This is a genomic window from Stenotrophomonas sp. S39 (assembly GCF_016624665.1).
GTDB lineage: Bacteria > Pseudomonadota > Gammaproteobacteria > Xanthomonadales > Xanthomonadaceae > Stenotrophomonas.
This window is the reverse complement of record NZ_JACVTT010000009.1, coordinates 1-54,582: the sequence shown is the minus strand read 5'-3', so window position 1 is coordinate 54,582 and position 54,582 is coordinate 1. Positions and strand designations below refer to the sequence as shown.

Here is a 54,582-nt window from a genome sequence, read left to right as displayed (position 1 = left end):
GTTGGGGCCGTACCAGGTGCGGAACCAGGTCTTGACGTCATCCAGCGAGGCGGCGTTGAGGTCGTTCATCGAGCCGATGACGCTGTGGTGGTACGGGTGGCCAACCGGGTACAGCGAGCGGTTGATCTTTTCCCACACCTGGCCATAGGGCTGGTTCTCGCCCTGGCGCTTTTCGTTCTGCACCACGCCGCGCTGTTCGTCCAGCGCCGCCTGGTCGATGGCACCGACCAGGTGGCCCATGCGGTCCGATTCCATCCACAGCGCCATGTCCAGCGCGGTGGTGGGCACGTTCTCGAAGTAGTTGGTGCGGTCGGTGTTGGTGGTGCCGTTCTGGCCGGTGGCGCCGACCTGCTTGAAGGGCTCGAAGTACTCGCCGTCGTGGTTTTCGCTGCTCTGGAACATCAGGTGTTCGAACAGGTGGGCGAATCCGGTGCGGCCGGCCGGCTCGTCCTTGCTGCCCACGTGGTACCAGATGTTGACCGCGACGATCGGCGCCTTGCGGTCGGTATGCACGATCACGCGCAGGCCGTTGGGCAGGGTGAACTGCTCGAACGGGATATCGACCTTGGTGGCGGCGGCCGGCTTGGCCGCCAGTGCCGCGGTCGGCGCAAGCGTGCCGAGGGCGGTACTGAGGGCGACGGCCAGCAGCGCGGTGCGCGGGCGCAGGGCGAGAGACATTTCCGGGTCCTTGGTCACGTTGGTGAATCGCGATCCTAGCGCGCGGGCGCGGGGCCGGGTATCGGCCACCAGTCACTGGGGGTATCCGCCGCCCAGCACCGTCAGGCCTGCCTTCCACACGGTCACGTGCGGCCGGATTCATCGTCCGGACAGTGTCCACGGCGGATCGAACGGACAGGTGTCCGCCCCGCGGACACTCCAGGCCGCCTACAAAACCCTTTGAAATCAATGACGTGAAGTTGGCACGGGGATTGCTCTGTTGTTCCTGCGCCAAGAAGGGCTTCAGATCCAAAATGACTGGATGCTGAACAAAAGAAGGAAATTGAAAATTTTCCTTGCATGCCCCGGATTGGTGTTCTACCTTACTACCACACCACCGCTCACCAACACTAAACAGGCCCCGTCATGAACGCCAAGACCATTGCCATCGCCATCGCCCTGATTGCCGGCACCGCGGTTGTTTCGTCGGTGCAGGCCTCCGAATCCATCAAGACCCTGTCCACCGTGCAGGTCCGCCCGGCCGCCGACCAGCTGGCCCAGCAGGCCTGGGAACAGGCCAGCGGCATCGTCACCCTCGCCACCGTGGAAGTGCGCCCCAGCGCCGACCAGCTGGCCGAGCGCGGCGGCTTCATCGCCGCCCCGGTCGCCGCCGCCCTGCCGATCACCACCCTGGCGGCCGTCGAAGTGCGCCCGAGCCTGGAACAGCGCGTGGCCCTGGCCGCCGAGCTGGAAGCCGAGCGCTACGCCGCCACCCTGGCCGCCGCCGCCACCAGCGTCGCCAACCAGGTCATCACCAACCTGCCGGCCCTGCAGGTGCGCCCGAGTGCTGCCGACCTGCAGGCCCTGGCCACCGAAACCGCCCAGGTTCTGCTGCGCCCGTAAGCGGCGTCCGCCCTGCCCCGTGCAGGGCGTGCGCCGTAAAGGCGGCATCGGTCGCAGGTACACTGCAGCGATGAATGCCGCGCCCCTGTTCCACGTGATCCTGTTCCAACCGGAAATCCCGCCCAACACGGGCAATGTGATCCGGCTCTGCGCCAACACCGGCGCGCAGCTGCACCTGGTTGAACCGCTCGGGTTCGCACTGGAAGACAAGCAGCTCAAGCGCGCCGGGCTGGACTACCACGAGTATTCGCGCCTGCAGGTGCACCCCGACCTGGACACCGCGCTGGCGCGCATCGCGCCCAAGCGGCTGTTCGCCCTGAGTACCCGGGCCAGCGTGCGCTATGACAGCGTGGCGTTCGAAGAAGGCGATGCCTTCCTGTTCGGGCCGGAAAGCCGCGGCCTGCCGCAGGACCTGCTCGATGCCCTGCCCGAAGGCCGCCGCCTGCGCCTGCCGATGCGCCCGGACAACCGCAGCCTCAATCTGTCCAATACCGTGGCCGTGGTGATGTACGAAGCCTGGCGCCAGCACGGGTTTGCCGGCGGCGCGTGAAAGGAAGCAGCCGAGCATGGGCTCGGCTCTACACGTACGCTCCTGTAGAGCCGAGCCCGCGCTCGGCTCCCCGGTATCACGTCCGGAAACCGGATACCTTCAGAACGCGCTGATCCCGGTCAGCTCGCGGCCGATCACCAGCTGGTGCACGGTCTCGGTGCCTTCATAGGTGATCACCGATTCCAGGTTCAGCGCATGCCGTATCGCCACGTGTTCGGTGGTGATGCCGGCGCCGCCGAGCAGGTCACGGCATTCGCGGGCGATATCGATGGCCATGCGGCAGTTGTTCCACTTGGCCAGGCTGACCTGCTGCGGCTGCAGCTGCCCCGCTTCCTTCAACCGGCCCAGCTGCAGCGCCAGCAGCTGCGCGGTGGTGATCCGGCGGGCCATTTCGGCCAGCTTGATCTGCGCACTCTGGGTGGCGGCCAGCGGGCGGCCGAACAGCACGCGCTCCTTGGCATAGCCCAGCGCTTCATCCAGGCAGGCGATGGCCGAACCGATCGGGCCCCAGCTGATGCCGAAGCGGGCCTGGGTCAGGCAGCCCAGCGGGCCCTTCAGCCCCTTCACGTTCGGCAGGCGGTGGCTGTCGGGCACGCGTACGTCATCGAAGTACAACGCACCGGTCAGCGAGGCGCGCAGGCTCATCTTGTGCTTGATCTCCTGCGTGGTGAAACCGGCCATGCCCTTTTCCAGCACGAAGCCCTGGATGCCGTCCTCGGTCTGCGCCCAGACGATGGCCAGGTCGGCCACCGGGCCGCTGGTGATCCACATCTTGCTGCCGCTGATGCGCCAGTCGCTGCCATCACGCACCGCGCGGGTCTTCATGCTGGCCGGGTCCGAGCCACCGTGGGCCTCGGTCAGGCCGAAGCAGCCGATCAGTTCGCCGCGGGCCATCGCCGGCAGCCACTGCCGGCGCTGTTCCTCGCTGCCGTAGGCGTAGATGGGGTACATGCACAGCGAGCTCTGCACCGACACGAAGCTGCGCAGGCCGGAATCGCCGCGCTCAAGTTCCTGGCAGATCAGGCCGTAGCTGACCGCGCCCAGGTCGCCGCCGCCGTACTCGGCCGGCAGCGTCGCGCCGAGCAGGCCCAGCGCCGCCACTTCCGGCACCAGCTCCTCGGGGAAGCGGGCCTGGTCGAAGGCATCGCCGATGATGGGCAGCACGCGCTCGTTGGTGAAGCGGGCCACGCTGTCCTGCACCGCGCGCTCTTCCTCGCTGAGCAGGGAACGGACATCGAACAGATCGTACGGATGCAAAGCCATGGCACTCACGCGCAGTCAGGACCCGGCCATTGTCGGTCATCCGGGGCCGGGACATTACGCTGCGCTGCAGCAATCGTGCGGTGAACGGCGTCTATCTAGCTCGATCACGCGCGTCCCGGTACCCTGACACATTCAAACAACCGTTTCGCTCGTGGCCGCACGCGCGATTCCCAGGCACCGCCGGTGGCCCCGATGCCGGCCCTACCCACGAGTCATGCAATCGATGAGCGCTGAAGCCAACGCCCTGCCCCCGCGTGAAGTAATGGAATTCGACGTGGTGATCGTCGGTGCCGGCCCGGCCGGCCTGGCCACCGCGATCCGCCTGCGCCAGCGCGCGGTGGAAGCCGGCCGCGAGCTGTCGGTGTGCGTGCTGGAAAAGGGCTCCGAGCCGGGCGCGCACGTGCTGTCCGGTGCGGTGATGGACCCGCGCGCGCTGACCGAGCTGTTCCCGGACTGGGCCGAACGCGGCGCACCGCTGAAGCAGAAGGTCACCCGCGACGAATTCCTGTTCCTCAGCGAGACCGGCGCGCGCAGCACGCCGCATGCACTGCTGCCGGAGTGCTTCCACAACGACGGCAACTACATCATCAGCCTGGGTGAAGTGACCCGCTGGCTGGCGCAGCAGGCCGAGGCGCTGGAAGTGGCGATCTTCCCCGGCTTCGCCGCCGCCGAAGTGCTGTATGGCGACAACGGCGAAGTGATCGGCGTGGCCACCGGCGACATGGGCATCGAGAAGGACGGCACCATCGGTCCGGCCTTCGAACGCGGCATGGCCCTGCATGCGAAGTACACGATCTTCGGCGAAGGCGCGCGCGGCCACCTCGGCCGCCAGCTGATTGCCCGCTACAGGCTCGATGAAGGCAAGGACCCGCAGGCCTACGGCATCGGCATCAAGGAGCTGTGGCAGATCGACCCGGCCAAGCATCAGCCGGGCCTGGTAGTACACGCCGCCGGCTGGCCGCTGGACAACGACACCTATGGCGGCGCGTTCCTGTACCACGCCGACGGCGGCAAGGTCGCCATCGGCTACGTGGTCGGCCTGGACTACCGGAACCCGTGGCTGAGCCCGTTCGAGGAATTCCAGCGCTTCAAGACCCACCCGTCCATCCGCAAGCACCTGGAAGGCGGCACCCGCATCGGCTACGGCGCCCGCGCCATCACCGCCGGTGGCCTGATGTCGCTGCCGAAGACGGTGTTCCCCGGTGGCGCGCTGGTCGGCTGCGAGGCCGGCTACCTCAACGTCAGCCGCATCAAGGGCAGCCACGCCGCGATCAAGACCGGCATGCTGTGCGCCGATGCGGCCTTCGATGCCCTGGCCGCCGACCGCCAGCACGATGAACTGGATGCCTACCCGAAGGCCTTCGAAGCCAGCTGGCTGCACGCCGAGCTGCAGCAGGCCAAGAACTTCAAGCAGTGGTTCAAGAAGGGCCAGACCGTGGCCACGCTGATGACCGGCATCGAGCAGTGGCTGCTGCCCAAGCTGGGCGTGCGCAACCCGCCGTGGACCCTGCGCCACAGCACCCCGGACCACGCCTGCCTGGAACCGGCGGCCAAGCACGCGCGCATCGCCTACCCCAAGCCCGATGGCGTGTTGACCTTCGATCGCCTCAGCTCGGTGTTCCTGAGCAGCACCAACCACGATGAGAACCAGCCCAGCCACCTGACGCTGAAGGACGCCAGCATCCCGGTGCAGGTGAACCTGGCCGAGTACGCCGGCCCGGAAGCGCGCTACTGTCCGGCCGGTGTCTACGAGTTCGTCGGCGAAGGCGATGGCGCGCGGCTGCAGATCAACGCGCAGAACTGCGTGCACTGCAAGACCTGCGACATCAAGGACCCCACCCAGAACATCGTCTGGGTGACCCCGCAGGGCGGCGGCGGCCCGAACTACTCGGGCATGTGACGCTGCCGGGCTGCGACCGCATGTCGCAGCCCGCTGCTGCGGGCACACCGTTATCCTGCCCGCCCATGCGCGCCTGCCTGCCCCTGCTGCTGACCCTCGCCCTGGCCACCACGGCCTGCCAGCGCACGCCGTCGGCACCGCCGACGCCCGAACAGGTGCGCCTGCAGGCCCAGCAGCAGGCCTTCGAGATCTGTGCGGGCTGCCACACGGTCAACGCCGGTGGCATCCACCGCTTCGGCCCCAACCTGCACGGGGTCATCGGCCGCCGCGCCGGCAGCCTGCCCGATTACGCCTATTCCGATGGCATGCGCCGCGCCGGTTTCGTGTGGAGCGCGCAGACGCTGGATACCTTCCTGCAGTCGCCCACCCACGTGGTGCCGGGCACGCGCATGTACAACGCCTTCCCCAGCCCCGAACGCCGCGCGTTGGTGATTGCCTTCCTGCAGGAGCAGGCCGCGCAGCCACCGGCCCCGCGGTAACCGGCGGCTCAGGGGGCCAGGCGCTGCAGCTGCTGCTGCAGGTGCTGCACGAACGCGCCCACCTGCTGCAGCGCCGGAGCCGCGTCGGTATCGCTGGCCTGCTGCAGCTGCTGTTCCAGCGCCGCCGCGCGCTCGGCCAGGCCACGTGCGCCCACCGCACCCAGCGCGCCGGCCATGCGGTGCAGCTGCTGGATCGCACCGGCGCGGTCCGCTTCGCCCAGCGCGCGCTGCAGCTGCGCGATGTCCGCCGTACTGGCCTGCAGCAGGCTGTCGCGCAGCTGGGTGGCCACCTGCAGTGAGCCGAAGCGCTGCTGCAGGGCGGCCAGGTCAGGCAGTTCCGCTGTCTCCGGCACCTCTGCAGCGGGCGCCGGCGCGGCGTCCGCCACCTCCACCTGCAGTGCCGCCGCCTGTGGCAGCCAGCGCAGCAGTGCCTGCCGCAGCGTGGCCAGCGACAGCGGCTTGGCCAGCACGTCGTCCATGCCGGACTCGCGGCAACGCCGTGCATCATCGCTGACCACGCTGGCGGTCAATGCCAGGATCGGCAGGCGCGGCTGGCCGTTGCGGCTTTCGCGCTCGCGCAGCAGGCGGGCGAAGGCAAAGCCATCCAGCACCGGCATGCGGCAATCGGTGATGACCAGGTCGAAGGGCTCGGCCGACAGGCGGTCCAGCGCCTGCTGGCCGTCGTCCACCAGCGCATGCGGTACGCCCAGCTGCTGCAGGCGCCAGGCCATCATCGCCTGGTTGGTGGGGTGGTCCTCCACCACCAGCACGCGCGCCTCGCGCAGCGCCGGTGGCAGCAGCGCGGTCTGTTCCTGTTCGGACAGCAGCGCCTGCACGTCATCGGCGCGCGCCTCCACCAGCGACAGCAGCACGTCCACCCGCGTGCCCTGGCCCAGCACGCTCTGCAGGGAAATGTCACCGCCCATCTTCTGCACCAGCCGGTGGCAGATGCTCAGGCCCAGGCCGGTACCGCCGTGTTCGCGCTGGATGTGCGCGCCGGCCTGGGCAAACGGCGCGAACAGGTGCGGGATCTGCGCCTCGGCGATGCCGATGCCGGTGTCCGACACGCTCAGCCGCAGCGGCTGGCCACCCTCTGCGGTGGTGGCCCCGAGGACATCCACCTGCAGGCGCACGCTGCCCTGCGCGGTGAACTTGATGGCGTTGCTGAGCAGGTTGAAGATGATCTGCCGCAGGCGCACGCCATCGACCTCGTGCGCCGGTGCCAGCCGCGGGTCGATCTCCACCTGCAGGTCCAGGCCGCGCGCGGTGGCCTGCGCCGACAGCAGGCTGCACACGCTTTCCAGCAGCGGCCGCAGCGGCGTCGGTACCGGCGCCAGCGGCAGCGCATCGGCCTCCATGCGCGAGTAGTCGAGGATGTCATCGAGGATCTGCCGCAGCATCTGCGCCGAATCTTCGATCACCCCGATGATGCGCTTCTGTTCCTGGTCCAGCGGCGAGTGCGAGAGCACTTCCAGCATGCCCAGCACGCCGCTCATCGGCGTGCGGATCTCGTGGCTCATGGTGGCCAGGAAGCGCGACTTGGCTTCCACCGCCTGTTCCGCCTCGCGGGTGGCCGCGGCCAGCGCATCGGCCTGCGCGCGTGCCTCGCTCACATCCACCCAGTAGCCGCTCCAGGTCACCGCGCCTGCCTCGGCCGAATAGGGGTGGGCTTCGGTGCGCACCCAGCAGGGGGGCAGGCCCACGGGCTGCACGCGGAATTCCAGCGCGAGCGGGGCGAAGTTGCGCTTGGCGACCTCGATCGTGCGCATCAGGTGCTCGCGGTCCGCTTCATCGATGCAGGCCAGCAGCGCGCCGGCATCGGCCATCGCCGTGTCGCCGGTGATGCCGAACAGGGGCTGCATGTCGCCCGCGATGAACGGAAAACTGAGCCGGCCTCGGGCATCATGGCGGGCCTGGTAGACCACCGCCGGCAGGTTGTCACTCACCTCCGCCAGGCGCTGCTCGACGTCACGGCGGACGGCCACTTCGCGGCGCAGGCGCACGTAGCCGATCGCATGCACCAGTGCACCGGTCAGCAGCACCAGCAGGATGGGCAGGCTCCAGCCCATGCCACCATGCAGCGCGAACCCGTGCCGGGCATCGGTGGCGAGCAGCTGATCGCGCAGCGCCTGCTTCTCGTCCTCCCCCATCTGCAGCAGCAGGCGGTCGAAGACCGTGGCCAGGGCGGCATGGTCGCGATCCACCGCCAGCGCCATCTGGTCGTTGAAGCCGGCCGGCGCCGCAATCTGCAGGTGCCCGCTGAAGCGGCTGCGCAGCAGGTGATCGACCAGCGAAAGATTGCCGACATAGACGTCGGCATCGCCGGCCTCCAGGCGCTGCAGGGCCTGTTCGGCGCTGCGCGCAGCGATGATCCTGGCATCGGGGGCCTCCTGCAGCACCCGCGCCCGCAGCCTGTCCGGGTCGGACAACAGCACGCGCTTGCCGCGCAGATCCCCCAGGCCCAGCACCGGCGGCCCGTTGATGGCTGACACGATCACATTGGGAACCGTGAGATAGGGCTGGCTGAAGATCCAGTCCGGCCCCAGGTAATGCGAGTCGTTGGGAATGCCCATCACCGCATTGAGCTCGCCGCGACGGGCTTTCTCGCGGGCGTCGTACCAATCGTGGCTGTCTTCGATGTCCAGCGTGGCACCCGCCGCCTCCAGGCGCTGCAGGAACTGGCCTGCCAGCCCGCCCGGCTGCCGGTACCGGTCGGCGAACGACAGCGGCGGCGCATTGGGCGGGTAGGCGATCTTCACCCGCTGCTGGAGGACCTGCTTCTCGGCCTGGCTCAGGGCCAGCTGTGCCGACGCGGACCATTGCGGCGTGGGCAGCCAGTGCCGTGCAAAGGCATCGCGCTGTGCCTGGCTGGTACCGGCCAGGGCCACATCCAGTGCGTCGGCCAAGGGCTGCTTCACCGCGGGGACGGCGAAGTGCAGCCGCTCCGGCGGCAGATCGCTGGGGCGCAGCAGCACCACCCCGTGCAGCGACGAGCGCGCAATCAGCGCGGTCGCGACGTAGGCATTGCCGATGAAGACATCGGCCTTGTCGTCTTTGACCATCTGGAGGGCCGCAGATGTATCGTCCGCGACAATCTGGCGCGCCCGCGGGTACCGGGCCCGGATCTGCGGCCCGGTGAGGAAATCGCGCTCGATCACCACGCGCAGATCGTCCAGGTCGGGGTTGCTCGACGAACGCAGATCCCCCGCGCGGCCTACCAGCGCCAAGGGCGCTTCGGCGTAGGCGGCGGTCGAGACCAGGCAGTTCGCGCGGTCGGCGTTGAGGGCGACGTTCATCACCACGTCGATTTCGCCGCGGCACGCCGCATCCAGCACGGCACTCCAGTCCGGGTATTGGCGCGCTTCAACCTTCACACCCAGTTGACGTGCGAAAAGCGACAGATAATCTGGGCCCAGTCCTACCTGTTGACCGTCCTTGAGTGATTCGAACGGGGGCCAGCCACTGTCATACTGGCCGACGACGATGACCGGATGTGCGGCAAGGTAGGCGCGATCCTGCGGACTGAGCAGCAATGCCCCGGGTGCCGCCTGCGCCAGCGCGCACAGGCCCAGCAGCCCCAGCAGGAAGGCCCATCCACGTACTGCCCGGTTCCGCATCTGCGACGTTCTCCCAGAAACCCGCCGGGTACCGTGCAGCTCGCGGCCGGCACCGCCTGAAAGGCCATACTAGAGCATGACCTTGCGCATCATCATCGCAGACGACCACCCGGTAGTACGCATCGGCACCCGTGCCGTGATCGAATCCAGCGGCGTGGGCCGGGTCGTCGGCGAAGCGGAAAGCGTGCAGGCCCTGATGGCCGTGCTGGCCAGCCAGCCCTGCGACATGCTGGTGACCGACTACTCGATGCCCGGCAGCGCGCAGGCCGATGGCTTCGCGATGATCGGCATGATCCGCCGGCGCTACCCCGACCTGCCGGTGCTGATGCTGAGCGTGTCCAACAACCTGGCCATCCTGCGCATGGTGCTGGACAGCGGCGTGCTCGGCCTGGTCGACAAGGGCTCGTCGATGGACGAACTGCCGCAGGCCATCCAGACGGTGTATCGCGGCCAGCCCTACATCAGCCGCAGCCTGCGCGAGCGGGTGGAGGAAGCGGGCAGCTGGCGCATGCGCGAGGGCGATGGCAAGCCGCTGTCGCCACGCGAAGTGGAAGTGCTGCGCCTGCTGGGCACCGGAATGACGGTGAAGGAAATTTCCGTGCAGCTGCACAAGAGCGTCAGCACCATCAGCCGGCAGAAGGGCGATGCGATGCTCAAGCTGGGGCTGAAGGGCGACGCCGAGCTGTTCGACTACCTGCGTGACGGCAAAATCTGAATCCTTCCCCTCTGGCGATTGAACTTTCAGGCAGGCTTCATGCCGTTTGACGCTAGATGAATGCGCACGCCGCACGGTGTCCACGCGCAATGTTCCGACAATGTTGGAAGCCCAGCGTGGACATCACGGCAGCCGGGGCGCCCCCGCCCTCCCTGCCCACCGTGGCATGCCCAGACAGGAGAACCGAACATGATCAGTACGTCCGCAATCAGCTTCCGTGGCCTGGCGATGGCGCTTGCCCTGCTGGCCGGCGTGGCCGTGGTCAGCGATGCCAGCGCGATGTCGAGGAAGGACAAGCGCACCGTGGTCGGTGCGGTGGTGGGCGGCGTGGCCGGCCATCTGATCTCCAACGGTGACCCGACCGCGACCGTCGGCGGCGCCGTGGCCGGTGGTGCGATCGGCAACCTGACCACCAAGGACCACCACGACCGCCGCTACGACCGTCGCTATGACAACCGTCGTTACGACCGCGGCTACAACCGTGGTTACAGCCGCGGCTACCACGACCGTGGCCATGACCGCCGCCATTACCACGACCGTGGCCGTCATCGCGGCTGGTAAGCGCAGCATTCCCTGGTGATCCAGGCAACGGGCAGGTCGCTGACCTGCCCGTTTTCGTTCGCCGCCCGCCGGTTGCGTCCGCCGCGCCCATGGCGTTGAATGCGCAGCCTTGGTGATTCCTTTCCGGGCAGCGGCTGCGGCATGACTTCTTCCCCCCATCGCGTGCAGGGCCTCAACAACGACGAGGTCGCTGCCGACTGGCCGGCGATCAGCGCCGACGAAGTCGCGTGGCTGCGCACCCGGTACCCGGCGCTGGCCGCGGACAGCACGCTGCACTGGCACAGCCCGCGCCCGCTGTCGGCAGCGGCGATCATCGAAGGCGCGATGGGCCGGGTGTTCATCAAGCGCCACCACCACAGCGTGCGCAGCGCCGCCTGCCTGCAGGAAGAACACCACTTCATCGCCCACCTGGCCGCACACGGCGTGCCGGTGGTGCAGGTCCTGGCCGCCGCTGACGGTGCTACGGCGGTCGAACACGGGCCGTGGACCTATGAACTGCATGCGGCCGGTGCCGGCGCGGACCTGTACCGCGACGCGGTGTCGTGGTCGCTGCTGACCGACAGCGCGCAGGCGCGGCAGGCCGGGCGCATGCTGGCGCGCCTGCACCAGGCGTCGGCCAGCTACGCGGCGCCCCAGCGCAGCACCCACATCCTGGTGGCGCGCGATGACCTGATCCGCGCCGATGACCCCATTGCCGCGCTGCAGGCCGACCTGCCAAACCGGCCTGGGCTGGCCCGCTACCTGGCGCGCATTCCCTGGCAGGCGCAGCTGCGCGCCGACGTGCTGCCCTGGCATGCGGGCCTGGCGGCGCGCCTGCGTGATGAGCCACGGCTGTGGGCCCACAACGACTGGCACGTCTCCAACCTGCTGTGGGATGCCGACGGCGCGGTGGCCACCGTGCTGGATTTCGGCCTGGCCTCGCCCACCAGCGCGCTGTTCGACCTGGCTACGGCCATTGAGCGCAATGCGGTGGCCTGGCTGGAACTGGAGCGTGGTGCCGACGCCGTGCGCATCGACATCGCCCTGGCCCTGCTGCAGGGCTACCGCGAGGTGCTGCCACTGTCGGCCGCGCGCGTGCAGCTGCTGGCCGACCTGCTGCCGATGGTCCACTTCGACTTCGCACTGTCCGAAGTGGAGTATTTCGAAGGCATCACCGGCTCCACCGCCAATGCCGACGTGGCGTGGCAGCCGTTCATGCTGGGGCATCCGGCATGGTTCCACTCGAAGGCCGGCCAGGCCTTGCTGCAGGCGCTGCGCGCGGCCGCGTGAGGTCAGGTGCTGGGGTCGGATCCCTTCCCAACGGGAAGGGCTGTGACCCCATTCCCGGCGGGCACGGCGTCGGGGGGGGGGGGGGGGGGGGGGGGGGGGGGGGGGGGGGCCCCCCCCCCGCCCGCCCCCCCCCCCCCCCCCCCCTGGCTCGCAAATCGCCGGCATTTGTAGTGAAATGGTCACCTGAAGCGGGGGTGCCTGGATTGCCAGGCTGAGAGAGTCCCTTGGAACCTGATCCGGTTTGCACCGGCGTAGGGAGCTTTGAGCAGCAGTCGCACCCCCGGTCCGGGCAGGTGCGTCCGTGCGCCGTCGCTTCGTCTCCCTTGCTGTCAGAAGACGAACCGAATGAACCGCTGCCTGCGCCCCACCCTGCTCGCCCTTGCCCTCTGCGCCGCCCTGCCGCTGCACGCCAGCGCAGCCGAGGCGTCGCCCGACGCGGCCGCCCCCGGCGCCGAACGCACGCCGACCGAACTGGCCGCCGTGCGCGTGCAGGCCGGCAAACCCGCCGGCGATACCTCGCGCGCCAATGCCTTCGGTGGCGGCAGCTGGCAGGACACGCCGGCCTCGGTGAACGTGCTGGACCGCGACTACCTCGACCGCCGCCAGGTGCGTTCGCTGTCCGAGCTGGCCAGCAACGATGCGTCGCTGGGCGATGCCTACGCGCCGGTCGGCTACTACCAGAACATCGCCATCCGCGGCTTTGCCCTGGATGCCGCGACCGGCTACCGCTTCAACGGCCTGGCCATCGCCGGCGAACAGCGCCTGGCGCTGGAGAACGTGCAGGAAGTGCAGATCCTCAAGGGTGAAGCGGGCCTGGCCGCCGGCGTGATGGCTCCGGGCGGCATCATCAACTACGTGGGCAAGCGCCCGGCCGAAGTGCGTACCGTCACCCTGGGCACCGATTCGGAAGGCTCGCGCTATGTCGCCGCCGATATCGGCCACTGGATCACGCCGCGGTTTGGCGTGCGCCTCAATGCCGCCTGGGATGCCAGCAATTCCTACGTCGAGCATGCCGATGGCAACCGCAATTTCTACTCGCTGGCGGCGGACTGGCTGATCGGCGAACGCGGCAAGCTGGAAGTGGATGCCAACTACCAGACCAGCACGCAGCGCTCGGTGTCCGGCTACCAGCTGCTGGGCGCCAGCGAGCTGCCGCGCGGCGTCGACCGCAAGCACCTGCTGGGCTACCAGCCGTGGCAGCGGCCGGTGGATATCGCCAGCACCAACATCACCGCGCTGCACACCTACGATTTCAACGAGCGTTGGCAGTCGCGGGTGTCGGTGGGCTACAGCCGCTCGGTCATCGATGACAACGTGGCCTTCGCCTATGGCTGCTACTACACCGCGCAGTGCGCCGATGGCAGCACGCCGGGCAACTACTTCGCGCCCAATGGCGACTACGACATCTACGACTACCGCAGCCTGGACGACACCCGCCGCAACCAGCAGGCGCGCGCCGAACTGCGCGGCCGCTTCGATACCGGCAGCATCAGCCACGAACTGACCATCGGCGCCGACCATTTCCGCCGCACCGTCGACCGCCGCCCCAGCGTCAACGAGTACGTGGGCAGCGCCAACATCCACGACGCACAGGTGCCGGTGTACGCGCCCTCGCCGCTGCAGCCCGGCCCCTCCGCACGCCGCCTCGACAGCCGCCAGACGTCCGTGTTCGCGCTGGACCGCATCAGCCTCGGCGATGACTGGCAGTGGCTGGCCGGTGGCCGCTTCGTGCGCCTGGACGAGCGTGCCTATGACAAGCGCGGCACCCCGCAGCGGCAGAGCCGCCTGTCGCGCTTCCTGCCGCAGACCGCGCTGGTGTGGAAGGCCAATGACCAGCTCAACGTCTACGGCAGCTACGTGCGCGGCATCTCGCTGGGCCAGGAGGCCCCGTTCTGGACCTCCAATGCCGATGAATTCCTGCCGTCGGTGCAGTCGCGGCAGCTGGAGGTGGGCGTGAAGTACGTGCCGGCCGACACACTGACCGTGGGCGCGGCACTGTTCCGCATCGCCCAGCCGTATCAGTTCGCCCAGCCGGACGACAGCGAGGCCGGCTACACCTTCGTGCAGCAGGGCACGCAGACCCACACCGGCCTGGAGCTGACCGCCAACGGCCAGCTGACCGATGCCCTGCAGATCGTGGCCAGTGCCAGCGTGCTGCAGGCGCGTGCGCGCGATGCCGGCACGCCGGCCTATGAAGGCCACCAGCTGGTGAACGTGCCCAAGGTGCGCGCCAGCGTGCACCTGGCCTATGCGCTGCCCTTCGTGCAGGGCCTGGACGTGACCGGCGGCTGGCGCTATGCCTCCTCCAACGTCGCCCGCGCCGATGGTGCCGTGCGCGCGCCGGACTACTCGGTGTTCGACGCCGGCCTGCGCTTCCAGCATCGTCTGCATGAGCGTGCCGTGACCTGGAACCTGTCGGTGGACAACGTGTTCAACCGCTTCTACTGGCGCGATACCGGCAGCAGCGGTGGTGATTACTACCTGTTCCCCGGCGCACCGCGGCAGGCCCGCCTGTCGGTGACGTTCGCGCTGTGAGCGGCGTCCTGCTCGAGTGGACCGCCGCGCTGTGCAGCGTGCTCGGCGTCTGGCTGATGGCCCGGCGGCGGCTGGTGGCGTGGCCGGTGGGCCTGCTGTCGGTGGCGCTGTACGGCCTGGTGTTCGCCGAGGCCAAGCTGTACTCGGACACGCTGCTGCAGGTCGCCTTCGGCGGCTTCCTGGTCTATGGCTGGATCAACTGGCGCCAGCATGCTGCCGACGAGGGCAGCATCCGCATCGTGCCGCTGGCGCGCGGCAAGGCGTTGCGCGACCTGGCCATCGGCCTGTGCGGTGGCATCGCCCTGGGCACCGCCATGCACACCTTCACCGATGCGGCGCTGCCGTGGCTGGATGCGATGTTGACCGCGCTCAGCCTGGTCGGCCAGTGGTGGCAGGCGCGCCGCCATGTGGCGTGCTGGTGGGTGTGGATCGCGGTGGACGTGGTCTATGTGGGCGCGTACCTGTTCAAGTCGCTGCACGTGACCGCGGCGCTGTACGTGTTCTTCCTGGGCCTGGCCGCATTCGGCCTGCGCGCGTGGAGCGCTGCGGCGCGCGAGCAGGAGCTTCGGTAGTCGCCAACCTTGGTTGGCGTGCTTCTGCCAACCAAGGTTGGCATCTACCGGACGCTCATCCACGCATGGCGTGGCTCTACTGGACATGGCCTTCACGCGTGGCGTGAGGGTCAGTCGCCCAGGTCGGCCAGCACCTTGCGCGAGGGCGCGAAGAAGGTGACGCCGGTGGTGGCGGTGGAGAAATCCAGGATGCGGTCGTGCAGCGGCGCGGGGTTGCCGATGAACATGCGCTCGAGCATCTGCTCGATCACCCACAGGCGGCGCGTGTAACCGATGAAGTAGGTGCCGTACTCGCCGCGGCCCGGGTTGGCGAAGGGCATGTTGTCGCGCAGGATCTCGTGCTCGCCATCGGCATCCTCGATGGTGCAGAGCGTCTTGTGCGATTTCTGCGCGTCGGCCGGGGCATCGTCAAGTTCGATGTTGTCGTGCTTGGTACGGCCGATGATGGCCTCCTGCGCCTCGGTCTTCTGGGCGCGCCAGGCATCGAGGTTGTGCAGGTACTTCTGCACCACCACGTAACTGCCGCCGGCATGCTCGGGGTCTTCGTCGCCGACGATGGTGGCTTCGGGCAGCGACAGCCCTTCCGGGTTGGCCGTGCCATCGACGAAGTCCAGCAGGTCACGGCCATCGAAGTAGCGGAAGCCGGCCACGTCATCGACCGTTTCCACGGCATCGCCGAAGGCCATCAGCAGGTTGCGCTCGAAGGCCACGATCAGGTCCATCGTGCGCGCACGCACGTGGTACAGCAGGTCACCCGGGGTGGACACGGCGGTATGCGTGGCGCCCTTGATCTCGCGGAACGGCTTCAGCTCGCGCGGCGGCGCGGTGCCCACCAACGGCTCCCACACGCGGTGGCCGATGGCCACGTTGCAGGTGAAGGTGCGCTCGATATCGCGGATGGCGGTGTTCTTGATCAGGTCATCGCTGCTGCCCAGCACCTCGCGCACCCTGGCGATGGAACCGGCATCGTCCTTCACCTTCAGCACCAGGAACGCGGCCGAGTGGGTCAACGGCGCGGTGATCTGCTGCGGCTCGTTGTCGAGGGTGTGGTTGAGGGCGGTGATCGGTGCGGGCTGGGAATTCACGGTACATCCTGCTGGCGTGGGGCGGGCGCGTCGCGCGGGGCGAAGTGCGGGCGATTCTAGCGGAACCACCCCTGCAGATGGTGGAGCTGCAGTAGAGCCACGCCATGCGTGGCTGGGGAGAGCATCCACGCATGGCATGGCTCTACTGGAGCGTGGGAGCGGTGCAGATCGATGTCAGGTTTTTTCCGCCGGCGGCGTCTTCAATCATCACTACACGCCGCTTGGAGCCCGCATGCACGCCCCGGACATCGCCGCCAGTACCGTTCTACCAGGCCGCCGCTGGCCCACCGGTCGCCTCCTGCACTGGCTTGCGCGCAGCGCGGGCATGCTGCGGCGCGCACCGCTGCGGCTGTTCCTGCTGGCGCTGCTGCCGATGCTGGTGGAACTCGTGCTGCAGCTGGGCGTGCCGGTCGCCGGCGTCGTGGTGTCCAAGCTGGTGGTGCCAGTGGTATCGATGTGGGCCCTGCTGATGCTGGATCAGTTCGTCCGCGGTGGGCGCTTCGCGCCGCTGCAGGCTGGCCGCCGGCTGCGTGCACGTCCCGCGACGGTCGCGGTACTGGCGCTGCTCTCGGCAGTGGTCTTCGCCGGCCAGGTGGCGATGGCCGGCGTGCTGGCCGGGCCTGCGGCCGCGGGTGCCTTCGCTCTGGGTGACAGCGCGGTGCTGGCCACCACGGTCACTCGCCTGCAGATCGCCCTGGTGCTGGCCAGCGGCCTGCCGCTGGGCATGCTGCTGCTGACCACACTGCCGCGTGCGCTGCTGGATGGCATCCCTGCACGGGCTGCCCTGCGCGACAACCTGCGGCTGCTGCGCGAAGGCTGGCGTCCGCTCGGTGCCTACCTGCTGCTCAATGCGGTGCTGCTGCTGGCGCTGCCGTACCAGCCGTGGCTGCTGCTGCCCCTGCTGCTTCTCGGCTACGTATCCTATTGGATCTACCGCGACGCCTTCGCGGACGGCATCGGCTGAGGAGCGCGGGTGGGCAGGACGCAGTCCATCGACATCGCAGAGGTGCTGCAGGCGCATTGGCCCCTGCTCGCACGCATGGCCGGCGGCTACGCGCGCGAGCCGGCGCGTCGCGACGATCTGCTGCAGGAGATCAGCATCGCCTTGTGGCAGGCGCTGCCACGCTGGCGTGGCGAGGAAGGCACGCTGCGCGCCTTCATCGCGCGGGTGGCGCACAACCGTGCGATGGATGCACTGGCCAGTGAGCAGCGCCATCGCGGCAGCGCGCTGGACGACCACCTTCCCGATCCCGATGCAGACCCTCAGCAGCAGGCCGCGCGCGCCCAGCAGCAGGACACCCTGCTGCGGGCGGTACAGCAGCTGCCATTGGGCCTGCGCCAGGTAGTGCTTCTTGCCCTGGAGGGCTTTTCGCAGCGCGAGATCGGCCAGGCACTGGCCCTTGAAGAGAACACCGTTGCCCAGCGCCTGAGCCGCGCACGCCGGCAACTACGTGAGCGGATGGGAGGCACCCGATGAAACCGGCAACCGACAACCCGGAGTGGAGCGACCTGCAGGCCCTGTGGCAGCAGCAGCCCGCCCCACCCGCGGTGGATGTGGCCGCACTGCAGCGCGAGGCGGAGCGTCGCAGCCGCTGGATCCGCCTGCGATCGGCCATTGAACTGCTGATCACCGTGGTGGCCGTGGCCAACTGCGTCCGCGCCCTGCTCGATCCGCGCAAGCTGATCGCGCATGGTCTGCTGTGGGGCCTGATCGCGTTCGTGCTGGCCGTGGCTGGCTGGATCTTCGTGCAGCGGCGGCGACAGTGGCGCAGCCGCGGCCTGGCTCCGGCCGCACTGCTGGCGTTCGAGCGCCAGCGCGCGCGCATCTCGATGCAGATCTGGCGGGTCAACATCTGGCTTTCCCTGGCAGTCTGGGCGGGGTTGGTGTGGATGGCGCTCACCGCGATGCAGGCGGGACCCGACACCCCCGGTGCACTGCCGCCTCAGACCTGGGCGCTGAACCTGTGGTTGAACGGCGCGGTCGTCGTGGTGGCAGCACTGGCCGGCGCCTGGGCTGGCCGCCGCCGGCAGCGGCGGCTGGACCGTCTGGCCGAGCTGGAAGCACAACTGTAGTAGATCCACGCCATGCGTGGATGGGGAAGCAGCCCCGCGCGGCGTGGCGCTACTGCACGCTTCAGTCCATGTCGCTCCAGACTGCCAGCTCGTAGCCATCCAGATCGCGGAAGTGGAATCTGCGGCCACCGGGGAAAGCGAACACCGGCTGTACCACGTCACCTCCGGCTGCCAGAACGCGCTGTTCGGCCGCGGCCAGATCGGCGCAGTAGAGGATGACCAGCGCTCCGCCCTGCGCACGCACCGGCGCGTCGGCCACGAAGCCGCCCTTCAGGCGACCATCGTCGAACTCGGTGTAGGCCGGGCCGTAATCGGTGTAGCGCCAACCGAACACCTGCGCGTAGAAGTGTTTGCTGCGCGCGATGTCGGCGACGTTGAACTCGATGTTGTCGATGCGGCGCTCGGCGTCGCGGTCAGGGGTGTGGCTCATGGTGGCGCTCCTGCTGGGAGCGCGCAGCATCGACCAGCAGCGGCGCAGGGTCTTGAACGAAACGGACAGTCAGCGTGTCCACTGCAGCCACAGGGCAGTGGCCGTCATCCCGGCCAGTTCACGCGCGTCCCGCGAGAGGTGGGCCTGGTCGGCATAGCCGGCATCTGCAGCACGCGCGGCCATGGCCAACGTCGCATCGCTGCGGCAGCCGCGCAGGAAGCGTTGCAGGCGCAGGATGCGCTGCAGGGTCTTCGCCCCGTAGCCGAACTGCTGCTGGCTGAGGCGGCGCAGCGATCGCGGGTGCAGGTCCAGGTGCTCGGCGAGAGCGTCGATGCTGCTGCCCTCGGCCAGACCACGGAACAGGGCCTTCGCCCGTCGTGCCGCGAGGTCATCGGTCGGCTGCCCCATGTGGGGGTGCAGCAGGGTCGCCAACCGCTGCATGCGCCGGTGTGGCGGTGCATCGCCCACTGCATCGGCCACATCCTTGGCCCAACGGCCCTTCAGCTCGGCCAACGGAATCGCCTGGCCCAGCATGTCTGCCAACGAAATACCGAGCGCGGCCTGGGCCTGCCCCGGCTGGAAGCGCGCGCCCAGTACCTGTGCCCCCGGCGCCAGCTGCGGGTGCGCGGCAACGCGGTCGGGACCGACAGCGAACAGCACGCCGTTCCGCCACAGGATGTCCACGCAGCCATCGGGCAGCACGGTGATGCTGCCGCTGGCATCGGCATCCAACTGGCTCTGCCACAGTTGGCCGAAGGCGCCGCGCAGCGCGGCCGGCGCAGGGTGCTCCTGGTAAGCCGCACCAGTGCCGGCAAGGGAGGTTGCGCTGGGATCGAAGGCCATGGCGCATTGTGGCGCAGGCAGGCGCGTAGCGGCCAACGCTGGCACACTGCGCTTACCTGGCCGGATGCCTGTGCTGACAGGGTCTGCGCCCCTTCATGGAGGAAGACACGATGGCATCGATCCGCATGACCCGCCTGGCGCCGGCACTGCTTGCGCTGCTGCTGGGCACGGCCAACGGCGCCTGCGCCGCCGACACCGGCAGCTTTTTCGACGCAGTGCAGCGCTACGGCAACGACGACTTCAAGGGCTGCGCCGATACCCTCGGCGCGATGTATCGCAACGGGGCAAGCTTTCCCGATGGCGGCGAGTTGTTGCTGGTCGAATGCACCGCCGCCGCCGGCGACCACGCCGCAGCGATGGCCTACGTCGTCGCGCTGCTGGGCCAGGACCGCCTGCCCCTCGACGACCTGCTGCACAAGGATCGCCCCGGCCTGAATGCCCTGCGTGCCGAACCGGCGTGGCCACAGATGCTGGCGCGTGCCGAAGCGATGCAGAAGCAGCGTGCCGCACAGATGGACGAACCGTTGCGCAAGGAACTGCTCGACCGTGAAGCGCGTGACCAGGCCGCGCAGCATGCAGCGATCGCGGCTGGCGGCGGCGAGGCCTTCAAGAGCACCCTGCCCGTGGCCAAGGCCAATGCGGAGTGGCTGAAGACCGTGATCGCCGAGAAGGGCTGGCCAACCCGTTCAAAGGTCGGCCGCGATGGCGCCAAGGCAGCCTGGCTGCTGGTGCAGCACGCCGACCAGGATCCTGGATTCCAGGCCCAGGTGCTGCCATTGATCGAACACGCCGCCAAGGCAGATGAGGCCGACCGTGCCGACGTGGCCCTGCTCACCGACCGCGTGCTGGTGGCGCAGGGCAAGCCGCAGCGCTACGGCAGCCAGTTCGTGCAGGGCGACGACGGCGCGATGCAGTTGCGCCCTACCGAGGACATGCCCGGCCTGGACGCGCGGCGCAGCGCCATGGGCCTGCCGTCACTGGCCGAGTACAAGGCCATCCTCGCCGAAAGTTACGGCAAGCCGGTGAACTGATCCTACGGCCCGGATGCGGGCCGCTGGATCAGGCGCTCGAACACCGTGCCCAGCAGCTCGGCCAGCTCATCCTCGTCGGCATGGGCGAGGGCCGGCAACGCGATCATCTGCCGCATCACCTGGAAGCCGGAAATCATCGCCAGGATGAGCGCGGCGCGCTCGGCCCGCTGCGTGCCCTGCAGCGAGGCGGCTACCGTTTTCAGGTGGTGCGCGGCGATCTTGTCGCGGCCGATCTCCGCTGCCAGCGGGCTGGATGCGGAATGGAAAGTGATCAGGAAGCCATCCATGGGCGTGGCGTCGGCGCGGGTCATCTTCACCAGCGCGCGCGCCAGCGCTTTGCCCGGTTCCGGCTGGTCCATGATGCCGCCGGCAATCAGGCTGCCCTGGGTCATGGTGTCCTCCACCACCTCCGCGAACAGCTGCTCCTTCGAACCGAAGTAGCGGTTGACCATCATCGCCGTCACCCCGGCCCCGGCCGCGATTTCACGCACGCCGGCGCCGTCATAGCCGGACTGGGCGAAGGCCCGGCGGGCAGAGACCAGGATCGCCTCGCGGGTGGCTTCAGCATCACGTTGGCGGGGCTTGCTGGCAGACGGTGCGGCGGGCGTGTTCATGCGTTAAGTATACAACTGTAGACAATGGCGGGCAACGCATGTATACAGCTGTAGACATAGCCACCTGCACCGCCGGATCCCCGTCGGGGTGGCTTGCCCATCCCCCACGTATCTGGAGAGTTCCCATGAAAACGACCGTCCTGGTGACCGGTGGTACCGGCTTCATCGCCCAGCACTGCATCCTGGCCCTGCTCGCGGCCGGCTACGACGTCCGCACCACGGTGCGCTCACTGTCGCGCGAGGCGGAGGTGCGCCAGCAGCTGAAGGTCGGCGGCGCCGAACCGGGCGATCGCCTCAGCTTCGTGGTGGCCGACCTCGGCCGCGACGAGGGCTGGGCCGAAGCCGTTGCGGGTTGCAGCCATGTGATGCATGGCGCCTCGCCCACGCCCACCGGCGAACAGACCCGCGAGGAGCAATGGGTGCGCCCGGCCGTGGACGGCAACCTGCGCGTGCTGCGTGCCGCGCGCGATGCCGGCGTGCAGCGGGTGGTGCTGACCTCCGCCTTCGGTGCCATCTGCGCCGGCCACGGCGACATCGGCCGGCCCTTCAATGAAACCGACTGGAGCGATCTGTCCGGCGATGTCTGGCTGTACCAGAAGTCCAAGACCCTGTCCGAGCGCGCTGCGTGGGACTTCATTGCGCGCGAGGGCAACGGCCTGCAGCTGTCGGTGGTCAATCCCACCGCCGTGCTCGGCCCGGTGCTGGGCGGCGACTACTCACATTCCATCCGCCTGGTGCGCAACCTGCTGCAGGGGCAGAAGGGGTCGCCGAAGATCAACTGCGGCTTCGTCGATGTCCGCGACGTGGCCGACCTGCACCTGCGCGCGATGACCCATCCTGCGGCCAATGGCGAGCGCTTCATCGCCATTGCCGGCGACAGCCTGTGGCTGGGTGAAGTCGCGCAGGTCCTGAAACAGCGCCTGGGCGCGGCCGCCGACAAGGTCAGCACGCGGGTCATCCCCAACTGGGTGGTACGCCTGGGTGCGCTGAAGGACCCAGCGCTGCGCGGTTCGGTGCCGCTGCTGGGCCGCACGATGAACGCCACCAGCGAAAAGGCGCAGCGCCTGCTGGGCTGGGCACCGCGTTCGCGCGAGGACGCCATCGTGGCCACCGCCGAGAGCCTGCTGCGGCTGGGCCTGGTGGAAGCGCAACCGTAATCCACAAAAAAGAAGCCCGGCGCAAGGCCGGGCTTCGGTGGCGTGTGGGAGAGAGAGAGCACACGCCGGTAACACGCTTTTACTGCACTGCTGTTCTTACCAGGTGAAGCGCGGGCCCACGAACCACTCGCGGTCGCCGGCCTTGGCCAGCTTCACTTCGCCGCTCAGGCCCCAGTTCGGGGTGAACTTGGCGGTGGCGCCGACGCGGCCGTAGAACTCGCCTTCCGGGTTGATGCCGTGCTTCTTGCTGTAATCCTCGTAGCCGGCCAGCGCGTAGCCTTCCAGGTTCGGGGTAAAGGCAGTGCGCAGGCCCACTTCGGTGGAGTAGCCGTTGAAGTCCAGGCCGTGCTTCATGTCGAACTTCTGGTACGCAACACGAGCCACCAGGTCGGTGTTCGGTGCGATGCCGTAGTTGTAGCCGGCGCCGATGCGCCACTGGTCAACGTCGTTCTTGAAGGTGTCGGTTTCCTGCTTGCTGTAGTCAGCGAAGACCGAGAAGTTCGGGTGCACGGCAACCGAGCCCTTGACGCCCCAGCCATCGGCGTCGCCGCCCTTGGCATCGGTGTTCACGTAACCGCCTTCAACGTAGTTGTACGACAGGCCATCGGCAGCCGATGCAGCGAACGGCAGGGCAGCCAGCAGACCCAGGGCAAGCAGCGAATTCTTGTTCATCGGGACACACCTTTAATTATTTTTGGTTTCGCCGGCCGCCTCCCCGGGAGAGGGAGAGAGAAGAGGCGGTCGACAGGTGTGAATTATCCGTTTGCTGATGAAATCGACCCTGAATATTGAACTGACCAGTACATGAATGAAGTTGTTGTTCAGGGAACTCTGTCGAGGCCGTGTAGACGCGCAACCATAGGTTTTCACTCTTGCTGCGCCTATGGTTGCGCGACGGCAGAGAACCTTTGGTTGCAGTGGTCGAGGGGTAGGACTGGCGTCCGGGGAGATCTCGCACACGGTTCCCTTCACGCTTGTGCAGCTGCGAAGGGTCTTTCGTCAAGAGTCTGCTATCGACCAGAAGCGGACGTCGTCCAGTCACCTCATCGCCTACAGGAGCATTCCCCCCGATGCCTCAATGCGCTGGCCGGTGATCCAACGGCTACTTCCCGCCAGCAGCATTGCTACGGCCTTGCCGATGTCGTCGGGGCGACCCGTGCGCCCCATTGCCGTGTGCTGTGCCACGTACTGGTTCACAGCGGCATCGTCGCGCACAGCACCGCCGAAGAAGTCGGTCTCGGTGGCGCCAGGGGCTACGGAGTTCACAGCGATTCCCCTCGGTCCCAGCTCCACCGCGAGATAGCGGGTCGCCGTTTCCAGCGCGCTCTTCATTGCCGCGTACGCCAGGCTGCCCGCAGCCACATGCCGGGTCAGACTGGTGGAGATGTTGATGATGGCGCCGCCATCGACCAGCTGCAGCGCCAACAACTGGGTCAGCAGCAACGGCGCCTTGAAGTGCACGCGGTACAGCAGATCAATGTCATCGCCCCGGATCTCACCAAACGCTGAGGGTGCGTGCAGCCCTGCATTGTTTACCAGCTGATGGAAGTGGGAGACATCCCAGCGCTGCAATTGCGCCCGCACAGCCGCCGCGAAGGTTTCCAGCGATCCGATGGCATCCAGATCCAGCCGCAACATCGCGGCGCGCACGCCACAGGCTTCAATCTGGCGCAGGGTCTCGGCGGCCTGCACCTGCTGATGCTGGTAGGTGATCAACACATCGCTGCCCTGCCTGGCCAGGTGGAGGGCAATGCTGCGGCCAATGCCACGGCTGCCGCCGGTAACCAGGGCGATCGTGCGGGGTGTGTGTACATTGTCCATCGTGGCTTTGTCTCGTAAACCGGGGCATGACATGCTGCGCCCACGGTTCCGCCTGCACTTGCCCAATCGCGTACGATCCTTGCCCGATTCCCCTGCTACCGAAGATCACCAGGCCACGCTGCGTGCACTGGCACTGCAGGCACAGGCGGTGCTGCGCGCACGCAGTGCAGATGCATCGCCGCTGCTGGAGCTTCTGCCGGGCGCCTGGCTGGCGCGTACAGGGTCGACACGCGTGCCGGCCCCGGCCCTGTACCGCCCCGCGGTGGGAGCGGTGTTGCAGGGGGCCAAGCAGGTATGGGTGGACGATGCGGTACTGGAGTACCGCGCCGGCAATGCACTGCTTACCCGCCAGCCGGTTCCCGCGCGCGGGATGGTGTCGCGTGGCGACCACCACACGCCGTTCCTGGGGCTGGTGGTCGAGCTGGATACGGGCGTCCTGCGGCAGTTGCTTGGCCAGTTGGGCAGCCCACCTGCAGGCGAGGCACCCCATCCTGCGCCGTTCAGTGTGGTTGCACTGGATAGGCCGGTACTGAACTGTCTGCAGCGTCTACTGTCGCTGGCCCTGGATACGCCCGACGCCCAGCGGCTGCTGTGGCCCGGCCTGCAGCACGAACTGCTGTTCCGCCTGTTGCAGGGTGAAGCAGGGCCGGCGCTGCTGGCGATGGTCCGGCCCTCCCCCCTGGCACGCCGCATGGCGAGCGCGATTGGCCACCTGCAACGCGGCTTCAGGCAGCCACTCGATGCGGCGGCGCTGGCCAGCCGTGCAGGCATGGGCAGCGCACTGTTCTATAAGCATTTCCGTGCGGCAACGGGTCTGTCACCGCTGCAGTACCAGAAGCAGCTGCGCCTGATCGAGGCACGCCGCCTGCTGCAGCGGGGCGGCACCAGCGTCTCCGCCACCGCATTCGCCGTGGGCTACGAGAGCCCTTCCCAGTTCAGCCGTGAGTTCAGTCGGCTGTTCGGCCACGCACCGCGCGAGGCTCTGCCGCCTACCGCTCGGTGAGCTTCAGCCTTGGTCGGCCACTTGGCGCTTGAGCATCGCGATCCCGGCGTCCAGCGTGACCACCGGCCGAAAGCCCAGTTCGCTGCGGGCACGGCTGTCGTCCAGTGTCACTTCCACGGCAGAGGACGCAAATTCCTGGCGGGTCATGGGTGCTCGCAGAGGCAATCGCAGCCTGCGGAACAGGTCGTCCACTCCGATGAACACGCGCAGCAGTGCGCGGGGTACCTGCTTGTCTGGCGGCTGTACGCCATGGGCCTGCAGCTGGGCACCGATCAGGCGACGGAATGGCACCGGCGCACCGTCGCAGACGTGGTAGATGCGCGCCCCAGCGCCACGGGTCAGCGCGCAGCTGACCGCTTCGGCCAGGTTGTCCACGTGCGTGGCGGAGGTGAGGTAGTGCCCGCCATCAATCCACGCAAAGCGCCCACTGCGTACGGCCTGCAGCAGGTACGGCATCGCGGTGGTGTTGTCGCGGCCCCAGACGAAGCGCGGTCGCAGCACCTTCACCGCGAACTGTGGCGTGGACAGCGCCAGTGCTACCCGTTCGGCTTCAGCCTTGCTGGCGCCATAGACGCCTGCTGCGCGCGACGGGTACGGATGATCTTCGCGCGCCTGATGCAGGGGCGCACCGCTGGTCAGCGCCGATTCGCTGCTCAGCACGACCGCCACCGGAACACCCGCAGCGCGGGCAGCAGTGAGTACGTTGCGGGTGCCCTCCACATTGGTCTGCCACTGGCTGGGCGAGGCATTGCGGTGGTCGGTGTCGGCAGCCGCATGGATCAGCGCAGTACAGCCTTGCATCGCCTCAGTGATACCCGGGTCGAGCAGATCACCCTGTACAGGTTGGGCGCCCAGCGCCTCTACAACTGCCGCGGCTTGGGGGCTGCGCACCAGCGCACGTACGTGGTGGCCGTCTGCACACAGGCGGCGAATCAGATTGCGGCCCACGTAGCCGCTTCCTCCGGTCAGGAAGAGGGTGGAAGAACTCATCAGGGTTACCTCGGGGGAGAGAACGGGTTCAGCGCGGTGGCGTGTCGATCAACGCGCCAATGTCCTGCAGCAGCTGCTGCCGCTGCGCGGACGGCCACTGCACATAGTCCAGAGACTCCAGCAGCTTCATGCCTTCGAGCGCGAGGTATGCCAGCAACGCGCTGCGTGGGTGCGTGGCCTGCTGCTGGATCTCGGCCAGGATCTGCGCCTGGTTCTGCTGGATGGGCGCGCGCAACTGCGGGTCCTGCGCCATGGCTGCGCACAGCGCCAGGGCCACCGGCTGGAATGCTTCGGGAAAGGGTTGCTCGGCCGCAGCAAGTCGCCCACGCAGCACCGCATCCTCGTCGAAGCCCTTGGCCGCCTCACGGTTGAAGGCGTTGTCGCGGGCGACCGCACGTTCAACCACGGCCTGGATGAGTCCGGCCTTGGACTGGAAGTCATAGACCACCGAGGCCTTGCTGACCCCGGCTTCGGCGGCCACCGCGTCCAAGGTCAGCCGCGCCGCCCCCACCTGGGCGACAACGCGCTCCGCGGCATCAAGGACGTGCTGCGGATCAATGCTTTTGCGGCGACCCATCGACGGGCTCCATATTTAACCATCCGGTCGATTATAAATATGGGCGCGATGTTGTAAAGCCCGGCGGGCGGCCTAGAGCACGTCGTAGAGCGCGCCCAGCTGGCCCAGGATCTGCGTGGCCGCCGACAGATCGGCGTCGGAGTACTGCGCCAGCGCCTGCTGCATCCATTGCTGGATGTTCGCTTCACGCTGCCGGTGGCGCGCTCGACCGGCGGGCGTCAGCTTCACCCTCACCTTGCGGCGGTCGTCCGCCGCCTCCTGCTTGTCCACGTACCCGGCCGCCACCAGCCCCTTCAGCAGCTGGGTCACGGCGGCGGTGGAGGTTTCAGTGCCCTCCGCCAACGCCGTCACCGACAGGGGCCCGCGCTCGTCCAGCAGCTTCAGAACCCGGGCGTGCGTCATCGACAGCGCACCGGCCTCTCGCGTAGCACGGCCGCGCAGGCGCGCGTCGGCCGCGCTGAGCTGATAGGCCGCACGGGCCAGGGCGGCGAACGCCGGGCGTTCGGCAGGCGGGACAGCATGAACCATGACAGACCAGTAGCTGGGCAGGGTTTGACAGGATAGCGCACGGAATTTAGTTTAGTACTTAGCGAATGGCCATCGCGCTTCCATCCTTTCCTGGAGACACCGCAATGAGTTCACGTTCCGAAGCACAAAGCTGGGTGTTGGATATCGCCCTGGCCCAAGGCGGGTTCGACGCCCTGCATCCCGAAGCGAAGGCAACCCTGGTCCAGCTGGGCCACGACCCTGCCGATTTCGACCGGGTGTTTTCCCTGGTGAAGAGCGGCGCCATGCTGCCCAAGGCCTGGGCCACGGTGGCCGGCGAGATCGAGCGCAAGGCAGCGCACTACGACCGTGATGGCCACGCACAGACGGCGGCGGACCTGTACGTGCGTGCAGCGGTCATGTGGGGCCGCGCGCAGTACTCCATCTTCGATGCCGCAGATCCGCGCAAGCACGCCTTCCGTGAGCACGCCAACCATGCCGTCGCCCGCATCGGCGCACTGCGCCAGGGCCGCGTGCGCCGCGTCGAGATTCCGTTCGAGGGCAAGACGCTGTACGCCCTGCTGCACCTGCCCGTTGGCCCGGTCCAAGGCGCGTCTGCGGTCATCCTCGGCCCGGGGATGGACATGATCAAGGAGGACTACATCTACGCCGCCGATCGCTACTACGCCTCCCGTGGCGTGGTCGCGCTGTCCATCGAAGGACCGGGCCAGGGTGAGACCCGCGCCAATGGCCTGGTGGTGACGCTGGACAACTATGAGCGCGCCATCAGCGCCTACATCGACTACCTGTCCTCGCTGCCGGAAGTGGACGCAGACCGCATCGCGATGTTTGGCATCAGCATGAGCGGCTACTGGGGCCATCGCGCCGCCACCTGCGAGCCTCGCCTGAAGGCATTGGCCAGCTTCGAGGGTGTTACCGGCGACTTCGCCACGATCTTCGAGCGGGCGCAGCCCACCTTCAAGACCAACTACATGTACATGTCCGGCCATACCGACGCGGCCACGTTCGACCGCGAACTGGCCGAGCGCATGCCGCTGGCCAACCAGGTCTCCGGGATCCACTGCCCGGTGCTGGTGGGCATCGGCGAGTTCGACGAACTGACCCCGCTGGCCGACGCGATCGCCAACTTCGAACGCATCCGCGCACCGAAGGAGCTTCGCGTGTACGAAAACGAGTTCCATCCGCTGGGTGGCGTCGCCGCTGAGATCTTCCGCTATGGCGCGGAGTGGCTTGAGCGCGTGCTGGCAGGTGAGCTCAGCGAAGCCGGTCGCGATGTACGTCACTACGTGCAGCGTGACGGCACCATCAGCGATGGAAGCGCCGACCCACGCTGGTGGCTGGGGCAGGTTCCTCCGGCCATTGCTGAGCTTCGCAAGTCCGAAGTCTGAGCGGCATTGGAAGGCCCGGCCGCCACTGAGTGGCCGGGCTTGGCTACGTTTGGTCTGAACATGGATACCGGCTGCGGCTTCGATGTCGAGAACATGGTGGGCGCCGGTGCCGGGCAGACCATCGAGTACCTGCGACAGCAAGGCGCCGACGAAGCCGCTGACTACATCGAAGAGTGCCTGCCCGAGGATTCACAGGCGGAGATCGAGCAGTGGTCGCGTGATCGCCGCCGTTACTTCTACGAAGGCTGAGCGGCTGCGCCTAACCCCAGGGATAGGCCCGCTCGCGAGGCAGCGCAGACTGCGCTTCCTCCATCCTTCCCGCCTCCACCAGCGCATGGATGGCGTGTGCCTGCGCCGTCACATCGGTGATGCCTTGAATCCATTCATCGACATAGGCACGCACCGCCTCCCTGCCGAGACCCATCTGGATCGCGCGGTGGGGCAACGGCCGCAGCAGCAGATCGCGTTCGGGATCCCATTGGATGCGCACCGGGGAGCGAGCCTTGAGCTGCTCCCACGCCACCGCATCCATCCCGGGCTCGGCACGGCTGTCGCAGCAATGGCTCAGCGCCCACTCGAAGCCGTCGCGACGGATGTCGATTGCCAGGATCCGCTTCTGGCCTTCCTCTTTCTCGCCCCATCCGGCGCGATACATCATCCAGAGGAAGGACGGCTTGATCCACGTCATCCGTTCCATCTTGAACGGTGGCGAGACAAAGGTCTGCCGCTCCAGCGCACTGTCGGCGATGGCATCGGAGTAGGCCTGGTATACGCGGATCACGCGGTCATCGTAGTGCGCGCGGATCTGCCGCGCCGGCATCCCATCCATTGATTCACCTTCCCTGGCAGCGGGTGGCCAGACGCCACGCCGCTGCATCATGCACGATCAGCGCGCGTCAAAGCGCTCCGCGCTGGCCGGCGTTGCCCGTGCCGCCAGCACCAGCGCCGCGGCCGTCACGCAGGCCATCGCCACCCACGCCACGCTGAGGTCGCCCACGGTGTCGCGGATCGAACCGGCCACGAAGGGCAGCACGCCGCCCACCAGATAGCCCACGCCCTGCACGAACGACACCAAGATGCCCGCCTTGGCCGGCTGGCTGCAGTGGTCCATCACCAGGATCAGGGTCATCGGGAACAGGCCGCCGATCGACAGGCCGAGCAGGCACATCATCAGCCACGGGGCATACATCGGCGCCACGCCGATCAGCACATAGGTCAGTGCGGTGGCGGCCAGGAACAGCGCCAGCAGCACGCGGCGGTCGCGGAAGCGCGGCGCCAGCCAGGAGACGAGGAAGCCACCGGCCACCTCGGACAGGCTCAACGCCGCCAGCATGAAACCGGCCTCGTTCGCGCGCACGCCCGCTTCCATCATGTACGGCGCGATCCACGCCAGGCACAGCGTGTAGCAGCTGCTGGACACGCAGAACAGGACGACCAGCAACCAGGTGCGTCCATGCTGCCAGGGCCGGAAGGCGGCGGGCTTGCCGGCGGTGGCGGACACACTGGCGGCCGGTGCGTCGGCACGCCCGCTATTGGGCAGCCACAGCGCGATGCCGGCGATGGCCAGCACCGCCCAGAACGCCATCGTGCCCTGCCAGTCCAGCCACTGCAGCAGCGCCGATGCGCTGGCCGCGGCCAGTGCCGCGCCGCCCATGATCATGCTTACGTACAGGCCCATCAGCAGATCGACGCGGTGCGGGAAGCGGGTCTTGATATAGCCGGGAATGAGCGACTGCACGATGCCGATGCCCAGGCCTGCGGCCACGCTGGAGCCCATCAGCCACAGCGGTTCATGCGAGGCCAGCTTGGCCAGTGCCGAAGCCGCCGTGAGCGCCAGGCCGATGGCCACGCCGCGCCGATAACCCAGGCGATAGACCAGGCCACCGGCCATGGCGATCAGGCCCATGGCCATCATCGGCAGGCTGGTGAGCCAGCCGATCTGTTCGAAACTCATGCCGTTGCTGGCACGGATGGAATCGGTGAGCAGGCTGACCACGGCCAGCACCGGGCGCAGGTTGAGGCCGACCAGCAGAAGGGCCAGCACCGGGATCAACCCGGGACGCGAAGTTGCAGGTGATTTCATGTATTACGACCGCAGGCATGCGGCCGGCCTTCCTTATTCGATCAGTACGGGGGCCCGGGTGGCAGGCGGCGCCTGGCCGGGCAAGGTTTCGCTGCGAATGGCCGCAGAGGCGTCCCCTTTCGAGGAAGGAGGATGCGCAGGCGCACGATCAGCATCGGGCGGGCGGCCATTGGCGCGCATGATAGCAAACGTGGGCCGTGGCCCTGGAACGCCCGCGTGCCAAGGGCGCAGGCAGCAATGCCCAGACGGCGATGCCTAGGATTGGCCCGCCAGCCGCTGCGCAAGCCGGTCCCACGCCTCGATCACCGGATCTTCCGCTGCCGGTGGCGTCTCCACGCTTACCTGCTGGCCAGTGTCATCCTCGAAGCGGATGCCCCCGTTCTCGTAGCAGGCGGCCAGCTGCTCCTCGCTGGGCCGGCACCCGACGAACACCGCCTTGTGCAGGTCGCAGCCCTTGAAGCTGGCGCCATCGAAGATGCAGCGCACGAAGCGCGCTCGCGAGAAATCCGTGCCTGACAGGTTGGCATCGCGGAAATCGCAATCAGTGAAGGTGGCCGTTGACCCACACTTGCGCAGCTTTGCCTGCACGAAGCTGCACCCATCGAACGTGCCGCCGAGTGTGACATGGATGAACTCGGACCGATTGAAGCAGCAACGGATGAGCGTTTCCGAAACGTTCCCCAGCGCTGCACCGGTGAAATCGCAGTCCTGCATGACGGCGTAGGTCAGGAAGGTCGCCCCGCCGCTCTCCTGGGCATGGGAAAGATCCACGGACTGCAGGTTCTGGTAATGCGGAACCGGATAAGGAAACCCGCGATAGTCGAGCCGGCCATCGGCCGTTGTGCCGAACGGCGACGGTTCCCAGTGGCGGTTGCTGATGGTCTTGTCGCGCCAGTCATGCTTGCGCCGTGGATGGGACAGGTTCGGCACGAGGTCCGGGGTCCAGCGCGCACGCAACGCTGCAATGTCCTTCTTTGGCAGGGGCTTGAGGCGCTGGACAGCCATGCATCCATCCATGAGGCAGGGGGCGGACAGTCTAGCAGGCGAGTGGAAACGGGCCGGCTGCTGTACCGCCGCCACCGGCCACGCTACGCTGCGCCTCGTGCAGGTTCATCAAGGATGAGAGGCAACGTGGCGTTCCCATCAGCAAGGCTGGCACTCCTGTTGTCGCTGGCTACCGCCCCCATGGCGGCGCTGGCCTGTCCGCCGCCGGACGCGCCCACTTTCATGGACAACCTGCGCGGCGCCAGCAACGTTTACGTGTTCCGGCTCATGTCGCTCGAGGTTACCGACGGGCGACCGTGGTACAGCACTTTGAATGGGCGCATCAACGTGGTCAGCACCCTCAAGGGCAGCACGCCGAAGGCATCCCGCCTGGCCTACTCCGTCGACTGCTGCGCTCCGAAACTGATCGTAGGACGGTACTACCTGGCCGCCGTGCCGAACGACGCGGCAACGCTGCAACTGGTCCGCGGTGACCAGTCGATCATCGACGTGACCGATGACTTCACCGACAAGGGTGGCGCGGGTAAAACAGGCGCCATCACGCCTGTCCAAGGCTATCTGTCGGGACGGCCGCTGCCTGCGGATTTCCCCGGCGATTACCGGCTTGAAGCCACTGTCGCCTGCCCCGTCGCACCGCCACCCCGCTGATCGGTCACACCACCTGGGAGCAGGCATGCCGCACATCCTCGCCTTTGCCGGTGTGCTGCTGCTCTGGGCAGCACTCGCTTCACCGTTTGCGCTTGCGCTCCATATCGCGCTTCGCGCCCTGCGTCGCAGGGGCATCCGCTCGGCCGCTGTCGTCGTGCTGCTGGCCTTCGTGTTCGCCCTGCTGGCAGCGCCGGTGCCTACGCCGATCATCACCGTGTTCCTGCCGCATGGGTTCGTGCTGCTCGACGCCTCGTACTACGATCGCATCCTGCACGGACCGGCACTGTTCCGGCAGCTGTCAACCTGGATTGCGTGGTCGCTGCCGATGACATTCCTGATCGCACTGGCAGTGTGCTGGCGATACGTTCGACGCGTTGATTGATGCAGCAACAGGATGTGCAGTTGATCAGGCTATCAGCGGCCTCTGCTCGCCACAAATGCACAACGGCTGCGCAGCACGCACGTGGCGATGCATCTGCGCCATGCGATGGCATCGCGCAGCGAACACTCCACTCATTCAGGCGTCATCGGCGTTAGCACATGTGCATCGCAGACAGCTGAATTCGCGGCAAATCGAACATGACTGCGCGCTCTTCACAGTGTCTGCACGTCCGCAAACTGCAGCTGAAAAGGCATTCATGGAACTAACAAAAAGCCCGCTATATTCCAGACTCCCCAGACGAAGGAGGGAATGCAATGACCCTTTCCACGCAGCACCTGAAGATCGCTCGTCCCCTCGGCGTGGCAATCCTTGCCCTCAGCCTCGGCGCGTGCGCCAGCTACAAAGAAGACTTCGCGAAGGTCAACACGCGCCTCGACGCGCTTGACGTGAAGGTCCAGGGCGCGGCGCAGAGCGCCGAGTCCGCCAACCAGTCCGCCCAGCAGGCCAACCAGCGCCTGGACCAGATCGAAGGTCGCGTGCAGCAGCTCGAATCCGCTCCCCGCCGCACCCCGCGCGGCTAAGCTGAACCGGGAACCAGTGGTCTCCCCCGGCCACTGGTTCCCTTGAGTCACCGTATTCATTCGAGGAATCGCGCCATCCGTACGTACACATCCCCCGCAATCCGCACCGCCTGCGTCGCGCTGACCCTTGCGCTGGCTCTGGCCGGTACCGGCGTGGCCAGCGCCAAGGGCGCCAAGGATGCCGCTACGCAACCCACGGCTGCCGTCGATGAGCTGCCGGAAGGACAGGAGGTGTCCGAGACGGTGATCGAACTCGCCGGCTGGGTGGTCGCCAGCAAGGACAGCCAGGGCTATCCGTTCGCGATCATGGACAAGGCCGCCGCACAGGTGCTGGTCTTCGGCAGCGACGGCAAACTGCGCGGCGCTGCGCCCGCACTGTTTGGTTCGGCCAAGGGCGATCACTCCGCCCCGAACGTGGCCAAGGTCGCGCTGAGCGCGATTCCCGGCCACGACCGCACGACCCCTGCAGGCCGCTTCATTGGTGGTTACGGCCCGTCCGACGACGCCGGCCGCGTGCTGTGGGTGGACTACGATTCCGCCGTCTCGATGCACCCGCTGCCGCCGGGTACCCCGAAGGAAAAGCGTGCCGAGCGGCTGGCAACGCCGACGCCGGACGACAATCGCGTGACCCATGGCTGCATCAATGTCAGCCCCGGTTTCTATGAGCAGGTCGTGCAGTCGACGTTCGAGAAGGGCGGCGTGTTCTACGTGCTGCCGGACAAGGATTCGATCGAGAAGACCTTCCCCGATTTCGCGCAGAGCCGCGGTGCGGAAAAGGGCGTTGAAATGACCCAAGCCCAGCACGCAGGCAAGTAGGTTCGCGGACGGGGCAAGCGATGAAACGCTTGCTCTTGATGTATCGGTGGTCGATCTAGCGGGAAGCGGCTCAAGCAGCCATTGTTGGATTTCCCGGTGTGGGTTTCGTGTTGCTCGTTTATCACCGTGCAGCCGCCAAGCGTCCAGCTTAGGCAGGCACGGTGAGCGTTGGCACATCATGGGTCAACGTCTTCAACGAGAAATCGGCATGACCTTCCTCCAAGCCTTGACGTGGAGACCCGCAGATAAGCCTGAGAACAGGGTTTTCGCCGCGGGGATGGCGACCCTTGCAGTGGGCCTGGGCCATTTCGTCCTCGAGGCGCTCGACGTATTCGGCTCAAAAGCACTGACGGAATTGGCTGCTTTTCTCGTGTGCTTATGGATGTTCCCGAACGAGCCAAGGGCACGCTGGACCGCAAGGACGTCAGTACTTGTCGTGCTGCTTGGCATGCTCGGTGGCGCGCTGTGGATTGCTTTTATCGGGTACCCCAGCCGCAATACTTCGCAGTTCCTGACCTGGGATCAGATTCCACTCGCTTACTACCTGCTGGGCGTGTTTACGAGCTGTGTTGCGGCTCCGCTGTTCGAAGAGAAAGTGGTACGACACCTCCTTCTCACCGGCGCTGCGCACTACCTTGGCAGGATCGTTGCGTCGGTTGCTGTCAGCCTTCTCTTCGCATGGGTCCACCCCGATGCGAGGATTCTGGCCTTCCTGTTCTCAATCATCATCTGCGCGTGCATCTACACATTTTCGCTGGACACGTGGCAACGGGCGGTTGTGCACGGTCTGATCAACCTGAGCATCATCCAGTGGACAGTGATCTATCCCAACCTGTAGCTGATGAGCGAGGCGGTCCAAAGGTCAACGCCGCCCAGCACCCACGCGCACGCGGTACTGCGCCACCCAGTCCAGCGACGGCGCGATGCCACCAAACGGGAACAGATGCGGGCTGACCTGCCCATGCGCTTCGGTCAGGCCTCCCACCAGGCGATCCACGAACACATCCGGACCGGCGGTACCCAGCAGCCGGCCGATCGAGATGCCATACCGCGCCAGCATCGATGCGCTGGCACCCACGCCGCACATCGCCGCATAGCGCAGCAAGCGGCTGACGCTGGCCGGCCCGGGCACACCCACCAGCACCGGGTGGCCGATGCCACGCGCGCGCAGCGCATCCAGCCAGGCCAGCACGATGTCGGCATCGAAGGCGAACTGGGTGATGATCTTCGGCGCCATGCCACGTGCTGCGATGGCCTGGCACTTGCGCTCCAGCACCTGCCAGCGCTCGTCATCGCCCATCACCGGATGGCCTTCCGGGTGCCCGCCGACGGCAACCACCTTGATGCCTGCGCGTTCCAGCAGGTCGGTGTCGATGAGGGACGCACTGTCGGCAAACGGGCCGGCGGGCGTGGCCAGATCACCGGCAACCAGCAGGCACTGTTCGACACCGGCCTCGCCCACCGCACGCGCGATGAACCGCTCGAGCAGCGCCAGCGACCCGATGCGGCGTGCCGACAGGTGCGGCATCGGCTGCAGCCCCAGCTCGCGCACGCGGCGCGCGGCAGCAATCCGCGCGTCGTCGTCCTCGCTGGCCAGGTAAGGAATGGAAATGGTCGTGCCGGGTGCGATGCGGGCTGCTTCGGCGTGCAACGCGGGCATGGCCTTCGCACTCACCTCCAGCGAACAGGCATCGATGAAGGCGCGTGCAGCCTGCGTGGTGGCTGCAGGCATCACTTGGCCCCGCGCAGCGGGCCGGCGATCGAGCTGCCCCGTGCCAGTTCAACGAAGGCCTGCAGGTAGTCGATGCCGGTGTCCGCCTCGCGCGCGCCCAGGTAGATCTGCTTGGGGATGCCCTTGGCACCCAGGCGCACCGGCACCACGTCCATGCGCGCCGCGTACTCCTCCACCAGCCAGCGCGGCATGGCGGCCACGCCGCGGCCGCTGGCCACCATCTGCATCATGATGTCGGTGGTTTCGATGGCCTTGTGGCGGCGCGGGGTGACCCCGGCCGGCAGCAGGAACTGGTTGTAGATGTCCAGGCGCTCGAACGGCACCGGGTAGCTGATCAGCACTTCCTGGGTCAGTTGCCGCGGCTTCACGTACTCCACCTTGGCCAGCGCATGGTCCTTGGCCACCACCAGCACCTGTTCGTAGTCGAACACGGGCACGAACGTCAGGCCCGGCTTCAACAGCGGGTCGGGGGTCACCAGCAGGTCGATCTCGTAGCCGAACAGGGCACCGATGCCACCGAACTGGAACTTCTGCTTCACGTCCACATCCACGTCCGGCCACGATGCCAGGTACGGCGAGACGATCTTCAGCAGCCACTGGTAGCAGGGGTGGCATTCCATGCCGATGCGCAGCGAACCGCGCTCGCCCTGGGCGAACTGGCCCAGCCGTTCCTCGGCCAGGTCCAGCTGCGGCAGCACCCGGTTGGCCACCGCCAGCAGGTACTGGCCGGCCTGGGTCAGGCGCAGGCTGCGGCCCTCGCGCAGCCAGACATCGGTGCCCAGCTGCTGCTCCAGCTTCTTCATGCTGTGGCTCAGCGCCGACTGGGTCAGGTTCAGCACGCCGGCGGCGGCGGTCAGCGAGCCCTGCAGTTCGACCTGCTGGACGATGCTCAGGTGGATTCGTTCCAGCATTTCGATGAGCCCCGCTCATGGATGTGTGAAGTAAAACCATTTTACGTCATGGAAAGGGCTGACTAGCATCGGGTCATGCTTTCTCCCCACCGCCCCCTCCGTATCGTCGCCGTCTCCGGTGGCCTGCAGCGCCCCTCGCGCGCCGCCACCCTGTGCGAACACCTGCTGGACCTGATCGGCGGGCACGTGCCCAGCGAACCGCACCTGGTCGAACTGGGTGACCTGGCCCCGCAGCTGGCCGGTGCCCTGTGGCGCTCGCAGCTTCCCGCCGCCGCCGAGCAGGCCCTGGCCACGGTCGAGCAGGCCGACGTGCTGGTGGTCGCCACGCCGGTCTACCGCGGTTCGTACACCGGCCTGTTCAAGCACTTCTTCGATTTCATCCACCAGGACGCGCTGGTCGACACCCCCACCCTGCTGGCCGCCACCGGCGGCAGCGAGCGCCACGCGCTGATGATCGACCACCAGCTGCGGCCGCTCTTCAGCTTCTTCCAGGCACGCACCCTGCCGCTGGGCGTCTACGCCACCGACAAGGATTTCGCCGACGGCCGCGTGCACGACGAGGCCCTGCTGCAGCGGGCGCACCTGGCCGTGCAGCGGGCCCTGCCCCTGCTGGCGCTGTCCCACCGCCCAGCGCCCGTGCCCGCCGAAACCGCTGACGCCCTCTAAGTAACCGGAACGCCGCCCATGACTACCGACGCCTTCACCTTCCGCATCACCCGCATCCCCTTCAACGAGGATTACCAGCCGGCCGACGGCACGCGCATCACCACCAACTTCGCCAACCTGGCCCGCGGCGCCTCGCGCCAGGAAAACCTGCGCAACACGATCGGCATGATCAACAACCGCTTCAACGATCTGGCGCACTGGGACAACCCCAGCGCGGATCGCTACGCGGTCGAGCTGGACATCATCTCGGTGGAGATGCACGTCGATGGCGATGAAGGCAGCGATCCGTTCCCGCTGATCGAAGTGCTGCGCCCGACCATCGTCGACACGCACACCGGCACGCGCACCGACGGCATCGTCGGCAACAATTTCTCGTCCTACGTGCGCGACTACGATTTCAGCGTCGTGCTGCCGGCCAGCAACGAGGGCAAGGCGACGTTCGGCATTCCCGAAGGCTTCGGCGATCTGCACGGCAAGCTGTTCAAGCACTTCCTGGAGTCCGACGCCTACCGCGCCAACTTCAGCAAGGCACCGGTGATCTGCATCAGCGTGTCCAGCAGCAAGACCTACCACCGCACCGAGAACCACCATCCCATCCTGGGCGTGGAGTACCGCCAGGGCGAGTTCTCGCCCACCGACCAGTACTTCGACAAGATGGGCCTGCAGGTGCGCTACTTCATGCCGCCGGGCAGCGTCGCGCCGCTGGCGTTCTATTTCCAGGGCGACCTGCTGGGCGATTACTCGAACCTGGAACTGATCGGCACCATCAGCACCATGGAAGCGTTCCAGAAGATCTACCGCCCGGAGATCTACAACGCCAATTCGGTGGCCGGCAAGGTCTACCAGCCCAGCCTGAAGCACCAGGACTACTCGTCCACCCGCATCGTCTACGACCGCGAAGAGCGCAGCCAGCTGGCAGTCAAGCAGGGCAGGTTCACCGAAGAGCACTTCATCAAGCCCTACCGCGCCGTGCTTGAGCAGTGGGCTGCCCGCTGATCCATCGCATCTCCCTCCCCCAGGACAAAGACCCCATACACGATGAAGAAACTACTGCCCACCTCCACCGCCGGCAGCCTGCCCAAGCCCTCCTGGCTCGCCGAGCCCGAAAAGCTCTGGTCGCCCTGGAAGCTGCAGGATGACGCACTGACCGAAGGCAAGCACGACGCGCTGCGCCTGTCCCTGCAGGAACAGCAGCACGCCGGCATCGACATCGTCAGCGACGGCGAGCAGACACGGCAGCATTTCGTCACCACCTTCATCGAACACCTCGACGGCGTCGACTTCGACAAGCGCGAGACCGTGCGCATCCGCAACCGCTACGACGCCAGCGTGCCGACCGTGGTCGGTGCGGTCAGCCGTCCGAAATCCGTATTCGTCGAGGATGCGAAGTTCCTGCGGCGGCAGACCGCACAGCCGATCAAGTGGGCGCTGCCCGGCCCGATGACCATGATCGACACGCTGTACGACGCGCACTACAAGAGCCGCGAAAAACTGGCCTGGGAATTCGCGAAGATCCTCAACGAGGAAGCGAAGGAGCTGGAGGCTGCTGGCGTGGACATCATCCAGTTCGACGAACCCGCCTTCAACGTGTTCTTCGACGAGGTGAACGACTGGGGCGTGGCGACCCTGGAGCGCGCGATCGAAGGGCTGAAGTGCGAGACCGCCGTGCACATCTGCTACGGCTATGGCATCAAGGCCAATACCGACTGGAAGCAGACGCTGGGCTCGGAATGGCGCCAGTACGAAGAGTCGTTCCCGAAGCTTCAGCAGTCCAGCATCGACCTCATCTCGCTGGAATGCCACAACTCGCACGTGCCCATCGACCTGATCGAGCTGGTGCGCGGCAAGAAGGTGATGGTGGGTGCCATCGACGTGGCGTCCAGCACGGTGGAAACGCCGGAAGAAGTGGCCAACACCCTGCGCAAGGCGCTGCAGTTCGTCGATGCCGACAAGCTCTACCCGTGCACGAACTGCGGCATGGCGCCGTTGTCGCGTGAGGTGGCACGCGGCAAGCTGCGGGCGCTCAGTGCCGGCGCACAGATCGTGCGCGAGGAGCTGGCCGGGCGTTGATGACGGTAGAGCCGAGCCCACGCTCGGCTGCATTGCATCCGACTTATCGCAGCCGAGCATGGGCTCGGCTCTACACGGGACGTCCGACCACGGTAGAGCTGGGCTACTCGACAACCTGCCACTGCGTACCAGTTCGCTGCAGCCTCGCCACCCACGTGTTCCCACTTCGATCACAGTAGGTCGGCACCACAAGCGCCAGTGCCACCCCCTGAGAGGCCTGCACGGCCGCCCTGCTGATCCTCAGCAGCATGGGGAGCCTCGGTCCATCGCACGCGCGGGGCGTACCCAGCGCAGGCAGGCGCGCGGGCTCGGTCACATAGACAATGCCCAGCAATGCCGGGTCTGCATTGACCTCCGTGCGCTGCACCAGCCGCCGCAGCAGTTCGTCCAGCGGCGGCGGAAGTGGCGCATCGCCGTTGTCCCGCAAAGCCTCCTCCGGCGCCAGGGTCCGGATCTCGTACGCCGCCCATGCACCGGGCGCACCGATGGGCCGAAGCGTTGCGGCGCGCCGGTCAAAGTGGATGAGGGGGGGCGGGCAGGTCGCCGCAGTGGGACAGGCGCGGTCCCGTTCCCGGATCAGCAGCGCCCTCACGATGGCCTGCTGGTCGAGGTCATCCGCAGCGACGAATTCGCGCTCCTGGAGACGTTGGGACTGCCAGCTGTCCCAAGCGAGCGGATAGGCGACCACGCCGGCCAGAAGGATGGCGCCTGCAATGCTCAGCCGGAGTACGGTCGACTTATGGATGCGGGGCATCATTGACGTCTTCCGAAGCGTCCACCGCCCGATCCAGTGCACTCCGCAGCGCCGCTCCCAGTTCGGGGGCCTGCTCACAGGCTGCGACGATCTGGTCAAGCAGGACGGACAGCTTTCCCTCGCCAGGGCAGGAATACGCGCCCCAGACGCGGTGCTGGATCTCATTCACCCATTTCAGGCCGTTGAGCTGCGTTGCCGGGGAAAGGCCTGGGTCCGACCAGAGACTTCGGCCTGCCACGGTCAGCTCAAGCCACAACCGGGTACAGAATCGCTGTGCCTGGGCTTCATTGAAGCGGATGACTCTCTCGCGCACCGGGGTTCCTTCCACTCGAAGATGGGCAGATGGCTGCGTTCACCACGCACCAGGATCGTGCCTGCCGTTCGTCGGATGGTGCCATGTCCGCACAGGGCCTGCACCCGATCTCTCCGTTCGCGTTCGGGCAGGGGCTCCCTCCCCTACCCAGACGCATTTCTCCCTCAGTAGTCGTAGCTCACGCTCACCCGCAGCGAGCGCGGCGCCTGCCGCACTGTCGCCGCCCCGTACAGCGGGTCCGGCTGCCCCGGGTCCAGCTCGGAGTACGGCGACTTCCACAGCGCCACCTGGCTGTTGAACACATTGAACACATCCAGGTTGAAGCCCAGCCGGCCATCGGCCGCGGCCGGGCGATAGGACACGCCCAGGTCCAGCTGCTTCAGCCACGGCAGCCGCCCCTGGCTGCCCGGAGGCGCCGGCTGGCCGTTGTAGAAGTGGTAGGCGATGCCGTAGCCGGAAGGATCCTCGAAGTCCGGGCCATAGGAACCCAGCGCGCTGAACGGCGTACCCGAAATCACCCGCACGTTGGCCGAGAGCAGCCATTCCGGCGTCAGCTGGTAGTAGCCATGCAGCTTGAACTGGTGGGTGTGGTCGTTGCTCTGCGGTCCGTTGGTGTGCTCCATCAGCTGGGCGTAGTCCCAGGCCTGCGTGGTCGACACCGCGGTCTGGCCGATGCCCGACAGCAGCTGGCCTTCGGTGGTGCCGTAGCTGCGCGACCAGGTGTAGTCGGCGCGGCCATACCAGCGGCCATCGAACGGGTGTTCCAGCGACAGGTTCACCGCGTAGTAGTTGCGCTTGAACTTCGGGAAGCCCATCTCGGCATTGGTCAGCGGCACGCTCACGTAATTGCCGCTGGTGTCGACCAGGTTGAAGGTGTTGGCACGGCCCGGGTTGATCAGCCAGCAGCTGACCGGATTGCTGTCCTTGGTGACGTTGTAGCCAAGGCTGCTGGCCTTGCCGAGTACCGCATCGATATCGCAGTAGTCGTCCACGCCACTGCGCAGCACGCGGTAGGTCGCCTTCGCGCCGTACACCCAGTCCTGCCCCAGTGCCTTGGTGAAGCCGAGGATGAATTCATCCTGGAAGGACGGCTTGATTCCTGAGGTGGCCACCGTCTTCGCGTCCGGCAGCAGACCGTAGTTGTTGTTGGACGACACCGCATCGGAGAACTGGGTGAGGTCGGTCGGGTAGCCGTTGCTGTCGATGCCGCCGTAGGTGTAGTAGGTGGACGTCGCCAGCGTTGCACCGGCCGCGTTGAACGCCGGGTTCAGCGGCAGTGCGAGGTAGTAGCGGCCCACGTTGCCGAACACCTTGAAGCGGCCGTCGCCGCCGACATCCCAGCTGAAGCCCAGCCGCGGCGCCCACTGCCCGCTGGTCTGCTTGATGTACGCGTCGCCGTCGCGGTTGTAGTTGGTGAACTGGTCCAGGCGCAGGCCCAGGTTCAGCAGCAGGCGGTCGGTCACCTGCCAGTTGTCCTCGATGTACTGCGCACGCTGCGAGGCGCGCACCGAGGCCAGTGCACTGTAGATGTACTGGCGCACGTAGTAGCCGTCCTGGCCATTGCGGATGCCACCGGTGGCCGGCACGCCCAGGCCGGTGTTGATCGGCACGTTCGGGTTCGACTGGCCATAGATCCAGTAGTAGCCATCGGCCGATGCCACCGAGCCACGGTTGAGCGCGCGGGCGTTCTGGTTGTCGATGCCCACGGTGATGCTGTGGTCGCCCAGCACATAGTTCGCATCCAGGCGCAGGTTGTTGCTGCGGTTGCCGCGCGCGGGGTCGACCAGCAGCGAGGTGGTCTGCGCGTTGGTGATCGGCGTGCCACCGTTGAGCGCCGGGTTCTGCAGGTTGGCGCTGTTGATGTAGGTCAGGCCGCCGTCATAGGCGGGATTGCCGATGTAGTCATCGGTCTTCATCTCGCCGTACTGCGCGCTCACGGTGAGGCGGTCGGTCAGGTAGCCGGTGTACTTGGCCGTCCACAGGTCGCCGCCGGTCTTGGTGGTGTCTTCCTTGCCGCGCTGCGCGCCACGGGTCAGCGTGTCGTAGTCGTAGGCGAAGATGTCGCCGCGGAACACGTTGCGGCTGGAGGCGCCGGTCAGTTCCAGCAGGTGGTTGTCGGTGATGTTCCAGTCCAGCTTGGCGTACCAGCGCGGACGGTTGTACTCATACTTCGAGTAGGAGTTGGTCGCCTCGACGTTCTTGACGTCGGTGCCTTCGCGGCGCTCCAGTTCGTAGGAGCCGAAGAAGAACAGCGTGTCTTCGATCAGCGGGCCGCCGGCGTAGATGCTCTGGGTGGTCACCCACTCGCGGTCCTTGCTCTCCGGCGAATACAGCGCACCGTTGCCGGGATAGCGCACGTCGTCCTTGTCAGAGCGCGTGGAGGCAGGTTCCCAGGTGAACTGTCCACCGAAGTGCCAGTCATTGGTGCCGCGCTTGCCGACGGCATTGATGACGCCACCATCGGAGCGGCCGTACTTGGCGCTGTAGCCGCCGGTGTAGATTTCCTGCTGGTCGATGCTGCCATAGGGCAGCGTCAGGCCGCCCAGGCCGCGCAGCGGATCGGTGCTGTTGAAGCCGTTGATGTAGTACGCGTTCTCGGCCGCCGACGAACCGCCGAAGCTGACCAGCTGCGCACCAGTCGGGCCGGCGTAACTGCCGTTGCCACCGTTGCCGACCACGCCTGGTGCAAGCTGGGCGATGGCCTCGGCCGAGCGGCCCAGCGGCAGGCGCTGCAGCTGCTCGGCGGTGATCACCGTGCGCGAATCCACGCTGCTGACGTCGATTGCGGCGGCCGCGCGATCGGCGCTGACCTGCACGCCATCCAGGCGGGTCACCTCGCCGAACGACACTTCAGTGCTGGTGCCCACCGTCAGCGCAACGCCCTCGCGGGTCTGCAGCACCTTGCCGTCGGCATCGCGCGCCTCCACGGAATAGCGGCCCAGCGGCAGCTGGCCGATGGTGTAGCGGCCGCGCGCATCCACTGTCACCTCGCGGGTGAGGCCGGTATCGCTGCGGACGAAGATGCGCTGCGCGGAGGGAGGGGCCAGGCCGGCGATCGCGCCGGTGGTGGACTGCGCATGAAGTGCGGGGGACGCGGTGGCAAGCAACACCGCCAACGCCAGCAATCGCGGGCGAAGTGAGGAACGAGCTGTCGTCATCGTGGGGCGTACGGGTAGTGGGGGAAGCGCTGTCTGCACGCCACGACGGGCGCACCAGACATTGCACATTCATTAACCCCGCTCGCGCCCCAATGCAGAAATGCCCAGTGGTTATGTACTGTTGGCCGATGGCCATACCGCTGTGGAGGTGCGCGCCGTCCAGCGCGCGGACCTCGCCTCAGCCGCTTCGCTTCAGCTCGCTCGCAAGGAAGGGTGCGGTCCTGCTGCCCTTGGCCCGAGCGACCTGGTGCGGCGTGCCTTTCGCCACGATGGTGCCGCCCGCCCCGCCGGCACCCGGGCCGACGTCGATCACCCAGTCCGCCTGCGCGACCGCGCGCATGTCGTGCTCGATCATCACCACCGTGTTTCCCGCATCCACCAGGCGCTGCAGCTGGACCATCAGCCGGTCCGCGTCCGAAGCGTGCAGGCCCGTGGTGGGCTCATCCAGCACGTACAGGCTGCGGCCGCGCTGGCTGCGCTGCAGTTCGGTAGCCAGCTTGATGCGTTGTGCTTCGCCACCCGAGAGCTCGGTGGCGGGCTGGCCCAGCCGCAGGTAGCCCAGGCCGATGTCCCGCAGCAGGTGCAGCGGGCGCGCAATGGCCTCTTCCTCGCTGAAGAACGCATGCGCCTCGTCCACCGTCATCTGCAGGACTTCGGCGATGTTGCGGTCCTTCCACAGCACCTTCAGCGTGGCTTCGTTGTAGCGCGCCCCGTGGCAGGTAGGGCACGGCGCGTAGACGCTGGGCATGAACAGCAGTTCGACGCTGACGAAACCCTCGCCTTCGCAGGTTTCGCAGCGTCCCTTGGCCACGTTGAACGAGAAGCGACCGGCGTCGAAGCGGCGGCGGCGCGCGGTGGGCGTCGCGGCGAACAGCTTGCGCACGTGGTCAAACAGCCCGGTGTAGGTCGCCAGGTTGGAGCGCGGCGTGCGGCCGATGGGCTTCTGGTCCACCTGCACGACACGTTGCAGGGCATCCACGTCTCCGGCCAGCCGGCCGCGTGTTGCCTCGATCACCGTGGGGCCATCGGTCGGCGGCGCATCTGCAGTGTCTTCTGCAGGCTCGTGGCCCAGGTGCAGCAGCACCAGCTCAGGCAACGCCTGCGCCATCAGGCTCGACTTGCCCGAACCGGAGATCCCGGTCACTGCGGTCAGCACGCCCAGCGGCACCTGCGCGTCCACGCCCTTCAGGTTGTGCCGGTGGATGTCCTTCAGCTCCAGCCAGCTCGAGGCACTGCGCTGCCGGCTGGCAGGCGCCGCCACCCGGTCGAACAGATACAGCGCCGTCCGGGAATCCTCGACCTGGCGCAACCCTTCCGGCTCACCGCTGTAGAGGACGCGCCCGCCGTGCTCGCCCGCCTCCGGCCCCACATCCACCAGCCATTGCGCGCGACGCATCAGCTCCAGATCGTGTTCGACCACGAACACCGAGTTGCCACCGTCACGCAGCCGCTCCAGCGCGTCGTACAGCGCCTGGCTGTCGGCCGGGTGCAGGCCCGCCGATGGCTCATCGAGCACGTACAGCACACCAAACAGCAGCGAACTCAACTGCGTGGCAAGCCGCAGGCGCTGCAGTTCGCCGGCCGACAGCGTCGGCGTCGCGCGATCCAGTGACAGGTAACCCAGGCCCAGGCCACGCAGCTGGCGCACGCGCGCCATCACCCCGCCCGCGAGGCGCTGCGCCGCAAGCTGCTTCTCTTCCGACAGCGCTGCCTTCCGGCCCGCGCGGGCACGCGTGCTGTATGCACTGAAATCACCGTCGGCAACCGGCTGCAGCAGGTCCGCCAGTTGGTCCAACGGCAGCCGCATGAACTCGCCGATATCCACGCCCGCGAAGGTGATCGAGAGTGCCTCGGGTTTCAGCCGCTTGCCCTCGCAGGCCGGGCACAGCCTGCCCTCCATGTAGCGGGACACGCGCTTGCGCATCAGTGCGCTCTGGGTATTGGCAAACGTGTGCAGCACGTAGCGGCGCGCGCCGGTGTAGGTGCCCATGTAGCTGGGCTCCTGCTTGCGCTTGAGCGCGGCACGGGTCTCGGCGGGGGTGAAGCCCGCATAGACCGGCACGCTCGGCGCCTCCTCGGTGAACAGGATCCAGTCGCGGGCTTTCTTCGGCAGCGTCTTCCACGGCACGTCGATGTCGTAGCCCAGCGTGACCAGGATGTCGCGCAGGTTCTGGCCATGCCAGGCCGGTGGCCAGGAAGCGATGGCCCGCTCACGGATACTGAGGGAAGGATCCGGCACCATCAGCGCCTCGGTCACCTCATACACATGGCCAAGGCCGTGGCAGGTGCTGCAGGCGCCCTGCGGCGTATTGGGTGAAAAGTCCTCGGCGTACAGCATGGGCTGGTTGGCCGGGTAGGACCCGGCGCGCGAATACATCATGCGTACCAGGCTGGACAGCGTGGTCACGCTGCCCACCGATGAGCGCGCATTGCTGGCACCGCGCTGCTGCTGCAGCGCCACTGCCGGGGGCAGGCCGTCGATGGCATCCACGTCGGGCACGCCCGCCTGGTCGATCAGGCGCCGCGCATAAGGCGCGACGGACTCGAAGTAGCGTCGCTGCGCTTCCGCATACACGGTGCCGAAGGCCAGCGATGACTTGCCGGAGCCGGAGACGCCGGAGAACACCACCAGTGCGTTTCGCGGAATGGAGACATCGATGTTCTTGAGATTGTGCTCGCGCGCACCGCGAACTTCGACGCAGCCACTGGCGGCGGCAGCGCATGACGATTCGCCAAAGGGAGTGTTGGACATCTTCGCGATCCTGCGGGCAGTGAATGGCACGCATCAACGCGTGCCCGGTGATGCATTCTCGCCGCTGCGGGGTGAACGTGGGTGACGATGCGCCCGGTTACGTGCAGTACGGCTCGAAGATCCGACTCCCTGTCAGACGGACCCACGGGCCCCGGTTGCGCGCATTATCCACGAACCACAGTGCGGGGGCTTTGCCCATGGCGACCCGTTTCGCTATAACCGGAGTTTTTCCAAGGTCATGTCCCATGACGCTGAAGGATCTGCTCGCCTCTGCTGTCTATCGCGACTACATACTCGCGCTGGACGCGCATCTCGAGCACCAACGCTTCGACCATGACGCTGCCGTGGAGCAGGTGATCGTAGCCCTGCATGAAGGCTGGCTGGAGCACGCCGGTACCACGCCCATCGCATTGCGTGAGCTGATCACGAGCGAACGCCTCCAGACGTTCAACTACATCGCGCAGAAGCTCGTTGCCTTCTCTGAAGCAGAGGGCGGTGCGGACAATATCGTCAATGAAGCGGCCAACCTGCATATGCCCATCGGCCACCTGGTCGAATACCTGGTCCTGCGTGACGAATCGTCTGACATCACCGCCTACCTGAGGAAGATTCGAATGCCCAGTGCACGTGCTTACGCGGCGCGCGTTTCGAAGATGTTCCGCGCGGCCAGCATTGACCTGCCCGGGCCTGGTTGAAGCCGGGCAGTTCGCTCTCGCCTGCGGTGCGCCGTTCCCGCGACGAACGGACAGTTGGCCGCGCTGTGATCGCGGCAGCCCTATGGCGAGCGGGCGACTTCCCACTTTCCATACGCCGTCAGCCCCAAAGATTCTGCAAGCCCATTCGAAGCCACGTTGTCGAACTGGCAGCGGTACTGCGCTTCATGTCCGCGCTCGCTGGCGTACTCAATCATCGCGCGCACCAGCGACCTTGCCAGGCCCTTGCCGCGTGCTCTCGGCATGGTCAGCACGCCCATATCGGCGATTGCCACGCCGCCCCAGGGGTAGAGGCTGGAGACCGCCAGCAACTCCGATTCGACGAACGCACCAAAGGTCGCCCAGTGCCCCAGTTCCACGGACGCATCGTCCTGGTCGTCTGCAGGCACCTGTGCCATGAAGCCATCGAACTGCGCTGCATCGTCAGGCCTCAGCACGCGCACCTCGGGCAACGTGCCGGCTTGCGTCGTGGATGCGCCCGCAGCGGCCACGTAGTAGATGACATCGGGCGCGTGCATCGCGACGCCTGCAGCACCGAGCGCCTCGCGCAGACCTTGCAGTGACACCGGCAGACTGTCCGGCGCGATTCCCAGGGCCGAAGCAATGGAAGGAGACAGTGCCGCACGCGTGCTGCCATGCGGATTCACCATCACCATTGCGCGGCGCTCGGCGGTGAGATGCGGGTTGATCACCAGACTGAAGTCGCCTGCAGTCGGCATACGGATGCCGTCGTCGAACAGCCCATCCCAATGGGAGACAACGGCAGGGCTCCACTGGCACATCGTTGCGCTCCTTCTTTGCGGTCGTCCGAAACGCTGGAATCAAGCTTCGCCGCAAAGCGACATCGGCTTGAATGAGATGCCGACAGTTGGGCGCAGCATTCGCCGAGTATGCCGAACTCCAGACGGAGCGGTGCGCTGCACAGCGGGCAGACCTCACAGTGGAAGCCGGTCTTGCCGTGGCCGCGAGCCTGACATGCTAGATTCAACAAGACAGCCAAAGCATTTGCGACGAAGCTCACAAATCCTTGGTCGCCTGCGGCGGGAAAATAGAATTTCGCAAGGAGAGACTGCGCCATGAGGCACCCTGTTCGCCGCACCATGATGCGCACTGCGTGCGCTGCGATGTTGCCGCTCGTACTGGCTGCGTGCGGTACCCGCGATGACGCGGCATCCATCACCGCTGATCTGCGCGCCCAGATGGACGGCTCGAAGGTATGCGCGGTGCTGGTGGCACCCGAGTGGCCGATCGAGCAAAGCGCGGAACATCTCGCCAGCCCTGGCATTGAGGCCCTGATCGCCGCCGACCTCATTCGACGCGAACCGGTGGTGAACCGTGCCAACGTGACGCCGCAGGCACGCATTTCCATTACCGAAACCGGCACGCCCTATCTGCAGCTGGAAGCGATCGGTCCTGGCAGTCCGCCGTCGCCCTACCTCTGTTTTGGCCGGAAGCAGATCACCAGCATCAGCCGCGGCGAAGACGGCGTGGTGCGCTACCGCTATCGCATCGTGGATCCTCCCGCGTGGGCCCTGCGCAGTGACATGCGCACGGTGTTCCCCTTCCTTGCCCGGCTGATCGACCACGAACAGCACGCCGAGCTTGGCGCGGTCAAGGAAGATGGCCGATGGCAGGTGCCCGGCGGTCCCATGCAGACCAATCTTGCCGAGCTGGGCAACATCGGCTTCCTTCCCTGCCCTTACCCCAACGCTTCGCCCGATGAAGACCCCTGCCGCTGAATGTCGAAAGGAGATCTGACATGAAACCTGCCCTCCTCAGCGCCCTGTTTGCGCTCGCCTTTGCCTCTTCGGTCGCCAGCCAGGAAATGCCGGACGCGGGCTGGGCAAAGGACCCCGCGAGCGGATGCAGCTTCAAGGCGCCCCGCTCCCTGCCCTCGGGGCCGACCTATTGGATCGGCGACTGTACCGGCGGCAAAGCGACCGGCCTGGGCGTGTTGCGCCGTCGCGATGGGACGGTGGCGGGCGAGGCGTTCTACGGCGAACTGAAAAACGGGGTGCCGGTCATCGGCGTCATCGATACCCGCCGGGACGATCAGGGCGGCTTTGTGCTGGGCCGCTGGAAAGACGGCGATCTGGTATCCAACGATGACAACCCCTGGCAGGATCGCGCCGATGCCTTCACCACCGCTGCCAGCGCCGCTCGCGCAGCGAGTGCGGTGTTCAGAGCGCAGAAGAACGAAGTATCAGCCCGCTTCTACGCGCAGCAGGCTGAAATGCTTGCTGAGCAGCTTGACGGTTGAGCGATATACACGTGGAAAACGCGACGATGGAATGGACATTCGATCAGGCCCCGAACGTAGCGTGCATCACCCGCCAGGCCGTGCTGGACGGCAGTCCCGTCCTGGTCGTGACGCACTATGCCGATGATCACTCCTGGGCGTTCCTCGATGGCACCGAAGCCGATCCATCCCAGGCGCGCGTCGTTTCCATGCAAAGGGTCGTGCACCAGCATCCTGAACTTTCCGGGATCTCGGACCTGCTGCCGGGCATGACCGCCATGCGGCCTGCGCCCGGCATGGCGTGGCGCACGGAACCGCACGACTGATCTACCCGCGTTGCGCCGGGCATGACCCGGCGCCACCGCTGCGTCACTCGCAGAGCGCGCTGTCTTCCGTCAACGCAGCATCGTCCAGCGGCCGCCGCTGCTCGATCAGCTCACGCTGTGCGGCCGTGGGCTCGCCCAGCCACCACACGCGGCAGCGCGCGGTCAGGCGGCCGACCATCTTCGACTGCCCGGGCGAGTACAGCATCGCCAGCGCGGTCCCCGGGCAATCGTGGGCCTGGCAGGCGGTGTAGAACCACCACGGCTCGCCCTGCAGCGTCTCCAGCTCACCGGGGCCGCTGGGGCCGCTCAGCAGGCGTTCGCGCAGCGAGGGAATCTCCTTGTTGCTGGCCTCGGCGGCGGCGGTGTTCTGCATCAGCGCGTTGAATGCGGCCAGCACCTTCGGGTCCTTGCGCCCGCAGTCATCCACGGTGTTGCCGCCCACCAGGGTGAAGAACTGGGTGGCCAGCGGATTGTCCTTGCAGGTGAGTTCCGCACCGGGGCTTTCCTGTTCCGGCTCGCCCTCGTTGTTCCACACCGACGGGTCGACGCCGTCTTCAACGGAGGGTTCGGGTTCGACCGCCGTGGCGGTGGCGGCGGCTACATCGGTTGCGGCTTCAGCGGCGGGCGTGGGCTCGCTGCCGGCCTGCGGTGCCGGCGCCTGCGAACACGCGGCGAGCAGCGCGATCATCCATGAGAGGCCAATGTTGCGGGACTGCATTCCCTGTCCTTGGGTGTGTGGGCTGCGACGCAGGGATTCTACGCGGTGCCGGCATTCGGCCGGGTTGAACCCGCAGAAAAAACCCCGGCGCGCGGCCGGGGCTTTTCGATTCACTTGAACAGAGTGTCCGGGTATTCCGGTTTCTGTTCCCGCGCCAGCAGGGCGCGCAGGCCTTCTGCAGGCGTCTGTTCGCCGTGCAGCACGGCACGCACGCGGTCGGAGATCGGCAGGTCGATGCCATGGCGGCGCGCCTGTCGCATCACTTCGTCGGCGGTCTGTACCGATTCCACCACCTGGCCGATTTCGCGCACGGCATCCTGCAGCGTCTGCCCGCGGCCCAGGGCCAGGCCCAGGCGGCGGTTGCGCGACAGGTCGCCGGTGCAGGTCAGCACCAGGTCGCCCAGGCCAGCCAGGCCCATCAGGGTTTCCGGCTTGGCACCGATGGCCGCGGCAAGCCGCAGCATCTCGTTCAGGCCACGGGTGATGAGGCCGGCGCGGGCGTTCAGGCCCAGCTGCATGCCATCGGCCACGCCGGTGGCCACGGCCAGCACGTTCTTCATCGCGCCGCCCAGCTCGGCACCGACCATGTCATCGCCCGTGTAGGCGCGGAACGCCGGGCCATGCATGGCTTCGGCCACGGTCTGTGCGAACTCCGGCACGTCGCCGTGCACGGTGATGGCGGTGGGCAGGCCCAGGGTCACTTCCTTGGCGAACGAGGGCCCGGTGACCACGGCCAGCGGCACGTCGTCACCCAGGATCTCGCGCGCCACTTCATGCAGGAAGCGGCCCGAACCGGGTTCAAAGCCCTTGGTGGCCCAGGCCACGCCGGCACCGGCCGGACGCAGCGGTGCCAGCGCACGCACGGTTTCGTTGAACGCGTGCGACGGCGTCACCACCAGCACCCAGGCGGCATCCTGCAGGGCGGCCGCCATGTCGGTGGTCGCACGCAGGCTGTCCGGCAACGGGATGCCCGGCAGGTAGCGCGGGTTCTCGTGGCGCTGGTCGATGGCTTCGACCACGGCGGCATCGCGCCCCCACAGCACGGTCGGGTGACCGTGCCGGGCAAGCAGGGTGGCCAGCGCGGTTCCCCAGGAACCAGCGCCCAGCACGGCGATCTTGTCAGCGGTAGTGCTCATCCGTGACGTCGCGGCGGTGATCAGGCGTTGCCGGCCGGCTCGGAGTCAGCCAGCGACGGTGCGTCGCCCTGCTCCTGGCGCTGGCGCAGGGTTTCTGCGTACAGGCCTTCGAAGTTGATCGGCTGCAGGAAGAACGGCGGGAAGCCGCCGGCCTGGATCAGATCGCTGACCAGCTGGCGCACGTACGGGAACAGGATGTTCGGGCACTGGGTGCCGAGCAGCACGTCGATCGACTGCGGGTCCAGGCCGACCAGGCCGAACACGCCGGCCTGCTTCACTTCGGCCACGTAGGCGGTGCGCTCACCGGCCTGGCAGGTCAGGGTGACGGCCAGCACGACTTCGAAGGCGTTCTCGCCCAGGCGCTGCACCTGCTGGTTCAGGTTGAGCTGCAGTTCCGGCTGGACCTGGTCATTGAAGATGGTCGGGGCATTCGGCGATTCGAAGGAAACGTCCTTGACGTAGATCTTCTCGACGGTGAACGCGGGGCCGGTGGCGGCATCGACCGGCGCAACGGCGCCGTTGGTGGTCTCTTCGGACATTTCCAGTAACTCCAATGAATGCGATTAAAACGATGGTCGAACTACAGCGATGGGGGCGGCGGCGGGCCCATACAAGGCCAGTTCCGCCATCCCCTGCAATCAGTTGCGGCCCTTGACCAGCGGCAATTCGGCCTGCTGCCAGGCGGGAATGCCGCCTTCCAGCACGAAGACCTTTTCAAAGCCGGCCTTCTTCAGCGCCTTGGCGGCGGTTTCCGAAGCGTTGCCGCTGCGGCACACCAGGACCACCGGGCTCTGCTTGGCGTTGGCCACCAGCTTGTGCTCGGCGCCGAAGGCGCTGGCCTGGGCGTTGCGGCTGCCGGCAATGTGGCCCTTTTCGAAGTCACCGCTGGGCGACAGATCAACCACGACCGCGCCACCGGCATTCATCAGGTGGGTCAGCTCGGCCGGCTTGATGCCCTTGTAGCCCCGGAACAGGCGGCGGATTTCGGTGACGATGAGGGCCACGGTCAGGCCGACCAGGGCCGCGGACAGCATCGGGTTTCGGCCAGCGAAGGCCAGCAACTCTTCGTAATTCACTCAGGTCACGGGTCGATTAAGCGGGCGCCGATTGTCGCACAAGCCACAGCGGGCCGGTCACTGCCCCTGCCACAGGTCCGGCAGACCGGCGGCCTGCCACCAGCGCTTGGCGTCCGGATCCCAGCGCCAGCGCTCGACCACCACCACGGTGCGCTCGGCCTGGGTGTTCTGGTTGATCACCCCGATTTCGACCCGGCGCTCGACCTGGCCGCCGTCCAGCGAGGCGCTGCTGCGCTCGCGGTAAGAGGACACGCGCAGCTGGGCGTAGCGGTTGAGCTCGAACTCGGTGGGCGGCTTTTCCTTGCGCAGCTCCGGGTCCAGGTAGGCAATGGCATCGTCCATGCTGCCCCAGCGGATGGTTGCGCCGTAGGCGATCTGGGTCTCTTCCAGCAGCTTGCGCTGCTTGCGGGTGAGGTCGTCGGCAGCGGCACTGGCCACGGCGCTGACCAGCAGCAGGGAGCACAACAGGATCTGGATCAGGCGGCGCATCGGTGGTTTCCCCAGGACGTCAGCCTGCCATCCTACCCTTTGGCGAAGGCAACGAAGCGACCGCTCAGCTCGGCGGCAGAGCGGCCATCGGCCCCCGGCTGGCGGGCGACGATGCTGATGCGGGCCTTGCCGCGCTGGCGGAAGGTGGCCAGGAAGGTGTCCCAGCTGCTGGCTTCGGCGGTTTCGGCGTGAGCGTGCAGGTCTTCGTAGACCGGCGCCAGGTAGCGCAGGTTGCTGTCGGCCACGTAGACCTCGGCGTCGTGCCCGGCCAGGCGCAGGCGCAGGCTGACCAGCGCCCAGCCGGACAGGGTGAGCACCGAGGCCAGGCTGCCACCGAAGGCGTTGCCCTTGTCGTTGACGTTGGCCACCAGCGGCGCGGTGATGCGCAGCACGCCGTCGGCATAGCCGTCCAGGCGGATCTGCATCGCACGGACCGCCGGCATGCAGTCAAGCACGTCCTGCAGGGCGGCCAGCGAGGAGGTCAGGGCATCAGCGGACATCGAGCAGCAACCACGACAACGAAGGGCCCGCATAATGACGTCAATGGCCGACCATACGATACCCACTGGCTGGACCCTGATCTCGCTGCGCCCGCAGGGGCAGCATGCCGGGCTGAGGCGGGCTGCGGCCAAGCTGGGCGGGGCGACCGTGGCGTTGTCGCCGTGGCGGCTGCAGCGGTTGCAGGGCCCGGCGGTCGAACAGCGGCTGAACCGCGCACTGGCCTGCGCACGGGTGGTATTCACCAGCCCGGCGGCGGTCGAAGCCGCTGCGGCGCTGCAGCACCTGCCTGCGGCCCAGCGCAGCCCGTGGCTGACCGTGGGCGAAGGCACCGCGCGCGCCCTGCACGCACAGGGCATCAGCGAGGTGCACGCACCGCAGCGGATGGACAGCGAAGGCCTGCTGGGCCTGCCGGTGCTGGCCGAGGTGCGCGGCATGGACATCGGCCTGGTGACCGCGCCGGGCGGCCGTGGCCTGATTGCCGCGCAGCTGGAGGCGGCCGGCGCGCGGATCCTTCGCGCCGACGTCTACCAGCGGCTGCCACTGGTGATGCCGCGGCGAAAACTGTCGCGATTGGCCCATTCGGGCACGCCGTGGCTGCTGGCGGTGAGCAGCGGTGAAGCGCTGCAGCGGTTATGGCAGCAGTTGTCCCCCGGTTGGCAGCAGCGCCTGCGCACCGACGCCATCGTGCTGGCCGCCAGTGCGCGCCTGGCCGAACAGGCTCAGGCGCTGGGACTGCTCCGCGTGGTGCGCAGCGAAGGGCCCACCGTGGCCCAGATGGCGGCGGCCGCACACGCCGCGCTCACTGCCCCGGCAGCGACCTGAACAGGCACCCGGCGCACGCTTGCCGGGGTCATCGCCAACGGTGATGCTGTGCACAACGCTGCCTGCCGGTTCCCCGCCGGCGACGCCGCCGACAAGGAAGCCCGATGAACGACACCCCGCCACCTGCCCGGCAAGCGGCAGCAGCCAGCGC

General features: G+C 67.2%; 58 protein-coding genes and 1 riboswitch (1 of these 59 only partly in view). Of the genes, 30 read left to right on the top strand and 28 right to left on the bottom strand.

Going from position 1 to position 54,582, the window contains the following annotated elements:
• On the bottom strand, positions 1–678 hold the beginning of the coding sequence (locus IAE41_RS04755; protein ID WP_200732286.1) for a pitrilysin family protein. 2,172 nt of this gene lie to the left of the window's left edge; only the first 678 of its 2,850 coding nucleotides appear in the window; it begins with the start codon at positions 676–678; its stop codon lies off the left edge, out of view.
• Between the two features lie 405 nt (positions 679–1,083).
• Between IAE41_RS04755 and IAE41_RS04750 the strand changes: the two genes are divergently transcribed.
• Positions 1,084–1,560 (top strand): hypothetical protein, encoded by a 477-nt coding sequence (locus IAE41_RS04750; protein WP_079224782.1) that lies wholly within the window; start codon positions 1,084–1,086, stop codon positions 1,558–1,560.
• Positions 1,561–1,630: 70 nt separating this feature from the next.
• Positions 1,631–2,110, top strand: a complete 480-nt coding sequence (locus tag IAE41_RS04745; protein ID WP_079224780.1) for a tRNA (cytidine(34)-2'-O)-methyltransferase — start codon at positions 1,631–1,633, stop codon at positions 2,108–2,110.
• 99 nt (positions 2,111–2,209) lie between these two features.
• On the opposite strand, the gene IAE41_RS04740 is transcribed toward IAE41_RS04745, so the two are convergent.
• A complete protein-coding gene (locus tag IAE41_RS04740) occupies positions 2,210–3,373 on the bottom strand; it encodes an acyl-CoA dehydrogenase family protein (protein WP_108747742.1) in 1,164 nt (387 codons plus the stop codon).
• Between the two features lie 223 nt (positions 3,374–3,596).
• Between IAE41_RS04740 and IAE41_RS04735 the strand changes: the two genes are divergently transcribed.
• Together IAE41_RS04735 and IAE41_RS04730 are read left to right on the top strand one after the other, a co-directional pair.
• Positions 3,597–5,273: an electron transfer flavoprotein-ubiquinone oxidoreductase gene (locus IAE41_RS04735; RefSeq protein ID WP_200732285.1), complete on the top strand. Its 1,677-nt coding sequence runs from the start codon at positions 3,597–3,599 to the stop codon at positions 5,271–5,273.
• 65 nt (positions 5,274–5,338) lie between these two features.
• The gene (locus IAE41_RS04730; RefSeq protein ID WP_200732284.1) at positions 5,339–5,752 is read left to right on the top strand and encodes a c-type cytochrome; all 414 of its coding nucleotides are present in this window, start codon (positions 5,339–5,341) and stop codon (positions 5,750–5,752) included.
• 8 nt (positions 5,753–5,760) lie between these two features.
• Here the strand turns inward: IAE41_RS04730 and IAE41_RS04725 are convergent, their stop codons facing one another.
• Positions 5,761–9,369, bottom strand: coding sequence for a transporter substrate-binding domain-containing protein (locus IAE41_RS04725; protein WP_200732283.1), 3,609 nt, complete (start codon positions 9,367–9,369; stop codon positions 5,761–5,763).
• Positions 9,370–9,445: 76 nt separating this feature from the next.
• On the opposite strand from IAE41_RS04725, the gene IAE41_RS04720 reads away from it, so the two are divergent.
• The 5 genes from IAE41_RS04720 (at position 9,446) to pnuC (ending at position 15,021) form a co-directional block, all read left to right on the top strand.
• Positions 9,446–10,084 carry a response regulator gene (locus IAE41_RS04720; RefSeq protein ID WP_108757972.1) on the top strand — a complete coding sequence of 213 codons (639 nt, stop codon included), beginning with the start codon at positions 9,446–9,448 and terminating at the stop codon, positions 10,082–10,084.
• Positions 10,085–10,273: 189 nt separating this feature from the next.
• On the top strand, positions 10,274–10,645 hold the full coding sequence (locus IAE41_RS04715; protein WP_079224772.1) for a glycine zipper 2TM domain-containing protein: 372 nt from the start codon (positions 10,274–10,276) through the stop codon (positions 10,643–10,645).
• Positions 10,646–10,786: 141 nt separating this feature from the next.
• A complete protein-coding gene (locus IAE41_RS04710; RefSeq protein ID WP_200732282.1) occupies positions 10,787–11,914 on the top strand; it encodes a phosphotransferase in 1,128 nt (375 codons plus the stop codon).
• A gap of 180 nt (positions 11,915–12,094) precedes the next feature.
• A riboswitch (TPP riboswitch) is annotated at positions 12,095–12,189 on the top strand.
• Positions 12,190–12,259: 70 nt separating this feature from the next.
• Complete coding sequence (locus IAE41_RS04705) at positions 12,260–14,449, top strand: TonB-dependent siderophore receptor (RefSeq protein WP_200732281.1); 2,190 nt, start codon at positions 12,260–12,262, stop codon at positions 14,447–14,449.
• Positions 14,450–14,457: 8 nt separating this feature from the next.
• On the top strand, positions 14,458–15,021 hold the full coding sequence (gene pnuC, locus IAE41_RS04700) for a nicotinamide riboside transporter PnuC (RefSeq protein ID WP_079225464.1): 564 nt from the start codon (positions 14,458–14,460) through the stop codon (positions 15,019–15,021).
• 110 nt (positions 15,022–15,131) lie between these two features.
• Here the strand turns inward: pnuC and IAE41_RS04695 are convergent, their stop codons facing one another.
• Complete coding sequence (locus tag IAE41_RS04695; RefSeq protein WP_108745697.1) at positions 15,132–16,106, bottom strand: Dyp-type peroxidase; 975 nt, start codon at positions 16,104–16,106, stop codon at positions 15,132–15,134.
• 232 nt (positions 16,107–16,338) lie between these two features.
• On the opposite strand from IAE41_RS04695, the gene IAE41_RS04690 reads away from it, so the two are divergent.
• The 3 genes from IAE41_RS04690 to IAE41_RS04680 are packed head-to-tail and all read left to right on the top strand — an operon-like array spanning position 16,339 to position 18,179.
• A complete protein-coding gene (locus tag IAE41_RS04690) occupies positions 16,339–17,070 on the top strand; it encodes a hypothetical protein (RefSeq protein ID WP_200732280.1) in 732 nt (243 codons plus the stop codon).
• Between the two features lie 9 nt (positions 17,071–17,079).
• A complete protein-coding gene (locus tag IAE41_RS04685) occupies positions 17,080–17,583 on the top strand; it encodes a sigma-70 family RNA polymerase sigma factor (RefSeq protein WP_254051363.1) in 504 nt (167 codons plus the stop codon).
• Entirely contained in the window at positions 17,580–18,179 is a 600-nt protein-coding gene (locus IAE41_RS04680; protein ID WP_200732279.1) for a hypothetical protein, read from the top strand. Before IAE41_RS04685 ends, IAE41_RS04680 begins: the two co-directional genes overlap by 4 nt.
• A 61-nt stretch (positions 18,180–18,240) precedes the next feature.
• Here the strand turns inward: IAE41_RS04680 and IAE41_RS04675 are convergent, their stop codons facing one another.
• Both IAE41_RS04675 and IAE41_RS04670 read right to left on the bottom strand, forming a co-directional pair.
• Positions 18,241–18,609, bottom strand: a complete 369-nt coding sequence (locus tag IAE41_RS04675) for a VOC family protein (protein ID WP_200732278.1) — start codon at positions 18,607–18,609, stop codon at positions 18,241–18,243.
• A gap of 69 nt (positions 18,610–18,678) precedes the next feature.
• Positions 18,679–19,452, bottom strand: a complete 774-nt coding sequence (locus IAE41_RS04670; protein WP_200732277.1) for a DUF6597 domain-containing transcriptional factor — start codon at positions 19,450–19,452, stop codon at positions 18,679–18,681.
• A 110-nt stretch (positions 19,453–19,562) separates the two neighbouring features.
• Here IAE41_RS04670 and IAE41_RS04665 point away from each other — a divergent pair, with 110 nt between their 5' ends.
• Positions 19,563–20,483 carry a DUF6624 domain-containing protein gene (locus IAE41_RS04665; protein WP_200732276.1) on the top strand — a complete coding sequence of 307 codons (921 nt, stop codon included), beginning with the start codon at positions 19,563–19,565 and terminating at the stop codon, positions 20,481–20,483.
• Between the two features lie 2 nt (positions 20,484–20,485).
• Here IAE41_RS04665 and IAE41_RS04660 read toward each other — a convergent pair whose 3' ends face one another.
• Positions 20,486–21,097 (bottom strand): TetR/AcrR family transcriptional regulator, encoded by a 612-nt coding sequence (locus IAE41_RS04660; protein ID WP_200732275.1) that lies wholly within the window; start codon positions 21,095–21,097, stop codon positions 20,486–20,488.
• Between the two features lie 125 nt (positions 21,098–21,222).
• Between IAE41_RS04660 and IAE41_RS04655 the strand changes: the two genes are divergently transcribed.
• Positions 21,223–22,254 carry an aldehyde reductase gene (locus tag IAE41_RS04655; RefSeq protein ID WP_200732274.1) on the top strand — a complete coding sequence of 344 codons (1,032 nt, stop codon included), beginning with the start codon at positions 21,223–21,225 and terminating at the stop codon, positions 22,252–22,254.
• A gap of 96 nt (positions 22,255–22,350) precedes the next feature.
• Here IAE41_RS04655 and IAE41_RS04650 read toward each other — a convergent pair whose 3' ends face one another.
• Positions 22,351–22,926, bottom strand: coding sequence for an Ax21 family protein (locus IAE41_RS04650; protein WP_079224758.1), 576 nt, complete (start codon positions 22,924–22,926; stop codon positions 22,351–22,353).
• Positions 22,927–23,304: 378 nt separating this feature from the next.
• Positions 23,305–24,075, bottom strand: a complete 771-nt coding sequence (locus IAE41_RS04645) for an SDR family oxidoreductase (RefSeq protein ID WP_200732273.1) — start codon at positions 24,073–24,075, stop codon at positions 23,305–23,307.
• Between the two features lie 79 nt (positions 24,076–24,154).
• Between IAE41_RS04645 and IAE41_RS04640 the strand changes: the two genes are divergently transcribed.
• A complete protein-coding gene (locus tag IAE41_RS04640) occupies positions 24,155–25,078 on the top strand; it encodes an AraC family transcriptional regulator (RefSeq protein WP_200732272.1) in 924 nt (307 codons plus the stop codon).
• Positions 25,079–25,081: 3 nt separating this feature from the next.
• Here IAE41_RS04640 and IAE41_RS04635 read toward each other — a convergent pair whose 3' ends face one another.
• The 3 genes from IAE41_RS04635 to IAE41_RS04625 all read right to left on the bottom strand — a co-directional run bounded on the left by IAE41_RS04635 (position 25,082) and on the right by IAE41_RS04625 (position 27,173).
• On the bottom strand, positions 25,082–26,068 hold the full coding sequence (locus tag IAE41_RS04635) for an NAD-dependent epimerase/dehydratase family protein (protein WP_200732271.1): 987 nt from the start codon (positions 26,066–26,068) through the stop codon (positions 25,082–25,084).
• Positions 26,069–26,096: 28 nt separating this feature from the next.
• Entirely contained in the window at positions 26,097–26,645 is a 549-nt protein-coding gene (locus IAE41_RS04630) for a TetR/AcrR family transcriptional regulator (RefSeq protein ID WP_200732270.1), read from the bottom strand.
• A gap of 72 nt (positions 26,646–26,717) precedes the next feature.
• Positions 26,718–27,173: a MarR family transcriptional regulator gene (locus tag IAE41_RS04625; RefSeq protein WP_200732269.1), complete on the bottom strand. Its 456-nt coding sequence runs from the start codon at positions 27,171–27,173 to the stop codon at positions 26,718–26,720.
• A gap of 104 nt (positions 27,174–27,277) precedes the next feature.
• On the opposite strand from IAE41_RS04625, the gene IAE41_RS04620 reads away from it, so the two are divergent.
• Both IAE41_RS04620 and IAE41_RS04615 read left to right on the top strand, forming a co-directional pair.
• A complete protein-coding gene (locus IAE41_RS04620) occupies positions 27,278–28,540 on the top strand; it encodes an alpha/beta hydrolase (protein ID WP_200732268.1) in 1,263 nt (420 codons plus the stop codon).
• Positions 28,541–28,579: 39 nt separating this feature from the next.
• Complete coding sequence (locus IAE41_RS04615) at positions 28,580–28,789, top strand: hypothetical protein (RefSeq protein ID WP_200732267.1); 210 nt, start codon at positions 28,580–28,582, stop codon at positions 28,787–28,789.
• A gap of 10 nt (positions 28,790–28,799) precedes the next feature.
• Here the strand turns inward: IAE41_RS04615 and IAE41_RS04610 are convergent, their stop codons facing one another.
• The 3 genes from IAE41_RS04610 to IAE41_RS04600 form a co-directional block, all read right to left on the bottom strand.
• Positions 28,800–29,369, bottom strand: coding sequence for a DUF4291 domain-containing protein (locus tag IAE41_RS04610; RefSeq protein ID WP_200732266.1), 570 nt, complete (start codon positions 29,367–29,369; stop codon positions 28,800–28,802).
• 57 nt (positions 29,370–29,426) lie between these two features.
• Complete coding sequence (locus IAE41_RS04605; protein WP_200732265.1) at positions 29,427–30,623, bottom strand: MFS transporter; 1,197 nt, start codon at positions 30,621–30,623, stop codon at positions 29,427–29,429.
• Positions 30,624–30,878: 255 nt separating this feature from the next.
• On the bottom strand, positions 30,879–31,628 hold the full coding sequence (locus IAE41_RS04600) for a pentapeptide repeat-containing protein (protein WP_200732264.1): 750 nt from the start codon (positions 31,626–31,628) through the stop codon (positions 30,879–30,881).
• Positions 31,629–31,742: 114 nt separating this feature from the next.
• Between IAE41_RS04600 and IAE41_RS04595 the strand changes: the two genes are divergently transcribed.
• The 5 genes from IAE41_RS04595 (at position 31,743) to IAE41_RS04575 (ending at position 34,893) form a co-directional block, all read left to right on the top strand.
• Complete coding sequence (locus IAE41_RS04595; protein WP_200732263.1) at positions 31,743–32,276, top strand: hypothetical protein; 534 nt, start codon at positions 31,743–31,745, stop codon at positions 32,274–32,276.
• A 25-nt stretch (positions 32,277–32,301) separates the two neighbouring features.
• Entirely contained in the window at positions 32,302–32,658 is a 357-nt protein-coding gene (locus tag IAE41_RS04590) for a hypothetical protein (RefSeq protein ID WP_200732262.1), read from the top strand.
• Positions 32,659–32,972: 314 nt separating this feature from the next.
• Positions 32,973–33,239: a hypothetical protein gene (locus tag IAE41_RS04585; protein WP_079224744.1), complete on the top strand. Its 267-nt coding sequence runs from the start codon at positions 32,973–32,975 to the stop codon at positions 33,237–33,239.
• Positions 33,240–33,359: 120 nt separating this feature from the next.
• Positions 33,360–34,055, top strand: a complete 696-nt coding sequence (locus IAE41_RS04580; RefSeq protein ID WP_234458302.1) for a hypothetical protein — start codon at positions 33,360–33,362, stop codon at positions 34,053–34,055.
• Between the two features lie 208 nt (positions 34,056–34,263).
• A complete protein-coding gene (locus IAE41_RS04575; protein ID WP_200732261.1) occupies positions 34,264–34,893 on the top strand; it encodes a CPBP family intramembrane glutamic endopeptidase in 630 nt (209 codons plus the stop codon).
• Positions 34,894–34,917: 24 nt separating this feature from the next.
• On the opposite strand, the gene IAE41_RS04570 is transcribed toward IAE41_RS04575, so the two are convergent.
• A complete protein-coding gene (locus IAE41_RS04570; RefSeq protein WP_200732260.1) occupies positions 34,918–35,787 on the bottom strand; it encodes a methylenetetrahydrofolate reductase in 870 nt (289 codons plus the stop codon).
• Complete coding sequence (locus tag IAE41_RS04565; RefSeq protein WP_200732259.1) at positions 35,787–36,698, bottom strand: LysR family transcriptional regulator; 912 nt, start codon at positions 36,696–36,698, stop codon at positions 35,787–35,789. The genes IAE41_RS04570 and IAE41_RS04565 overlap by 1 nt, the downstream gene beginning before the upstream one ends.
• A 75-nt stretch (positions 36,699–36,773) precedes the next feature.
• Between IAE41_RS04565 and msuE the strand changes: the two genes are divergently transcribed.
• The 3 genes from msuE to IAE41_RS04550 are packed head-to-tail and all read left to right on the top strand — an operon-like array spanning position 36,774 to position 39,434.
• Entirely contained in the window at positions 36,774–37,364 is a 591-nt protein-coding gene (gene msuE, locus IAE41_RS04560; RefSeq protein WP_200732258.1) for an FMN reductase, read from the top strand.
• Positions 37,365–37,382: 18 nt separating this feature from the next.
• Complete coding sequence (locus tag IAE41_RS04555; RefSeq protein WP_108757955.1) at positions 37,383–38,360, top strand: DUF1852 domain-containing protein; 978 nt, start codon at positions 37,383–37,385, stop codon at positions 38,358–38,360.
• A gap of 42 nt (positions 38,361–38,402) precedes the next feature.
• Complete coding sequence (locus IAE41_RS04550; protein ID WP_200732257.1) at positions 38,403–39,434, top strand: methionine synthase; 1,032 nt, start codon at positions 38,403–38,405, stop codon at positions 39,432–39,434.
• A gap of 103 nt (positions 39,435–39,537) precedes the next feature.
• Here the strand turns inward: IAE41_RS04550 and IAE41_RS04545 are convergent, their stop codons facing one another.
• The 4 genes from IAE41_RS04545 to IAE41_RS04530 form a co-directional block, all read right to left on the bottom strand.
• On the bottom strand, positions 39,538–40,191 hold the full coding sequence (locus IAE41_RS04545) for a hypothetical protein (RefSeq protein WP_200732256.1): 654 nt from the start codon (positions 40,189–40,191) through the stop codon (positions 39,538–39,540).
• Positions 40,172–40,501 (bottom strand): hypothetical protein, encoded by a 330-nt coding sequence (locus IAE41_RS04540; RefSeq protein WP_200732255.1) that lies wholly within the window; start codon positions 40,499–40,501, stop codon positions 40,172–40,174. Before IAE41_RS04540 ends, IAE41_RS04545 begins: the two co-directional genes overlap by 20 nt.
• 164 nt (positions 40,502–40,665) lie before the next feature.
• Entirely contained in the window at positions 40,666–43,659 is a 2,994-nt protein-coding gene (locus IAE41_RS04535) for a TonB-dependent receptor (protein ID WP_200732254.1), read from the bottom strand.
• A 178-nt stretch (positions 43,660–43,837) separates the two neighbouring features.
• The gene (locus IAE41_RS04530) at positions 43,838–46,411 is read right to left on the bottom strand and encodes an excinuclease ABC subunit UvrA (protein WP_200732253.1); all 2,574 of its coding nucleotides are present in this window, start codon (positions 46,409–46,411) and stop codon (positions 43,838–43,840) included.
• 245 nt (positions 46,412–46,656) lie between these two features.
• Between IAE41_RS04530 and IAE41_RS04525 the strand changes: the two genes are divergently transcribed.
• On the top strand, positions 46,657–47,106 hold the full coding sequence (locus tag IAE41_RS04525; protein WP_200732252.1) for a hypothetical protein: 450 nt from the start codon (positions 46,657–46,659) through the stop codon (positions 47,104–47,106).
• 80 nt (positions 47,107–47,186) lie between these two features.
• Here IAE41_RS04525 and IAE41_RS04520 read toward each other — a convergent pair whose 3' ends face one another.
• Positions 47,187–47,906: a GNAT family N-acetyltransferase gene (locus IAE41_RS04520; RefSeq protein ID WP_200732251.1), complete on the bottom strand. Its 720-nt coding sequence runs from the start codon at positions 47,904–47,906 to the stop codon at positions 47,187–47,189.
• A 318-nt stretch (positions 47,907–48,224) separates the two neighbouring features.
• Between IAE41_RS04520 and IAE41_RS04515 the strand changes: the two genes are divergently transcribed.
• The 3 genes from IAE41_RS04515 to IAE41_RS04505 are packed head-to-tail and all read left to right on the top strand — an operon-like array spanning position 48,225 to position 49,689.
• Positions 48,225–48,863, top strand: a complete 639-nt coding sequence (locus IAE41_RS04515) for a hypothetical protein (protein ID WP_200732250.1) — start codon at positions 48,225–48,227, stop codon at positions 48,861–48,863.
• A 20-nt stretch (positions 48,864–48,883) separates the two neighbouring features.
• Positions 48,884–49,384, top strand: coding sequence for a hypothetical protein (locus IAE41_RS04510; RefSeq protein ID WP_200732249.1), 501 nt, complete (start codon positions 48,884–48,886; stop codon positions 49,382–49,384).
• A 26-nt stretch (positions 49,385–49,410) separates the two neighbouring features.
• Positions 49,411–49,689 (top strand): hypothetical protein, encoded by a 279-nt coding sequence (locus tag IAE41_RS04505; RefSeq protein ID WP_200732248.1) that lies wholly within the window; start codon positions 49,411–49,413, stop codon positions 49,687–49,689.
• Positions 49,690–49,732: 43 nt separating this feature from the next.
• On the opposite strand, the gene IAE41_RS04500 is transcribed toward IAE41_RS04505, so the two are convergent.
• The 6 genes from IAE41_RS04500 to IAE41_RS04475 form a co-directional block, all read right to left on the bottom strand.
• A complete protein-coding gene (locus tag IAE41_RS04500; RefSeq protein ID WP_200732247.1) occupies positions 49,733–50,407 on the bottom strand; it encodes an Ivy family c-type lysozyme inhibitor in 675 nt (224 codons plus the stop codon).
• Positions 50,408–50,517: 110 nt separating this feature from the next.
• Positions 50,518–51,543: an NAD(P)H-dependent glycerol-3-phosphate dehydrogenase gene (locus IAE41_RS04495; protein ID WP_079224703.1), complete on the bottom strand. Its 1,026-nt coding sequence runs from the start codon at positions 51,541–51,543 to the stop codon at positions 50,518–50,520.
• A 20-nt stretch (positions 51,544–51,563) separates the two neighbouring features.
• A complete protein-coding gene (secB, locus tag IAE41_RS04490; RefSeq protein ID WP_108763643.1) occupies positions 51,564–52,082 on the bottom strand; it encodes a protein-export chaperone SecB in 519 nt (172 codons plus the stop codon).
• Between the two features lie 99 nt (positions 52,083–52,181).
• Complete coding sequence (locus tag IAE41_RS04485) at positions 52,182–52,619, bottom strand: rhodanese-like domain-containing protein (protein ID WP_079224699.1); 438 nt, start codon at positions 52,617–52,619, stop codon at positions 52,182–52,184.
• A gap of 57 nt (positions 52,620–52,676) precedes the next feature.
• Positions 52,677–53,108, bottom strand: a complete 432-nt coding sequence (locus IAE41_RS04480) for a hypothetical protein (protein ID WP_079224697.1) — start codon at positions 53,106–53,108, stop codon at positions 52,677–52,679.
• A gap of 32 nt (positions 53,109–53,140) precedes the next feature.
• Positions 53,141–53,608 (bottom strand): YiiD C-terminal domain-containing protein, encoded by a 468-nt coding sequence (locus IAE41_RS04475; RefSeq protein ID WP_079224696.1) that lies wholly within the window; start codon positions 53,606–53,608, stop codon positions 53,141–53,143.
• 34 nt (positions 53,609–53,642) lie between these two features.
• Here IAE41_RS04475 and IAE41_RS04470 point away from each other — a divergent pair, with 34 nt between their 5' ends.
• Positions 53,643–54,431, top strand: coding sequence for a uroporphyrinogen-III synthase (locus tag IAE41_RS04470; protein ID WP_200732246.1), 789 nt, complete (start codon positions 53,643–53,645; stop codon positions 54,429–54,431).
• Positions 54,432–54,582 lie beyond the last annotated feature (151 nt).

What these genes read in the sequence shown, in the direction of transcription:
- IAE41_RS04530 (WP_200732253.1), bottom strand. Translation starts at nt 46,411, where the DNA reads ATGTCCAACACTCCCTTTGGCGAATCGTCATGCGCTGCCGCCGCCAGT.
- IAE41_RS04680 (WP_200732279.1), top strand. Translation starts at nt 17,580, where the DNA reads ATGAAACCGGCAACCGACAACCCGGAGTGGAGCGACCTGCAGGCCCTG.
- IAE41_RS04660 (WP_200732275.1), bottom strand. Translation starts at nt 21,097, where the DNA reads ATGAACACGCCCGCCGCACCGTCTGCCAGCAAGCCCCGCCAACGTGAT.
- IAE41_RS04510 (WP_200732249.1), top strand. Translation starts at nt 48,884, where the DNA reads ATGAAACCTGCCCTCCTCAGCGCCCTGTTTGCGCTCGCCTTTGCCTCT.
- IAE41_RS04470 (WP_200732246.1), top strand. Translation starts at nt 53,643, where the DNA reads ATGACGTCAATGGCCGACCATACGATACCCACTGGCTGGACCCTGATC.
- IAE41_RS04715 (WP_079224772.1), top strand. Translation starts at nt 10,274, where the DNA reads ATGATCAGTACGTCCGCAATCAGCTTCCGTGGCCTGGCGATGGCGCTT.
- IAE41_RS04675 (WP_200732278.1), bottom strand. Translation starts at nt 18,609, where the DNA reads ATGAGCCACACCCCTGACCGCGACGCCGAGCGCCGCATCGACAACATC.
- IAE41_RS04535 (WP_200732254.1), bottom strand. Translation starts at nt 43,659, where the DNA reads ATGACGACAGCTCGTTCCTCACTTCGCCCGCGATTGCTGGCGTTGGCG.
- IAE41_RS04665 (WP_200732276.1), top strand. Translation starts at nt 19,563, where the DNA reads ATGGCATCGATCCGCATGACCCGCCTGGCGCCGGCACTGCTTGCGCTG.
- IAE41_RS04565 (WP_200732259.1), bottom strand. Translation starts at nt 36,698, where the DNA reads ATGCTGGAACGAATCCACCTGAGCATCGTCCAGCAGGTCGAACTGCAG.
- IAE41_RS04650 (WP_079224758.1), bottom strand. Translation starts at nt 22,926, where the DNA reads ATGAACAAGAATTCGCTGCTTGCCCTGGGTCTGCTGGCTGCCCTGCCG.
- IAE41_RS04620 (WP_200732268.1), top strand. Translation starts at nt 27,278, where the DNA reads ATGAGTTCACGTTCCGAAGCACAAAGCTGGGTGTTGGATATCGCCCTG.
- secB (WP_108763643.1), bottom strand. Translation starts at nt 52,082, where the DNA reads ATGTCCGAAGAGACCACCAACGGCGCCGTTGCGCCGGTCGATGCCGCC.
- IAE41_RS04585 (WP_079224744.1), top strand. Translation starts at nt 32,973, where the DNA reads ATGACCCTTTCCACGCAGCACCTGAAGATCGCTCGTCCCCTCGGCGTG.
- IAE41_RS04590 (WP_200732262.1), top strand. Translation starts at nt 32,302, where the DNA reads ATGCCGCACATCCTCGCCTTTGCCGGTGTGCTGCTGCTCTGGGCAGCA.
- IAE41_RS04720 (WP_108757972.1), top strand. Translation starts at nt 9,446, where the DNA reads ATGACCTTGCGCATCATCATCGCAGACGACCACCCGGTAGTACGCATC.
- IAE41_RS04725 (WP_200732283.1), bottom strand. Translation starts at nt 9,369, where the DNA reads ATGCGGAACCGGGCAGTACGTGGATGGGCCTTCCTGCTGGGGCTGCTG.
- IAE41_RS04570 (WP_200732260.1), bottom strand. Translation starts at nt 35,787, where the DNA reads ATGCCTGCAGCCACCACGCAGGCTGCACGCGCCTTCATCGATGCCTGT.
- IAE41_RS04575 (WP_200732261.1), top strand. Translation starts at nt 34,264, where the DNA reads ATGACCTTCCTCCAAGCCTTGACGTGGAGACCCGCAGATAAGCCTGAG.
- IAE41_RS04740 (WP_108747742.1), bottom strand. Translation starts at nt 3,373, where the DNA reads ATGGCTTTGCATCCGTACGATCTGTTCGATGTCCGTTCCCTGCTCAGC.
- IAE41_RS04480 (WP_079224697.1), bottom strand. Translation starts at nt 53,108, where the DNA reads ATGCGCCGCCTGATCCAGATCCTGTTGTGCTCCCTGCTGCTGGTCAGC.
- IAE41_RS04730 (WP_200732284.1), top strand. Translation starts at nt 5,339, where the DNA reads ATGCGCGCCTGCCTGCCCCTGCTGCTGACCCTCGCCCTGGCCACCACG.
- IAE41_RS04690 (WP_200732280.1), top strand. Translation starts at nt 16,339, where the DNA reads ATGCACGCCCCGGACATCGCCGCCAGTACCGTTCTACCAGGCCGCCGC.
- IAE41_RS04670 (WP_200732277.1), bottom strand. Translation starts at nt 19,452, where the DNA reads ATGGCCTTCGATCCCAGCGCAACCTCCCTTGCCGGCACTGGTGCGGCT.
- IAE41_RS04505 (WP_200732248.1), top strand. Translation starts at nt 49,411, where the DNA reads ATGGAATGGACATTCGATCAGGCCCCGAACGTAGCGTGCATCACCCGC.
- IAE41_RS04605 (WP_200732265.1), bottom strand. Translation starts at nt 30,623, where the DNA reads ATGAAATCACCTGCAACTTCGCGTCCCGGGTTGATCCCGGTGCTGGCC.
- IAE41_RS04630 (WP_200732270.1), bottom strand. Translation starts at nt 26,645, where the DNA reads ATGGGTCGCCGCAAAAGCATTGATCCGCAGCACGTCCTTGATGCCGCG.
- IAE41_RS04610 (WP_200732266.1), bottom strand. Translation starts at nt 29,369, where the DNA reads ATGGATGGGATGCCGGCGCGGCAGATCCGCGCGCACTACGATGACCGC.
- IAE41_RS04545 (WP_200732256.1), bottom strand. Translation starts at nt 40,191, where the DNA reads ATGATGCCCCGCATCCATAAGTCGACCGTACTCCGGCTGAGCATTGCA.
- msuE (WP_200732258.1), top strand. Translation starts at nt 36,774, where the DNA reads ATGCTTTCTCCCCACCGCCCCCTCCGTATCGTCGCCGTCTCCGGTGGC.
- IAE41_RS04495 (WP_079224703.1), bottom strand. Translation starts at nt 51,543, where the DNA reads ATGAGCACTACCGCTGACAAGATCGCCGTGCTGGGCGCTGGTTCCTGG.
- IAE41_RS04520 (WP_200732251.1), bottom strand. Translation starts at nt 47,906, where the DNA reads ATGTGCCAGTGGAGCCCTGCCGTTGTCTCCCATTGGGATGGGCTGTTC.
- IAE41_RS04515 (WP_200732250.1), top strand. Translation starts at nt 48,225, where the DNA reads ATGATGCGCACTGCGTGCGCTGCGATGTTGCCGCTCGTACTGGCTGCG.
- IAE41_RS04555 (WP_108757955.1), top strand. Translation starts at nt 37,383, where the DNA reads ATGACTACCGACGCCTTCACCTTCCGCATCACCCGCATCCCCTTCAAC.
- IAE41_RS04635 (WP_200732271.1), bottom strand. Translation starts at nt 26,068, where the DNA reads ATGAGTTCTTCCACCCTCTTCCTGACCGGAGGAAGCGGCTACGTGGGC.
- IAE41_RS04745 (WP_079224780.1), top strand. Translation starts at nt 1,631, where the DNA reads ATGAATGCCGCGCCCCTGTTCCACGTGATCCTGTTCCAACCGGAAATC.
- IAE41_RS04710 (WP_200732282.1), top strand. Translation starts at nt 10,787, where the DNA reads ATGACTTCTTCCCCCCATCGCGTGCAGGGCCTCAACAACGACGAGGTC.
- IAE41_RS04705 (WP_200732281.1), top strand. Translation starts at nt 12,260, where the DNA reads ATGAACCGCTGCCTGCGCCCCACCCTGCTCGCCCTTGCCCTCTGCGCC.
- IAE41_RS04595 (WP_200732263.1), top strand. Translation starts at nt 31,743, where the DNA reads ATGAGAGGCAACGTGGCGTTCCCATCAGCAAGGCTGGCACTCCTGTTG.
- IAE41_RS04645 (WP_200732273.1), bottom strand. Translation starts at nt 24,075, where the DNA reads ATGGACAATGTACACACACCCCGCACGATCGCCCTGGTTACCGGCGGC.
- IAE41_RS04750 (WP_079224782.1), top strand. Translation starts at nt 1,084, where the DNA reads ATGAACGCCAAGACCATTGCCATCGCCATCGCCCTGATTGCCGGCACC.
- IAE41_RS04550 (WP_200732257.1), top strand. Translation starts at nt 38,403, where the DNA reads ATGAAGAAACTACTGCCCACCTCCACCGCCGGCAGCCTGCCCAAGCCC.
- IAE41_RS04655 (WP_200732274.1), top strand. Translation starts at nt 21,223, where the DNA reads ATGAAAACGACCGTCCTGGTGACCGGTGGTACCGGCTTCATCGCCCAG.
- IAE41_RS04600 (WP_200732264.1), bottom strand. Translation starts at nt 31,628, where the DNA reads ATGGCTGTCCAGCGCCTCAAGCCCCTGCCAAAGAAGGACATTGCAGCG.
- IAE41_RS04735 (WP_200732285.1), top strand. Translation starts at nt 3,597, where the DNA reads ATGAGCGCTGAAGCCAACGCCCTGCCCCCGCGTGAAGTAATGGAATTC.
- IAE41_RS04500 (WP_200732247.1), bottom strand. Translation starts at nt 50,407, where the DNA reads ATGCAGTCCCGCAACATTGGCCTCTCATGGATGATCGCGCTGCTCGCC.
- IAE41_RS04525 (WP_200732252.1), top strand. Translation starts at nt 46,657, where the DNA reads ATGACGCTGAAGGATCTGCTCGCCTCTGCTGTCTATCGCGACTACATA.
- IAE41_RS04625 (WP_200732269.1), bottom strand. Translation starts at nt 27,173, where the DNA reads ATGGTTCATGCTGTCCCGCCTGCCGAACGCCCGGCGTTCGCCGCCCTG.
- IAE41_RS04475 (WP_079224696.1), bottom strand. Translation starts at nt 53,608, where the DNA reads ATGTCCGCTGATGCCCTGACCTCCTCGCTGGCCGCCCTGCAGGACGTG.